At 70.2% G+C, this 56,115-nt stretch carries 56 protein-coding genes and 1 pseudogene (2 of these 57 running past the window's edge); 45 read left to right on the forward strand and 12 right to left on the reverse strand.

Annotated features, from left to right (window positions below; all coding sequences use genetic code 11):
* The 4 genes from FHR90_RS05215 to FHR90_RS05230 all read left to right on the forward strand — a co-directional run.
* Positions 1-52, forward strand: partial view of a RelA/SpoT family protein gene (locus FHR90_RS05215; RefSeq protein WP_394367839.1) — the 3' end only. 2,252 nt of this gene lie to the left of the window's left edge; the window shows 52 of its 2,304 coding nt (coding positions 2,253-2,304); its start codon lies beyond the left edge, outside the window; its stop codon occupies positions 50-52.
* A 79-nt stretch (positions 53-131) separates the two neighbouring features.
* The gene (gene acpS, locus FHR90_RS05220; protein ID WP_176623908.1) at positions 132-542 is read left to right on the forward strand and encodes a holo-ACP synthase; all 411 of its coding nucleotides are present in this window, start codon (positions 132-134) and stop codon (positions 540-542) included.
* A gap of 66 nt (positions 543-608) precedes the next feature.
* A complete protein-coding gene (locus tag FHR90_RS05225) occupies positions 609-2,225 on the forward strand; it encodes an FAD-dependent oxidoreductase (protein ID WP_183274878.1) in 1,617 nt (538 codons plus the stop codon).
* Positions 2,222-2,587, forward strand: coding sequence for a 4Fe-4S dicluster domain-containing protein (locus FHR90_RS05230; protein WP_176627010.1), 366 nt, complete (start codon positions 2,222-2,224; stop codon positions 2,585-2,587). The genes FHR90_RS05225 and FHR90_RS05230 overlap by 4 nt, the downstream gene beginning before the upstream one ends.
* Here the strand turns inward: FHR90_RS05230 and FHR90_RS05235 are convergent.
* Together FHR90_RS05235 and FHR90_RS05240 are read right to left on the reverse strand one after the other, a co-directional pair.
* Positions 2,560-3,729, reverse strand: a complete 1,170-nt coding sequence (locus FHR90_RS05235) for a Bcr/CflA family efflux MFS transporter (RefSeq protein ID WP_183274879.1) — start codon at positions 3,727-3,729, stop codon at positions 2,560-2,562. The genes FHR90_RS05230 and FHR90_RS05235 overlap by 28 nt on opposite strands.
* On the reverse strand, positions 3,719-4,285 hold the full coding sequence (locus FHR90_RS05240) for an NADPH-dependent FMN reductase (RefSeq protein WP_176626838.1): 567 nt from the start codon (positions 4,283-4,285) through the stop codon (positions 3,719-3,721). The genes FHR90_RS05235 and FHR90_RS05240 overlap by 11 nt, the downstream gene beginning before the upstream one ends.
* A gap of 87 nt (positions 4,286-4,372) precedes the next feature.
* Here FHR90_RS05240 and FHR90_RS05245 point away from each other — a divergent pair, with 87 nt between their 5' ends.
* Positions 4,373-5,242, forward strand: coding sequence for an AraC family transcriptional regulator (locus tag FHR90_RS05245; protein ID WP_183274880.1), 870 nt, complete (start codon positions 4,373-4,375; stop codon positions 5,240-5,242).
* Between the two features lie 53 nt (positions 5,243-5,295).
* Here FHR90_RS05245 and FHR90_RS17365 read toward each other — a convergent pair.
* Positions 5,296-6,318: pseudogene (locus tag FHR90_RS17365) on the reverse strand (MFS transporter); the annotation flags it as partial.
* A gap of 33 nt (positions 6,319-6,351) precedes the next feature.
* On the opposite strand from FHR90_RS17365, the gene lepB reads away from it, so the two are divergent.
* From lepB to FHR90_RS05350, 21 genes are all read left to right on the forward strand, one after another.
* Positions 6,352-7,179, forward strand: a complete 828-nt coding sequence (lepB, locus tag FHR90_RS05250) for a signal peptidase I (RefSeq protein ID WP_176624243.1) — start codon at positions 6,352-6,354, stop codon at positions 7,177-7,179.
* Positions 7,180-7,187: 8 nt separating this feature from the next.
* Positions 7,188-7,925, forward strand: a complete 738-nt coding sequence (gene rnc, locus FHR90_RS05255) for a ribonuclease III (protein ID WP_246330040.1) — start codon at positions 7,188-7,190, stop codon at positions 7,923-7,925.
* Entirely contained in the window at positions 7,922-8,857 is a 936-nt protein-coding gene (era, locus tag FHR90_RS05260) for a GTPase Era (RefSeq protein WP_176624241.1), read from the forward strand. The genes rnc and era overlap by 4 nt, the downstream gene beginning before the upstream one ends.
* A 19-nt stretch (positions 8,858-8,876) precedes the next feature.
* A complete protein-coding gene (locus tag FHR90_RS05265; protein WP_176624239.1) occupies positions 8,877-9,878 on the forward strand; it encodes a phosphorylase family protein in 1,002 nt (333 codons plus the stop codon).
* Between the two features lie 89 nt (positions 9,879-9,967).
* Positions 9,968-10,693 carry a UMP kinase gene (gene pyrH, locus FHR90_RS05270; protein WP_176624237.1) on the forward strand — a complete coding sequence of 242 codons (726 nt, stop codon included), beginning with the start codon at positions 9,968-9,970 and terminating at the stop codon, positions 10,691-10,693.
* Positions 10,694-10,813: 120 nt separating this feature from the next.
* Positions 10,814-11,323, forward strand: a complete 510-nt coding sequence (frr, locus tag FHR90_RS05275) for a ribosome recycling factor (protein WP_218062058.1) — start codon at positions 10,814-10,816, stop codon at positions 11,321-11,323.
* Between the two features lie 114 nt (positions 11,324-11,437).
* Positions 11,438-12,193, forward strand: a complete 756-nt coding sequence (locus FHR90_RS05280; protein ID WP_183274881.1) for an isoprenyl transferase — start codon at positions 11,438-11,440, stop codon at positions 12,191-12,193.
* On the forward strand, positions 12,177-13,112 hold the full coding sequence (locus FHR90_RS05285; RefSeq protein ID WP_266152850.1) for a phosphatidate cytidylyltransferase: 936 nt from the start codon (positions 12,177-12,179) through the stop codon (positions 13,110-13,112). The genes FHR90_RS05280 and FHR90_RS05285 overlap by 17 nt, the downstream gene beginning before the upstream one ends.
* Positions 13,109-14,296 carry a 1-deoxy-D-xylulose-5-phosphate reductoisomerase gene (dxr, locus tag FHR90_RS05290; RefSeq protein WP_183274882.1) on the forward strand — a complete coding sequence of 396 codons (1,188 nt, stop codon included), beginning with the start codon at positions 13,109-13,111 and terminating at the stop codon, positions 14,294-14,296. Before FHR90_RS05285 ends, dxr begins: the two co-directional genes overlap by 4 nt.
* Entirely contained in the window at positions 14,293-15,405 is a 1,113-nt protein-coding gene (rseP, locus tag FHR90_RS05295; RefSeq protein ID WP_176624575.1) for an RIP metalloprotease RseP, read from the forward strand. Before dxr ends, rseP begins: the two co-directional genes overlap by 4 nt.
* A 153-nt stretch (positions 15,406-15,558) precedes the next feature.
* Positions 15,559-17,979 (forward strand): outer membrane protein assembly factor BamA, encoded by a 2,421-nt coding sequence (gene bamA, locus FHR90_RS05300; RefSeq protein WP_408871427.1) that lies wholly within the window; start codon positions 15,559-15,561, stop codon positions 17,977-17,979.
* Positions 17,980-18,122: 143 nt separating this feature from the next.
* Entirely contained in the window at positions 18,123-18,980 is an 858-nt protein-coding gene (locus FHR90_RS05305) for an OmpH family outer membrane protein (protein WP_246330041.1), read from the forward strand.
* 6 nt (positions 18,981-18,986) lie between these two features.
* Entirely contained in the window at positions 18,987-20,048 is a 1,062-nt protein-coding gene (gene lpxD / locus FHR90_RS05310; RefSeq protein WP_183274884.1) for a UDP-3-O-(3-hydroxymyristoyl)glucosamine N-acyltransferase, read from the forward strand.
* A 35-nt stretch (positions 20,049-20,083) separates the two neighbouring features.
* Positions 20,084-20,581 (forward strand): 3-hydroxyacyl-ACP dehydratase FabZ, encoded by a 498-nt coding sequence (gene fabZ, locus FHR90_RS05315; protein ID WP_176625309.1) that lies wholly within the window; start codon positions 20,084-20,086, stop codon positions 20,579-20,581.
* A 20-nt stretch (positions 20,582-20,601) separates the two neighbouring features.
* The gene (gene lpxA / locus FHR90_RS05320; RefSeq protein WP_176625311.1) at positions 20,602-21,465 is read left to right on the forward strand and encodes an acyl-ACP--UDP-N-acetylglucosamine O-acyltransferase; all 864 of its coding nucleotides are present in this window, start codon (positions 20,602-20,604) and stop codon (positions 21,463-21,465) included.
* The gene (locus tag FHR90_RS05325) at positions 21,437-22,303 is read left to right on the forward strand and encodes an LpxI family protein (protein WP_176625313.1); all 867 of its coding nucleotides are present in this window, start codon (positions 21,437-21,439) and stop codon (positions 22,301-22,303) included. Before lpxA ends, FHR90_RS05325 begins: the two co-directional genes overlap by 29 nt.
* Before the next feature lie 55 nt (positions 22,304-22,358).
* A complete protein-coding gene (gene gloA / locus FHR90_RS05330) occupies positions 22,359-22,748 on the forward strand; it encodes a lactoylglutathione lyase (RefSeq protein WP_176625315.1) in 390 nt (129 codons plus the stop codon).
* Between the two features lie 3 nt (positions 22,749-22,751).
* Entirely contained in the window at positions 22,752-24,239 is a 1,488-nt protein-coding gene (locus tag FHR90_RS05335; RefSeq protein WP_183274885.1) for a YcjX family protein, read from the forward strand.
* Entirely contained in the window at positions 24,236-25,174 is a 939-nt protein-coding gene (locus FHR90_RS17725) for a DUF697 domain-containing protein (RefSeq protein ID WP_183274886.1), read from the forward strand. Before FHR90_RS05335 ends, FHR90_RS17725 begins: the two co-directional genes overlap by 4 nt.
* Positions 25,175-25,417: 243 nt before the next feature.
* A complete protein-coding gene (locus FHR90_RS05345) occupies positions 25,418-25,906 on the forward strand; it encodes a helix-turn-helix domain-containing protein (protein WP_176624120.1) in 489 nt (162 codons plus the stop codon).
* A 63-nt stretch (positions 25,907-25,969) separates the two neighbouring features.
* Positions 25,970-26,779 (forward strand): EcsC family protein, encoded by an 810-nt coding sequence (locus tag FHR90_RS05350; protein WP_176624118.1) that lies wholly within the window; start codon positions 25,970-25,972, stop codon positions 26,777-26,779.
* Here the strand turns inward: FHR90_RS05350 and FHR90_RS05355 are convergent.
* Positions 26,747-28,081: an alginate O-acetyltransferase AlgX-related protein gene (locus FHR90_RS05355; RefSeq protein WP_176624117.1), complete on the reverse strand. Its 1,335-nt coding sequence runs from the start codon at positions 28,079-28,081 to the stop codon at positions 26,747-26,749. The two genes, FHR90_RS05350 and FHR90_RS05355, sit on opposite strands and share 33 nt — an antisense overlap.
* Positions 28,082-28,323: 242 nt before the next feature.
* Between FHR90_RS05355 and FHR90_RS05360 the strand changes: the two genes are divergently transcribed.
* Together FHR90_RS05360 and FHR90_RS05365 are read left to right on the forward strand one after the other, a co-directional pair.
* Positions 28,324-29,322, forward strand: coding sequence for an amino acid--[acyl-carrier-protein] ligase (locus FHR90_RS05360; RefSeq protein WP_176624115.1), 999 nt, complete (start codon positions 28,324-28,326; stop codon positions 29,320-29,322).
* Entirely contained in the window at positions 29,315-29,587 is a 273-nt protein-coding gene (locus tag FHR90_RS05365) for an acyl carrier protein (protein WP_176624113.1), read from the forward strand. The genes FHR90_RS05360 and FHR90_RS05365 overlap by 8 nt, the downstream gene beginning before the upstream one ends.
* Before the next feature lie 21 nt (positions 29,588-29,608).
* On the opposite strand, the gene FHR90_RS05370 is transcribed toward FHR90_RS05365, so the two are convergent.
* A complete protein-coding gene (locus tag FHR90_RS05370; RefSeq protein WP_176624111.1) occupies positions 29,609-29,791 on the reverse strand; it encodes a hypothetical protein in 183 nt (60 codons plus the stop codon).
* Between the two features lie 101 nt (positions 29,792-29,892).
* Entirely contained in the window at positions 29,893-30,852 is a 960-nt protein-coding gene (locus FHR90_RS05375) for a 2-hydroxyacid dehydrogenase (RefSeq protein ID WP_183274887.1), read from the reverse strand.
* 81 nt (positions 30,853-30,933) lie between these two features.
* On the opposite strand from FHR90_RS05375, the gene aat reads away from it, so the two are divergent.
* The 5 genes from aat (at position 30,934) to FHR90_RS05400 (ending at position 34,255) form a co-directional block, all read left to right on the forward strand.
* Complete coding sequence (gene aat / locus FHR90_RS05380; RefSeq protein ID WP_176626442.1) at positions 30,934-31,605, forward strand: leucyl/phenylalanyl-tRNA--protein transferase; 672 nt, start codon at positions 30,934-30,936, stop codon at positions 31,603-31,605.
* A gap of 44 nt (positions 31,606-31,649) precedes the next feature.
* Complete coding sequence (locus FHR90_RS05385; protein ID WP_183274888.1) at positions 31,650-32,342, forward strand: hypothetical protein; 693 nt, start codon at positions 31,650-31,652, stop codon at positions 32,340-32,342.
* Positions 32,343-32,354: 12 nt separating this feature from the next.
* Entirely contained in the window at positions 32,355-32,930 is a 576-nt protein-coding gene (locus tag FHR90_RS05390; protein ID WP_183274889.1) for a hypothetical protein, read from the forward strand.
* Entirely contained in the window at positions 32,927-33,757 is an 831-nt protein-coding gene (locus FHR90_RS05395) for a protein-methionine-sulfoxide reductase heme-binding subunit MsrQ (RefSeq protein ID WP_176626307.1), read from the forward strand. The genes FHR90_RS05390 and FHR90_RS05395 overlap by 4 nt, the downstream gene beginning before the upstream one ends.
* Before the next feature lie 144 nt (positions 33,758-33,901).
* Positions 33,902-34,255, forward strand: a complete 354-nt coding sequence (locus tag FHR90_RS05400; RefSeq protein WP_183274890.1) for a hypothetical protein — start codon at positions 33,902-33,904, stop codon at positions 34,253-34,255.
* 10 nt (positions 34,256-34,265) lie between these two features.
* Here the strand turns inward: FHR90_RS05400 and FHR90_RS05405 are convergent, their stop codons facing one another.
* A complete protein-coding gene (locus FHR90_RS05405) occupies positions 34,266-34,754 on the reverse strand; it encodes a peroxiredoxin (RefSeq protein ID WP_176627087.1) in 489 nt (162 codons plus the stop codon).
* Positions 34,751-37,711 (reverse strand): bifunctional [glutamine synthetase] adenylyltransferase/[glutamine synthetase]-adenylyl-L-tyrosine phosphorylase, encoded by a 2,961-nt coding sequence (locus FHR90_RS05410; RefSeq protein ID WP_183274891.1) that lies wholly within the window; start codon positions 37,709-37,711, stop codon positions 34,751-34,753. Before FHR90_RS05410 ends, FHR90_RS05405 begins: the two co-directional genes overlap by 4 nt.
* Positions 37,712-37,731: 20 nt before the next feature.
* Between FHR90_RS05410 and FHR90_RS05415 the strand changes: the two genes are divergently transcribed.
* Genes FHR90_RS05415 through FHR90_RS05425 form a run of 3 tightly spaced genes read left to right on the forward strand, consistent with a single transcriptional unit; the run spans position 37,732 to position 43,255 of the window.
* Complete coding sequence (locus FHR90_RS05415) at positions 37,732-40,929, forward strand: YhdP family protein (protein WP_183274892.1); 3,198 nt, start codon at positions 37,732-37,734, stop codon at positions 40,927-40,929.
* Positions 40,930-40,934: 5 nt separating this feature from the next.
* The gene (glgX, locus tag FHR90_RS05420; RefSeq protein WP_176623048.1) at positions 40,935-42,947 is read left to right on the forward strand and encodes a glycogen debranching protein GlgX; all 2,013 of its coding nucleotides are present in this window, start codon (positions 40,935-40,937) and stop codon (positions 42,945-42,947) included.
* 8 nt (positions 42,948-42,955) lie between these two features.
* A complete protein-coding gene (locus FHR90_RS05425; RefSeq protein WP_176623050.1) occupies positions 42,956-43,255 on the forward strand; it encodes an alkylphosphonate utilization protein in 300 nt (99 codons plus the stop codon).
* A 9-nt stretch (positions 43,256-43,264) separates the two neighbouring features.
* On the opposite strand, the gene FHR90_RS05430 is transcribed toward FHR90_RS05425, so the two are convergent.
* Positions 43,265-44,245 (reverse strand): serine hydrolase domain-containing protein, encoded by a 981-nt coding sequence (locus FHR90_RS05430; protein ID WP_218061990.1) that lies wholly within the window; start codon positions 44,243-44,245, stop codon positions 43,265-43,267.
* 149 nt (positions 44,246-44,394) lie between these two features.
* Here FHR90_RS05430 and FHR90_RS05435 point away from each other — a divergent pair, with 149 nt between their 5' ends.
* Positions 44,395-45,282: an N-acetylmuramic acid 6-phosphate etherase gene (locus tag FHR90_RS05435; RefSeq protein ID WP_176623054.1), complete on the forward strand. Its 888-nt coding sequence runs from the start codon at positions 44,395-44,397 to the stop codon at positions 45,280-45,282.
* Positions 45,279-45,899: a DNA oxidative demethylase AlkB gene (gene alkB, locus FHR90_RS05440; protein ID WP_176623056.1), complete on the forward strand. Its 621-nt coding sequence runs from the start codon at positions 45,279-45,281 to the stop codon at positions 45,897-45,899. Before FHR90_RS05435 ends, alkB begins: the two co-directional genes overlap by 4 nt.
* Before the next feature lie 145 nt (positions 45,900-46,044).
* On the opposite strand, the gene FHR90_RS05445 is transcribed toward alkB, so the two are convergent.
* Positions 46,045-48,243, reverse strand: coding sequence for a pyrroloquinoline quinone-dependent dehydrogenase (locus FHR90_RS05445; protein ID WP_176623058.1), 2,199 nt, complete (start codon positions 48,241-48,243; stop codon positions 46,045-46,047).
* Between the two features lies 1 nt (position 48,244).
* Positions 48,245-48,628 (reverse strand): glycerol dehydrogenase, encoded by a 384-nt coding sequence (locus tag FHR90_RS05450; RefSeq protein WP_176623060.1) that lies wholly within the window; start codon positions 48,626-48,628, stop codon positions 48,245-48,247.
* Positions 48,629-48,807: 179 nt separating this feature from the next.
* Here FHR90_RS05450 and FHR90_RS05455 point away from each other — a divergent pair, with 179 nt between their 5' ends.
* The gene (locus tag FHR90_RS05455) at positions 48,808-50,181 is read left to right on the forward strand and encodes a GntP family permease (protein WP_221188213.1); all 1,374 of its coding nucleotides are present in this window, start codon (positions 48,808-48,810) and stop codon (positions 50,179-50,181) included.
* Between the two features lie 89 nt (positions 50,182-50,270).
* On the opposite strand, the gene FHR90_RS05460 is transcribed toward FHR90_RS05455, so the two are convergent.
* The gene (locus tag FHR90_RS05460; RefSeq protein ID WP_176626912.1) at positions 50,271-50,573 is read right to left on the reverse strand and encodes a DUF952 domain-containing protein; all 303 of its coding nucleotides are present in this window, start codon (positions 50,571-50,573) and stop codon (positions 50,271-50,273) included.
* Positions 50,574-50,621: 48 nt separating this feature from the next.
* On the opposite strand from FHR90_RS05460, the gene FHR90_RS05465 reads away from it, so the two are divergent.
* From FHR90_RS05465 to rpoB, 6 genes are all read left to right on the forward strand, one after another.
* Positions 50,622-51,866 carry a DNA recombination protein RmuC gene (locus FHR90_RS05465; RefSeq protein ID WP_183274894.1) on the forward strand — a complete coding sequence of 415 codons (1,245 nt, stop codon included), beginning with the start codon at positions 50,622-50,624 and terminating at the stop codon, positions 51,864-51,866.
* A 207-nt stretch (positions 51,867-52,073) separates the two neighbouring features.
* On the forward strand, positions 52,074-52,508 hold the full coding sequence (gene rplK, locus FHR90_RS05470) for a 50S ribosomal protein L11 (protein ID WP_176621537.1): 435 nt from the start codon (positions 52,074-52,076) through the stop codon (positions 52,506-52,508).
* A gap of 4 nt (positions 52,509-52,512) precedes the next feature.
* Positions 52,513-53,205, forward strand: a complete 693-nt coding sequence (gene rplA / locus FHR90_RS05475) for a 50S ribosomal protein L1 (RefSeq protein WP_176621538.1) — start codon at positions 52,513-52,515, stop codon at positions 53,203-53,205.
* A gap of 314 nt (positions 53,206-53,519) precedes the next feature.
* Positions 53,520-54,044: a 50S ribosomal protein L10 gene (gene rplJ / locus FHR90_RS05480; protein ID WP_176621539.1), complete on the forward strand. Its 525-nt coding sequence runs from the start codon at positions 53,520-53,522 to the stop codon at positions 54,042-54,044.
* A gap of 80 nt (positions 54,045-54,124) precedes the next feature.
* The gene (gene rplL / locus FHR90_RS05485; RefSeq protein ID WP_176621540.1) at positions 54,125-54,505 is read left to right on the forward strand and encodes a 50S ribosomal protein L7/L12; all 381 of its coding nucleotides are present in this window, start codon (positions 54,125-54,127) and stop codon (positions 54,503-54,505) included.
* Between the two features lie 235 nt (positions 54,506-54,740).
* Positions 54,741-56,115: the 5' end (the start) of a DNA-directed RNA polymerase subunit beta gene (rpoB, locus tag FHR90_RS05490; protein WP_176621541.1), read on the forward strand. 2,810 nt of this gene lie beyond the right edge of the window; 1,375 of the gene's 4,185 nt are visible here — the first part of the coding sequence; the start codon lies at positions 54,741-54,743; its stop codon lies off the right edge, out of view.

The following is a 56,115-nucleotide window of genomic DNA, read 5'->3' on the forward strand; positions in this document are numbered from 1 at the left end:
CGGCCTGCGCGGCGCCGCCGGGGTGACGCAGGTGGAGCGGGCGAAGGCGTGAACAGAGTGTTCTTTCTTAAAGAAAAGAACCAAAAAACCTTTGTCCGTTGGAGCCGTGTGCCTGGCGTGCAGACTCCGCCATGCTGATCGGCATCGGCTCCGACCTGTGTGACATCCGCCGCATCCAGTCCGCGCTGGACCGCTTCGGCGAGCGCTTCATCACCCGATCCTTCACCGAAGCCGAGCAGCGCCGCGCGATGGCGCGCACCGAAGCGCTGCGCGCAGCCACCTTCGCCAAGCGCTGGGCGGCGAAGGAGGCGTGCGCGAAGGCGCTCGGCACCGGTTTCGCGCGCGGTGTGTTCCATTCCTCGATGGGCGTGCGCAACCTGCCATCGGGGCAGCCGACCATGGAACTCACCGATGGTGCCGCGGTACGGCTGGCAGAACTGCTGCCGCCGGGCACACGGCCGCAGATCCTGCTGACCATCACCGACGAGCCGCCCTACGCGTTCGCGCAGGTGATGATCTCGGCGTTGCCGATCGCCGCCTGAACGCTCAACCGACATCCGATCAATCCTCATTGGTCGTGTCGTGAACCGCCCGATACCGTGCCGGGCATGGCAGACATCCTCGATATCGAGACCGACGTTGTGGTCGTCGGCGGCGGCATGGCCGCGCTGTGGGCGGCGGTGGCGTCGGCGCGGTCAGGGGCGGCCACCGTACTGGTGGACAAGGGTTTCGCCGGCACCAGCGGCGTGACCGCGGCTGGCGGACCGGGCCATTGGTGGGTGCCGCCGGACCCCGCCGCGCGCGAGGAGGCGGTCGAGCGTCGGCACGCGCGCAGTTTCGGCCTCGCCGATCGCGGCTGGATGGCGGCGAGTCTCGACACCACCTGGCGCGCCCTGCCCGAACTGGTCGGATTCTACCCGTTCGGCGACGAGCAGCCGGGCCGCGCGGCACTGCGCAGCCTGCGCGGGCCCGAATACATCCGCGCCCTGCGCCGCATGGCCGAAGGGCTCGGCGTGCGCATCCTTGACCACAGCCCCGCACTCGGTCTGCTGCTGCATCGCGACGGCTCGGTGGCGGGCGCGCAGGGGGTCCAGCGCATCAGCCGCCCCGGGCGGGTCTCGGGGCGTGACTGGCGGGCGCGCAGCGGCGCCGTTGTGCTCGCCACCGGCGGCTGTGCCTGGCTGTCCGGACTGATCGGCAGCGCCACCAATACCGGCGACGGGTATCTGATGGCCGCGGAGGCGGGGGCGCGGCTGTCGGGGATGGAGTTCTCGGTCTCCTATTCGGTGTCGCCGGCCTGGCACTCGACCCGTGTGCTGCTGTTCGCGTTCGCCCGCTATTTCGATGCGCACGGCCGCGAACTGAACCTGCCGCCGATGCTCTCGGGCGGCGATTTCATCGGCGCGCTGGCCGCCGAACTCGCCCGCGGGCCGGTGCTGGCACAGCTCGACCGCATGCCACCGGAGGTGCGCGCGGCCGTGCCGCAGGTGCAGCCGGCCTCGCTGCTGCCGTTTCGCCGGCGCGGCATCGACCCGTTCAACGACCGCTTCGAGGTCGCGCTGTTCGGCGAGGGCACCATTCGCGGCACCGGCGGCCTGCGTATCGCCGATGCCGCCTGCCGCACCGATGTCGTCGGGCTGTATGCGGCCGGCGACGCGGCGACGCGCGAGCTGATTGCCGGCGCGACCAGCGGCGGCGGGGCGCAGAACTCGGCCTGGGCCGTCACCTCAGGCCTTCGTGCCGGCGCCGGCGCGGCCGATCGTGCCCGGCGCACGGGTCGGCGGACGCGCGACCCGGTGCGCCCGGCGGCCTGCGAGACCGCGCCGGTCAGGGACGGGGCGAGTGCCGCGGAGGTGGTGCGTCTGGTGCAGCATCACATGTTGCCGACCGGGCTGAACCTGATCCGCAGCAAGGCGAGTCTGCTTGCGGCACGCGACGGGTTCGAGTCGGCGCAGGAGGGGCTGGCGCCACCGTCCGGACCCGATCCGCATGCCCGGATCGCTGCGCGGGAGGCGCGGTCGCTGCTGGCCACGGCGCGCTGGGCGACCCATGCCGCACTGGCGCGAACCGAGACGCGCGGCATGCACAGACGGGCCGACGCGCCCGCGACTGATCCGGCACAGGCGCGACGGCTGCTGGTCTGGGGAACGCGGTCGATCGGCTCCGCATTCGACGGCTCGACGCCCGATGCCGGGCGCGCTCGCGACCTGGAGGCGGTGGCATGATCGAGCTGGTTCTGGCGGAACGCTGCACGGGCTGCCTCATCTGCGTCGACGCCTGCCCGACGGCGGTGTTCGACGCAGATGAGGCGGGCCGCCCGGTGATCGCACGGCCGGAGGCGTGCCAGACCTGCCTGCTGTGCGAGCTGTACTGCCCCGAGGACGCGCTCTATGTCGGTCCGGACCGGGACCGACGCGATCCCGACGCCGCCCGTCTTGCGGTCGCGGAAGGGCGGGTGGGCGAGTTGCGACGCGACTCGGGCTGGGGTGAATGGGCCGGCGATCCGCGCTATGCCAGTCAGTACTGGCGCATGGACGAGCTGCTGTTCCACCCGGCGACTCAGTCGGCGCGTCCACCGGCCGGCTGAAACAGCACGATCGCCGCCGACAGCAGCGCGAACACAATCATCGCGACCGGCAGGGCGAACAGGTCGGCCAGGGTGAACGCCCACGAGGCGAGCGCGCTGGCGGCCGCCATGGTGGCGACCTGGGCGGCGTTCATCACCGCGGACGCCGTGCCGGCGATGCGTGGCAGCGGATCGAGCGCGGCATGGGCCGCGGTGGGTGCGATCAGCCCGTAGGCGAAGGTGGCGGCGATCATCGTCGGCATCAGCGTGCGCCAGTCGGGGGCGAGGACGAGCAGGGCGGCGGCGAGCAGCGGTGCGGCGATCGACAGGGCGAGGGCGGCGGCCAGCAGGCGGTGTGTGCCGATCCGGGCGGCCAGGCGCGGCGACAGCACCGCGCCGGTGACGATGCCGCAGGCGGCGAGGGCGAACAGCGCGGCATAGAGCGGCGGCGCGACATGCAGGCGCTCCATCAGCACCAGCGGCGACAGCGTGACCCAGGCGAACATCGAGGCGGCACTGGCGGCATAGACGCCGATCATCGCCAGCGAGCGCGGCGCGCGGATGAGTTCGGCGAGATCCGTGCGCAGATGCGGGCGGTCCGCCACCCGGTGGGTCTCGGCGAATCCCGCCATGCAGGCGGCGAGCAGCAGCAGCCCGGCCGCGGCCAGCGTCGCATAGGGGGCACGCCAGCCGCCGAGGGCCAGCAGGGCGGTGCCGAGACTGGGGGCGATGACGGGGGCGAGGTTGAGGCAGGCGGTGAGCGCCGACAGTCGCCGCTTGAGGGCGGCGTCATGCAGACGGTCGCGGGTCGCGGCCATCGCCAGCGTGGGACCCGCGCCCGCGCCCATGCCCTGAAGCAGGCGGCCGACCAGCAGGGCGTCGAACGAGCCGGCCAGCGTGCAGACCAGGCCGCCGAGGCTGTAGAGCACCAGCCCGGCCAGCAGCGGGCCGCGCCGCCCGCGCCGGTCGGACAGCGTGCCGAACACCAGCGGCGTGAGCGCGAAACCGGCCATGAACACCGCCAGCGTCAGTCCGCCACGCGCGGGGGCGACGCCCAGCGCGCGGGTCAGCGGGCCGAGCGCCGGCAGGCCGAGATCGATCGACAGCGGTGCCAGCGCGCAGAGTGCGGCGCTCAGGACGAGGAAGCCGCGCTCAGGCCGCACGGGCGGCACCCGGGGCCAGGCCGGCCAGCACCCCGGTCAGGGTGGTGGCGATGAGGTCGTGGGTGGCGGCGTCGGTGATGCGCGTGCCGTCGAGCTTGTGCTGCACCCCGGTGATGGCGATCTCGCGCATCGGCGGCAGCACGCACAGCATCGACGACAGCGTCTCGCGGAGCTGGTACTGCGCGCGCACGCCGCCGAGCGCACCCTCGGAGAGGGTGACGAACATCACCGTGCGGCCGATCGCGCAGGAACGGAAGGCGGGGCGCGACAGCCAGTCGAGCGTGTTCTTCAGCACGCCCGGAATGCCGTGATTGTATTCGGGCACCACCAGCAGCAGCAGGTCGGCATCGGCGACGATGCCGCGCGCGGTGGCGACGGGCTCGGGCGGAGCCGCGGTGTCGAGATCGACATCGTAGTGCGGAAGCGCGCCGGGATCGATCTCGGTGAAGCGGGCGCCGGCGGGAAGCATCTGTCGGATCGCTGCGAGCACGGCGCGCGAGTGCGAGCCCTGGCGCAGGCTGCCGGCGATACCGGCGACATGGAGGGTGGACGACATCGGGCGGTCCTTTCCAGCTATGGTGCCGGCAAGGTAGGGCGCTCGCTCTGGCCGTGCTTGCGAGGTTCGGTCAAACTCTTTCGCGAAATGGCCAAACCTCGCCCCGTCCCCAATCCGGTCGGCCGTCGCCTCCATCCGGCCGGAGTGCGGATCGATCGTCATGCCCATGACCGCGCGCAACTCACGCTGGTGCTGTCCGGCATCTCGCGTATCTCGGACGGGCAGGGCTGGTGGCTGGCGGCGCGCGACCGGGCGATCTGGGTGCCTCCGGGGCTTGCGCACGAGGCGCGCTACAGCGAGACGAGCGAGATCGTGGTGCTGGAGCTCGACGACATCGCCGAGCTGAGCGCCGTCGGCTGCTGTTGCATCGACACGACGGCGCTGATCCGCGAACTGGCCTGCGCCGGGCTCGAGGCGGATGCGGCGACGCGGCGGCTGAGCCTGCAGCTGCTGGGGCATCTGCTGTCGCGGCAGACGCCGGACCTGCATGCGGCGATCCGTCATGGCAGCGACCCGCGCCTGGTGCGGGCCACGGCGCTGCTGGTCGCGGAGCCGGGCCGGGAGGTGGGGCTGGCCGCGCTGGCGGCGATGGCGGGGACCTCGGCGCGCACGCTGAACAGGCTGTTCGTCGATCAGACCGGGCTGAGCTTCGGGCGCTGGCGGGCGCGGCTTCGGGTGCTGGTGGCGATCGAGCGCCTCGCAGAGGGCGAGAGTGTCACGTCGATCGCGTTCGATCTCGGCTATGGCGGCCCGGCGGCCTTCACCACCATGTTCACCCGCGCGACCGGGCTGTCGCCGGCGCGCTATCTCGCCGAGCGGCTGCGGCCGGCGGCGAGCCAGGCCACCAGCCCGGCCATGGCCAGCGCGGTGGCCGCGAGCGATGCGAAACCGCCGCGCAGCGATGTGGCGGCGATCACGGCCGAGACCAGCGGCGGTCCGAGCAGGAAGCCGCCATAGCCCCAGCTTGCGGCGCGCGCCAGCGCGCGGGCGGCTCCGGCCTCGCCCGCGGCACGTTCGCCGAGCTGGCCGGCGAGGCTGTAGGCGAGCGGCACCAGGGTGGCGAGGCCGATGCCGGTGAGCGCGAAGCCGGCCAGCGCCCAGACCGGCGTCGGGGCGGCGGCGACGGCGAGCAGGCCGACCATGGCGACCAGCGCGCCGCCGGCCATCAGCGGTGTGGCGCCGAAGCGTTCGCGCACGCGGTCGCCGGCGAGGCGCATCGCCACCATCGTGGCGCTGAAGGCCGCGTAGCCGAGCGGGCCGTCATCCGGTGGCGCGCCGAGCGCCTCGGTGGTGAAGATCCCGCCCCAGTCGCCGACCGCACCCTCGCAGATCATCGCCAGCGCGGTCAGCGCGCCGACCACGCCCAGCGCGGCGCCGGGCAGCGCGACCCGGTCGGGGGGCGGTGTCGAGGCGGCGGGCGTGGGGGCGGGGTTTGGCGCATCGGCGCGCCGGGCGCGCCAGGCGGCGAGGGTCATCGGCAGGGCGACCAGGACGGCCGCCGCCGCATACAGCCCGGCGAGATGGACACCGCGGGCGAGCAGCGTGCTTGCGACCAGCGCGCCGCCGAAACCACCGAGGCTGAAGCCGGCATGCAGGCGCGACATCACCGATCGTCCGGTGCTGCGCTCGATCCCGCTCGCCATCGCGTTCATCGCCACATCCATCGCGCCCATCGCCGCGCCGAGCAGGGCGGCGCAGGCGAGGAAGGCGCCGAAACGCCATCCCGATGCCAGCAGCAGCGGCAGGAAGGCGAGCGCGAAGCCGGCTCCGGCGGCGATCGCGCAAGCGCACGCGCCATGGTGGGCGACCACGCGGCCCATCCGGCTCATCGACACGATCGAGCCGGTGGCCACCGCCAGCAGAACCCCGCCCAGATGCAGCGCATCGAGCCCGAACGCCGTCTTGACCAGAGGCACAGAGCCGGCCCAGGCGCCGAAGCCCAGACCGAGAGCGATGAAGATCAGTGCCGTGGCGGCGAGCATGTGCGGAGACGTCCCCATTTCATTGACAGTGCGGTGCGCGATCGGCTTCATCCGCTTCCCGACCGGCGAGATGACGCGAAAGAGATGACAGTGGCCAATCCCGCGACCCCGACAGGCAGTCCTGCCGACGCTCCCGCCGCCGGCAAGCGCAAGGAGAGCTGGTCTGAATCGCTGCGCGTGCTGCTGATCTACGTGCTGTGCTTTCTCGGCATCCGGACCTTCCTGTTCGAGCCGTACAATATCCCGTCCGCCTCGATGGTGCCGACGCTCCAGGTGGGGGATTACCTGTTTGTCAACAAGTTCGCCTACGGCTATTCGCGCTTCTCGCTGCCGTTCTCGCCGGACCTGTTCGACGGGCGCATCTTCTTCTCTGCGCCGCATCGCGGCGATGTCGCGGTGTTCCGTTTTACCAAGGACACTTCGATCGACTACATCAAGCGCATCGTCGGCCTGCCGGGCGACACCATTCAGGTGCGCGAGGGCGAGCTCTATCTCAACGGCAAGCTGGTGCCGCGCAAGCCGATCGGCGACTACACCGGCATCGACGAGAACCGCAACCAGCTCCCGGGCAAGCTGTACGACGAGACGCTGCCGAGCCCGCGCGCGGGCGCACCGGACCATACGGTGACGCACCGGATCCTCAAGCTGACCGATCTGGGCGATGCCAACAACACGCCGGTCTATACCGTGCCGCAGGGCTATTTCTTCGCCATGGGCGACGACCGCGACGACAGCGCGGATTCGCGTTTCCAGGGCGATGCGCCGGAAGATCTCGGCTATGTGCCGATGCAGAACCTGGTCGGGCGGGCGACGATCCTGTTCTTCTCCTGGGATGCGGCGCATCCGTGGTACGAGTTCTGGTACTGGCCGGTCGAGGTGCGCTGGTCGCGTCTGCTGCACATGGTGCATTGAGCGCGCGATTGGCCGACGTCGCCCCCCTGCCATCGCCCGAGCAGCGCATCGCGACATTGCGCGAGGTGCTCGGGCATGAGTTCGCCCGCCCGGAACTCGCCCTGGAGGCGCTGACGCACCGCTCCGTCGCTACCCCGCGGCGCACGCATGGCCGTGCACCGCGGCCGGTGCGCGGCGCGGGGTCGAACGAGCGGCTGGAGTTCGTGGGCGACCGGGTGCTGGGGCTGCTGGTCGCGGAATGGCTGGCGGAACGCTATCCGGACGAGCAGGAGGGCAAGCTGGGGCCGCGCCATGCGCAGCTCGTCTCGCGCCCGGTGCTGGCGGGGATCGCGACCTCACTCGGCCTGCCGGAGCTGATCGCGATCGCCGCGCCCGAGGCGCGCTCGGGCGTGCATCGCACCGACAACGTGCTGGCCGATGCGCTGGAGGCGCTGCTGGGGGCGATGTTCTTCGATGCCGGGCTCGATCCGGCGCGCGCCTTCGTGCGGCGGGCCTGGGAGGGGGCGATGGAGGCGCAGGCGCGCCCGCCCAAGGACCCCAAGACCGGCCTGCAGGAGTTCCTGCTCGGCCGGGGGCAGAAGCTGCCGAGCTATACGCTGGTCTCGGCCGACGGGCCGTCGCACGCGCCGCATTTCCTGATCACCGCCCGGGGTGGCGGCAAGGAGGCGACCGGCGAGGGTCGCACCAAGCGCGCCGCCGAGACCCAGGCCGCAACCAACCTGCTCGCCCTGCTGGAAGCCCGATGACCGACGAGCCCTCCCTGCCCACGCGCTGCGGCTTCGTCGCCGTGCTCGGCGCGCCGAATGCCGGCAAGTCCACGCTGATGAACGCGCTCGCGGGGGCGAAGCTGTCGATCGTCAGCCCCAAGGCGCAGACGACGCGGTTCCGGGTGATGGGCATCCTGATGCACGACGTGGCGATCGGCGATCACACGGAGCGCGCGCAGATCCTGATGGTCGACACGCCCGGCATCTTCGCGCCCAAGCGCCGGCTGGACCGCGCGATGGTGCAGGCGGCCTGGACGGGAGCGGAGGATTCCGACCTCACCGTGCTGCTGGTCGATGCCAAGGCGGGGCTGAACGACCGCGTGCGCGAGATCGTCGCCACGCTGGCGCAGACGAAACGCCGCTGCTGGATGGTGCTCAACAAGACCGACCTGGTGGCGGGCCCGCTGCTGCTGCCGCTGATCGAGACGATCTCGTCGCTGGCCGATTTCGCCGAGGTGTTCATGGTCTCGGCCAGGACCGGCGACGGTCTGCCGCAACTGCTCGACGCGCTCGCCGCCGCGATCCCGCCGGGCCCGTACCTCTACCCCGAGGACGATCTCACCGACCTGCCCGACCGGCTGCTCGCTGCCGAGATCGTGCGCGAGCAGATCTTCCTCCAGACCCATGAGGAAGTGCCCTACGCCGCCCATGTGGAGACCGAGAGCTTCGCCGAGCGTCCCGACGGCTCGGTAAGGATCGACGCGACGATCTATGTCTCGCGCCCCAGCCACAAGGCGATCCTGATCGGCGAGGGGGGGGCGCGCATCCGCAGCATCGGCCAGAAGGCGCGCCTGGTGCTGGGTGGCCTGCTGGAGCGGCCGGTGCATCTGTTCCTCAATGTGAAGGAACGCGCCGGCTGGGACGAGAAGGGCGCGCATCTGCGTGCGCTGGGGCTCGACGATCCGGGGTGAGGGCGGTTACCGTTTCTGAATGAAAACGGTCTCGCTGGCCTGTCTCGCCCTCGTGCTCGGCCTCTGTACTGCGCGTGCTGCGCCGGCGGCGCGCTATGATCCGACGCCGCGGATCGGCATCCTGGTGCCGCGGCTTCCCGCAGATTATGGCCTGCTGTTCGACGCGCTGCGGCGTTCCGCGACGGTGTCGGACGGCGCGTTCGACTTTCGCACCGGCGATATCTCCGGGATCGCGGTGGTGCTGATCGTGCAGCCTGGGCCGGGCGAGGTGCTTCGTTCCATCGAGGCGACCGCGATGATGCACGATTTCAACATCCGGCTTCTCCTCTACCCGGGCACGTCGGGTGGCCACCTCCCCGCCGGGCAGATGGCGCCCGGCGACATCGTGCTGGGGGCCCGGAACGTCAATCACGGCAATTACTACCTGGCCCCCGACGGGCGAATGGAGGCCGGCACGTTCAAGGACCCCAGTTCGGGACGATCCTACACGGGCGCCTTCGACGCGGACCCGGCGCTGCTGCCGCTGCTGGCGTGTTCGGCCTCGCGGGTGGCGTCGCGGACGCGGCTGCCGGAGTTCGTGGCGCCGGTGCGCGCCGACAGGCATCCGCAGGTGTTTTATTACGGCATCCAGGGAACCTCCGAAATCTGGTCGGACAACTCCGACTACACGAACGCGACGATGCGCGTCTTTCACGAGATCGACGAGGACGGAGACTGGTACTCGAACCTGGCGGCAAACCTGATGAAGGTGCCGTTTCTCGAGGTGTCCGTCATATCGAACAGCATCTTCGCCTTCCCGTCGGCCTCGCACGGCACGCCCGAGCCGCCGGCCGGAGAGCCCGATTCGCACGTGATGGCGCAGCGACTGTCAAACAGGATCGTGCTCGACCTGATCGAACGGGAGGGGCCGAGGCTGCTGTCGGTCCAGTTTGAGCCGCAGGGCGCCGCCCCCCGCACTCCCCAGGCCTATTTCGACACCCCGCTGGAGCCGAGGCGTCTGCTGGACGGCTGCCCGCCCTGATGGATCAGGACAGGCCCGCGCTTGTCGCGTGCGCGTGCAGGCGATAGACACGCGCCCGACCATCCCCATCCTCAGGCAGCGAGCACCCGATGAGCGAGAAGCCGATCTACAAGCGCGTCCTGCTCAAGGTGTCGGGCGAGGCGCTGATGGGCAATCAGGGCTACGGGCTCGATCCGCAGATGGTGCAGCAGGTGGCCGACGACGTGGTCGCGGTGGCACGGGCCGGGGTGCAGGTGTCGCTGGTGATCGGCGGCGGCAACATCTTCCGCGGCATCTCGGCCGCAGCCCGCGGCATGGACCGCGCCCAGGGCGATTACGCCGGCATGCTGGCCACCGTGATCAATGCGCTGATGATGCAGAACGCGCTGGAGAAGGCGGGGCTGGCGACGCGGGTGATGTCGGCGATCGCGATGTCGAGCATCTGCGAGCCCTATATCCGGCGCCGGGCGATCCGGCACATGGAGAAGGGCCGCGTGGTGATCTTCGCCGCCGGCACCGGCAACCCGTTCTTCACCACCGATACCGCCGCCGCCCTGCGCGCCGCCGAGATGGAATGCGATGCCCTGCTCAAGGGCACGCAGGTCGATGGCGTGTATTCGGCCGATCCGCGCAAGGACCCGGGTGCCGCGCGCTATGACGAGCTCACCTATATGGATGTGCTGTCGCGTGATCTGGCGGTGATGGATGCCTCGGCGATCTCGCTGGCGCGCGAGAACAAGCTGCCGATCCTGGTGTTCAACATCCACGAGGCGGGCAATTTCGCCGATGTGCTGCGCGGCACCGGCCGGTTCACCCGGATCGTCGAGCGGTCGTGACCCGGCCGTCCGCCCCTTGACCTCGGCAGGGGCTGGCGCTAGGGCGGCGGCTATCTTCTGGGAGTATTCGTTCAGGTGTCCACCGACCTCGAAAGCCTCAAGCAGGATCTCACCCGCCGCATGGACGGCGCGCTGGAGACGCTGAAGCGCGAGTTCGCGGGCCTGCGTTCCGGCCGGGCGAGCCCTGCGCTGCTGGAGCCGGTGCGCGTCGAGGCCTACGGCTCGGAAGTGCCGCTCGCCCAGGTCGGCACCGTCGCGGTGCCCGAGAGCCGGATGCTGACCGTGCAGGTCTGGGACCGCACGCTGGTGGGGGCGGTCGAGCGCGCGATCCGCGATTCGGGACTCGGTCTCAACCCGGCCGCGGACGGGCAGATCGTGCGCGTGCCGATCCCCGCCCTGACCGGCGAGCGCCGCGTCGAGCTGTCGAAGGCGGCCGGGCGCTATGCGGAAGGGGCCAAGATCGCCGTGCGCGGCGTGCGCCGCGACGGGATGGACCAGATCCGCAAGAGCGAGATCGGCGAGGACGTGGTCAAGGACTGGTCCGACGAAGTGCAGAAACTGACCGATGCTTATGTGAAGCGGGTGGACGACGCGCTCGCGGAGAAGGATAAGGAAATCAAGCAGGTCTGACGGACCGCGGGTTTGACGGGTCTTTTGGCAGGTCTGAGGAGCGGTCAGCGGTCGATGGAAGGCGGGATTCGCGCGACGCTCGGCACCTCAGCGGGGCTGCTCCCACCCAGGGAAATGCCCGACGGCGTCGCTCCTGTGGAGGCGGCGCGGGCCGGCGCGGCCGCGGCCGGGCGCCCGCGTCATGTCGCGATCATCATGGACGGCAACGGGCGCTGGGCGAGCGCGCGCCGGCTGCCGCGTGCGGCAGGCCACCGGGCCGGGGTGAAGGCGGTGCGCCGGACCATCGAGGCGGCGATCACCTCGGGGGTGGAGTGGCTGACGCTGTATGCGTTCTCGTCGGAGAACTGGGGTCGGCCCGCCGAGGAGGTGGCCGATCTCACCGCGCTGCTGAAACACTATCTGCGTCATGAGACCGCGGAACTGCATCGCGAGGGGGTGCGGCTGCGCATCATCGGCGATCGCGACCGTTTCGGCCCGGACATCACCGCCGAGGCGGCCCGCGCGGAGCGGCTGACCGGGGCCAACACGCGGCTCAACCTGGTAGTGGCCCTGTCCTACGGGGCGCGGGCGGAGATCCTGGCCGCCGCGCGCCGGCTGGCGGCCGAGGCGGCCGCGGGCGGGGTCGATCCGGCCAGCCTGGGCGAGGCGGAGTTTGCTGCGAGATTGACCACGGCCGACATGCCCGACCCCGACCTGCTGATCCGCACCAGCGGCGAGCGGCGGCTGTCGAACTTCCTGCTGTGGCAGTCGGCCTATGCCGAACTGCTGTTCGTCGACACGCTGTGGCCGGATTTCGGCACGGCCGAATTCGAGGCGGCGCTGGCCGAGTTCGGCCGGCGCGAACGCCGGTTCGGTGGGCGCCCTGGCTGAGCCGGCCCTGACAGCATCGGGTGCGACGGCCTCGGGAAGCTGGCGCGACCTCAGGCTGCGACTGGTTTCGGCGGCGGTGGCGGGCTTGGTCGGGCTCGGCTGCCTGTGGCTCGGCGGCCCGATGTGGCTGCTGCTGGTGATCGGTGTCGCGGCGGGGCTGGCCTGGGAATGGGTCGGGCTGTGCGGACTGGAGCTGCGCGAGCCGCCTTCGGTGCTGTTTGGCGCCGGGATCGCGGTGGCGATCGGCGATTATCTGGTGCTCGATGACGGGCTCGGCGCGGCGATGGTGCCGGCCGTGCTGGCCGCGTCCCTGCTGGTCGCGCTCTATCGCACGCGCAGCGGTGTGGCCCTTGCGGCGGGATGCCTCGTCATCCCGCTGGCCGCCTTGTGTCTGGTGTGGCTGCGTCGGGGCGATGCCGCGCCCGTGCTGGTGGTGTTGCTGACCGTGTGGGCGTCGGACAGTGGCGCCTATCTGGTCGGGCGCAAGCTCGGCGGCCCGAAGCTGGCGCCGTCGATCTCACCGGGCAAGACGCGCAGCGGCGCCATGGGCGGGCTGGTCTGTGCGATGGCGGTCTGCGCGCTGGCCGCCGCCTGGCTGCATCCGACGCCGCTCACGCCCGGGCTGCATGCGGTGACGCGCCTGGTGATCGGCGTGTTGCTGGGCGGGCTGCTCGGGATCAGCGCGCAGCTCGGCGACCTGGCCGAGAGCTGGTTCAAGCGTCGTTCCGGGGTCAAGGATTCGGGCACCCTGCTGCCCGGCCATGGCGGTCTGCTCGACCGGCTCGACGGGCTGCTGGCGGCGCTGCCGGTGGCGGTGGTAGCCATTTTCCTGCTGGCGGCGATCAATCATCACCTTCATCCCCTCCCCCTGGCCGCCCCCGCGTCAACGGGTGGCACCGTGACGGACTCCCCTGCATGAGCACCCCCCGCACCGCCTGTATCCTCGGCAGCACCGGCAGTATTGGCTGTTCCACGGTCGATCTGATGTTGGCGCAGCGCGAGGCGTGGCAGGTGCGCACGCTGGTCGGCGGGCGCAATGCCGAGCGGCTGGCCGAGCAGGCGATCGCGCTCGGTGCGCGGCTGGCGGTGATCGCCGACACCGATGCGCACGACCTGCTGCGCGAGCGGCTCACCGGCACCGGGATCGAGACCGCGTGCGGGGCGCGGGCGGTGATCGAGGCAGCGGCGGAGCCGGCGGACTGGACGATGGCGGCGATCACCGGCGCGGTCGGGCTCGCGCCCACGCTGGCGGCGATCCGGCGCGGCCAGTCGGTCGCACTCGCCAACAAGGAGGCGCTGGTCTGTGCCGGTGACGTGATGCTGCGTGCGGTCGACGAGGCGCGCGCGACGCTGCTGCCGGTCGATTCCGAGCACAACGCGATCTTCCAGTCGATGGCGGACGGCAATCCGGTGGAGAAGATCGTGCTGACCGCCTCGGGCGGCCCGTTCCGCACCGCCTCGCGCGAGACGATGGCGCGCGCGCGGGTGGAGGATGCGCTCAAGCACCCGACCTGGACGATGGGGGCCAAGATCACCATCGATTCCGCCACCCTGTTCAACAAGGGGCTGGAGGTGATCGAGGCGGCGCGGCTGTTCGGCATGGACGAGAGCCGCATCGGCGTGGTGGTGCATCCGCAATCGGTGGTGCATGGCTTCGTGCAGTATGCCGATGGCTCGGTGATCGCGCAGATGGGTGCGCCCGACATGCGCATCCCGATCGCGCACTGCATGGCCTGGCCGGGACGCATCGCGACGTCCAGCCGGCGGCTGGACCTGGCCGAGATCGGCCGGCTCGAGTTCGAATCGCCCGACGACCTGCGCTTCCCCGCACTGCGGCTGGCGCGCGAATCGCTGCGTGCCGGGGGGGCTGCCTCGGCGATCCTGAGCGCGGCCAACGAGGTGGCGGTGGAGGCGTTCCTGGAGCGCCGGATCGGCTTTCTCGACATCGCCGAGATCGTCGAGGCGGCCATGGAACGGCTCGGCGCGCCGCCCGCGGACACGCTCGAGGCGGTCAATCACTGGGATACCGAGGCGCGTCGCGTCGCGGGCGAGGAGCGCGACCGTCGCGAGACCCGGCGCGCGGGTGTGGCGGTGGCATCATGATCGACCATCTCGTCGAGACCCTGCGCACGCCGCTGGCCTTCGTGGTCGTGCTCGGCGTGCTGGTGTTCATCCACGAGATGGGCCACTACCTCGCCGCCCGCCTGGTCGGCGTGCATGTCGATGTGTTCTCGATCGGGTTCGGGCCGGTGCTGCGGCGCTGGCATGACCGGGTCGGCACCGAGTGGCGGCTATGCGCGCTGCCGCTGGGCGGCTACGTCAAGCCGCACGGGTTCGAGGAGCCCGACGAATCCGATGTCGAGTCCCGGGCCGGGCTGCGACCCGGCCAGACGTTCCACGACAAGCCGGTCTGGGCTCGTGCGGTGGTGATCCTGGCCGGTCCGGCGTTCAATTTTGCTTTCGCTGTGTTGCTGTTCTCGGCGCTTTACATGGCGGCCGGCAAGCCGGTGTCGTCGACGCGGGTCGAGAGTGTCACCGCCGACAGCGCCGCGGCGTCGGCCGGGATCCTGCCCGGCGACCGGCTGCGCAGCATCGGCGGCGTGCGGGTGGACGATTTCGACGACATCATGGCGCAGGTCGCGCCCGCGCCGGGGCGGCATACGCAGGTGGTGCTGGAGCGCGACGGGCACACGCTGAGCGTGCCGGTGACGATCGGTCGGGCGGTGAGCGACGGCACGCCGATCGGTCGGCTGGGCATCGGCGGGGTGGTCGAGCCGGGTCCGCGTCTGGGGCCGCTGGCGGCGGTGAGTGCTGCCTGCGGCGAGACCTGGACGGTGTCGGTGCAGACGCTGCGGGCGCTGTGGCAGATGGTGACCGGCTATGCGAGCCCGAGGGCGTTGCAGGGACCGCTGGGCATCGCGCGGCTGTCGGGGCAGGTGGCGAAGCTCGGTGTGGCCTCGGTGCTGTCGTTCATGGCGCTGCTGTCGATCAATCTGGGACTGATCAACCTGTTTCCGGTGCCGGTTCTCGATGGCGGGCGACTGGTGTTCTATGCCATCGAGGCGGTGCGCGGGCGGGCCCTGCCGCGGGCGGCGCGCGAGGCGTCGCTGGGGGTCGGCATGCTGCTGATCGGAGCGCTGTTCGTGTTCTCGACGGTCAACGACCTGACCAATATCGGGTTGTTCCGCTGGCTGGCGCACAGCGCGGGCTGAGAGCAGGGCCGCGCGCCCCGCGAGGGTCGCCTTGCCTTGGTCGGGGATTATCGGCTAGTGCCCGCACGAGGGCGGTTTCGGGCAAGTGTGGTCCGGTTCCGCCAAGCCGCTCACGAACCGCAGGGTCGGGGCCGGCGGCGTGTCTACGGGGGGATCGGCTGCTTGTTCGGTAAACGCTTCGCATTGCTGGCCTCGGTCTGCCTCGTGCCGCTGGCGCAGGGCTTCACGCCGGAGGCTCGTTCCGCCACCCGCCATGCCCATGCCGCCGCCCATGCGGCGAACGCGGCGGCGATCTCGTCGGAGGGCCGGATCTCGGCGATCGAGGTGCGCGGCAACGAGCGCATCGAGAACTCCACCATCCTGTCCTATCTGCTGGTGCAGCCGGGCGATCCGTTCGACCGCGCGCAACTCGATCGCAGCCTCAAGACGCTCTATGCGACCGGCCTGTTCCATGACGTGAAGCTCGGCCGCGAGGGCGACACGCTGATCGTGCAGGTGACCGAGAACCCGATCGTCAACCGCATCGTGTTCGAGGGCAATTCGGCGATCAAGGACGAGGATCTGGTCAAGGTTCTCACCCTGCGCTCGCGCGCGGTCTACACGCCCGACATGGCGCAGGCCGACCGGCAGAAGATCATCTCGCAATACGCCGAGAAGGGCCGCTACGCGGTGACGGTGACGCCGCAGATCATCCGCCTCGCCCATAACCGCGTCGACGTGGTGTTCAAGATCAACGAAGGCTCGATCACGCTGATCCAGAAGATCGCCTTCGTCGGCAACCATGCCTTCTCCGAGAGCCGCCTGCGCGGCGTGGTCAGCTCGCGGCAGACCGCCTGGTGGCGGTTCTTCTCCAGCTCGGACGAATACAACCCCGATCGCGTCCAGTATGACCGCGAACTGCTGCGCCGGTTCTACCTGCGCAACGGCTATATCGACTTCAACGTGATCGACGCCACCGGCGAGATGTCGCCGGATCGCAAGTCGTTCTACATCACCTATACATTGTCGGAAGGCGAGCGTTACAAGATCGCCAAGGTCGAGGTGCAGTCCTCGCTCAACCATGTCACGCCCGACAGCCTCAAGGGGCGGATCGACGTGCTGGCCCATACCTGGTACGACGGCGACGACATCCAGCGCAACGCCGACAACCTGCAGAACTACCTGCAATCGACCGGCTATCCGTTCGCCGTGGTGCGCCCCGAGATCGCCCGCAACCAGACCAAACACACCGTCGATCTGGTGTTCGACGTCTCCGAAGGCCCGCGCGTCTATGTCGAGCGCCTCGAGATCAGCGGCAACACCCGCACCGAGGATCACGTGATCCGGCGGATGTTCGACTTCGCCGAGGGCGATCCGTTCACGCCGGTGGCGCAGCGCCGCTCGAAGCAGCTGCTCCAGGACATGGGCTATTTCTCGTCGGTCAATGTCGACACCCAGCCCGGTTCCGCACCCGACCGTGTGGTGGTCAACACCACGGTGGCGGAGAAGGCGACCGGCGAACTGTCGCTCGGCGGCGGTTACTCCACCGACGTCGGCGTGCTCGGCAATGCCGGCGTGCGCCAGCGCAACCTGCTCGGCACCGGCATCGACGCCAACCTCCAGGGGCAGGTCGCCTACTACCAGAAGCAGGTGAATTTCTCGGTCACCGACCCGTATTTCCTCGGCCGCAACATGGTCGCGGGCTTCGACCTGTACTACATGGACGACAACAACAACCAGATCGCCAGCTATTACGAGACCAAGTATGGCGGCACGCTGCGCTGGGGCTATTCGTTCAACCGCTACCTGTCGCAGAGCTGGAACTACTCGCTGGTCAACCGCTCGGTGAGCGGCATCGGCACCTACACCTCGCTCTACATCCAGGACCAGACCGGCCACTCGCTGCTGTCGCAGATCGGCACCACGCTGGCCTGGGACCATCGCGACAGCGCGCTGGCCCCCCACAAGGGCTATATCGTGCGCCCGGCGATCGACTTCGCCGGCATCGGCGGCAACGAGAAATACCTGCGCTACAAGCTCGATGCGCAGTATTTCATCCCGCTCGACAAGTTCACCGGCGATCACGCCTGGACGATCAAGCTGTCGGCCGGCGTGGGCTATCTCCAGGACTGGGGTGGCGGACGCCGCGACGTGATCGACAATTTCTATCTCGGCGGCGACAACCTGCGCGGCTTCCTCGACGGCGGCGTCGGCCCGCACTCGCAGGCGATGCAGTCGCCCTACAACAACTACGCCGACGCGCTAGGCGGCCGGTTCATCTACACCCAGTCCACACAGCTGCAGTTCCCGCTGCCGGTGGGGCCGGATGTCGGGCTGTCGGGCCGGTATTTCGTCGATGTCGGTGGTCTGGGCGATCCGCGCTACTCGAAGAACCACACCGCCGATCCGTCCAACCCGGCGACCTACCAGCCGATCCTGGGCGACAACCTCAAGCCGCGCGTCTCCACGGGCGTGGGCATCTCGTGGGACAGCCCGTTCGGCCTGATCAACGTCGACCTCGGTATCCCGATCGTCAAGCAGCGCCAGGATCAGACCCGCGTGTTCCGGTTCGGCTTCGGATCGAGCTTCAACTAGTGTCCTGCCCCGGGAATTCGCTCGCGACGTCCCGGGACAAGCAGGCCACGACCTGAAATGGGCCGCCCCGCCGGTCCTCAAATCGCCAAAATCGGCGGGCAGGACATCGGATCCTCCCGCCTACGTCCAGTGTTGAGGTCATGATGTCCCGTCTCGTCTCCGCTGCCGGCGTGCTCGCCGCAGCCCTGTCGTTGCAGCCGCTGGCGGCCCACGCCCAGGCGCAGTCCGGCAAGGGCTGGTTCGTGCCGCAGGCCGCAGCCCCGCAGGGTGACGCGCCGCATTCGGTGGTGCGCCGCGCTGCCCCCGCGCCGCGTCCCGCCCCGGTGCAGCAGCCCGCCGATGACGACCAGCAGGCGGCGAGCAATGGCGCGCCGCCCGTGCTGCCGCTGCCCCCCGTGCCGAGCGTGCCCGAGCAGCCCAAAGCCTCGGCCCCGCCCTCGGCGGTGATCGGCGTGCTCTCGGTGCCCGACGTGATGGCGAATTCGACCGCCGCGCAGGAAATCGAGAAGACGCTGGGCGCACGCCGCGACGCGCTCCAGGCCGATGCCCAGAAGGAGCAGGCGAGCTGGCGCGAGGTCCAGCAGCAGATCCAGTCCGGCAAGGGGCTCACCCAGGAGCAGGCGCAGGCCAAGCTGCGCGCGCTGCAGGAGCGGGTGGCACGCGCGCAGCGCGACTTCCGCGAGCGCAACCGCATCATCCAGGAAGCGGCCCAGGTCGCCCTCGGCCAGGTCGAGCGCACGCTGGTGCAGGTCATCAAGCAGGTGGCGGCGGCGCACGGCATGAACCTGGTGCTGCATCGTGAGCAGGTCGCGCTCAGCATGCCGGCCCTCGATGTCACGCAGAGCGTGGCCGACGTGCTGAACAAGTCGCTGCCGCGCGTGTTCATCCCGGCCGATGGCGAGGACCCCGAGAAGCTCGCCAAGTCGGGCAAGTTCCCGACCACCGCCGATGCGCCGGCCAATGCGACGCCTGCGCCGCAGGCGGTCTCCGCGCCGAAGTAGGGCGCCATGTCCGGCCAGGGGCTGGGGGCAGCGCGGTTCTTCCGCCGCGCCGGTCCGTTCCGGTTGAGCGAACTCGCGGAGCTGGCCGGGTGCGAGCTGCGCGCGCCTCAGGGGGCGGGCGAGCGTATGTTCAGCGGCGTCGCCCCGTTGCAGGCGGCGGGCGCGCAGGAGCTGAGCTTCCTCGACAACCGCCGCTACCTGCCGGTGCTCGACGCCACCCGGGCCGGCGCGGTGATCTGCGCGCCGGCCTTCGCCGGCCGGGTGCCGCAGGGATGTGCGGCGCTGGTGACGCGCGCGCCCTATGTGGCCTGGGCGAGGATCGCGGCCCATTTCCATCCCGCGCCTGCCGTGCGGCCCGGCGTACACCCCAGCGCGGTGATCGACGAGGGCGCCCAGGTCGATCCGCAGGCGGAGATCGGCGCGTTCGTGCAGGTCGGCGCGGGTGCGGTGATCGGCGCCGGGACGCGGATCGCCTCGCATGCGGCGATCGGGCCGGGGGTGGTGATCGGTGCGTGCTGCCGGATCGGCCAGCATGTCTCGCTCAGCCATGCGCGGCTGGGGGATCGGGTGACGCTGCATCCCGGGGCGCGGATCGGCCAGGAGGGCTTCGGCTTCGCGCTGACGGAAAGCGGATTCCTCACCGTGCCGCAGCTCGGGCAGGTGGTGATCGGCGATGATGTCGAGATCGGCGCCAACAGCACCATCGATCGGGGGTCCGCCACGGACACGGTGATCGGCGCGGGGTCGCGGCTCGACAATCTGGTGCAGATCGGGCACAACGTGCGCCTTGGCAGGTGCTGCATCGTGGTTGCGCAGGCCGGCATTTCCGGCTCGACGGAGCTGGAGGATTTCGTGACGGTCGCCGCCCAGGCGGGTCTGATCGGCCATATCCGGATCGGTGCGAAGGCCCGGATCGGGGCGCAGGCAGGGGTGATGTCGGATGTCGCGTCCGGTGCGGACGTGATCGGCAGCCCGGCGATGCCGTTTCGCGAATTCTTCCGCAATGTCGCGGTGCTCAGGCGGCTCGCCCGGCGCCCGGAGGCGTCAGCCGACGGGCCCGCGGACTAGGCGCGCGCAGTGAAGATCGAATTCGGGTCAGCAGGATGAGGGACGAGGCGGTGACGGTGGCGGAAGTGGCGGCGGATCAGCAGACGGCCACGCGGATCGACCAGATCGACGTCAACGAGATCATGGCCGCGATCCCGCATCGTTTTCCGATGCTGATGATCGACCGCATGGTCGAGATCGAGCTCGGCCAGCAGGCGACGGGGATCAAGAACGTCACCGTCAACGAGCCGTTCTTCCAGGGCCATTTTCCGCAGCGGCCGGTGATGCCCGGCGTGCTGATCATCGAGGCGATGGCGCAGACCGCAGCGACGCTGGTTGTGCTCACGCTCGGCGAGTCGGCACGCGGCAAGCTGGTCTACTTCATGACCATCGAGGACGCGAAGTTCCGCCGACCCGTCGGCCCGGGCGACCAGCTCCGCATCCATGTCGACAAGCAGCGGCAGCGCAACACGGTGTGGAAGTTCCGCGGCGTGGCGCGCGTCGATGGCGTGTCGGTCGCGGAGGCGACGTTCTCCGCGATGATCATGAGCTGACGCGAAGGCGCGTATCGATGATGAGCCAGACGATCAGTCCGGTCGTGACGCAGGCGGTGGTCATCCACCCATCCGCCATCGTCGATCCGCGCGCGCGTCTGGGCGCAGGCGTGCAGGTCGGGCCGTGGTGTCAGGTCGGGCCGGACGTGACACTCGGCGACGGGGTGCGGCTGGTCAGCCATGTGGTGGTCGATGGCCGGACCACGATCGGTGCGGGCACGGTGGTCTGGCCGTTCACCACCATCGGGCTGGCGCCTCAGGACCTCAAATATGCCGGCGAACCGACCGCCTGCGAGATCGGCGCGCGCTGCACGATCCGCGAGAACGTCACCATCCATCGCGGCACGGTGGGCGGCGGCGGGCTGACGCGGATCGGCGACGACTGCCTGCTGATGGCCGTCGCCCATGTCGCGCATGACTGCCTGATCGGGGATCGGGTCATCATCGTCAACAACGTGGTGCTCGGTGGCCATGTGCAGATCGGCGACCATGCCCGGATCATGGGCTCGTCGGCGGTGCATCAGTTCGTGCGCATCGGCCGGGCGGCGATGGTCGGCGGGGTGTGCGGCGTCGAGGCGGACGTGATCCCCTATGGCAGCGTGATCGGCAACCGCGCTCGGCTGGTCGGGCTGCACTGGATCTGGCTGCGTCGCAACGGCGTTTCCGCCCCCGAGATCCGGCGGCTGCGCCAGGCGTTCCGTACGCTGTATCCGCGCGGCTCCGAAGAGGGCGGCGTGTTCACCGAACGGCTGGCCGCGATGCGGGCCGAATATGGTGCCGATCCGCGGGTGGCGGAGATCCTGGCCTTCATCGATGCGCCGTCGAGGCGCGGCCTGGTGCGTCCGGCGCAGGTGCATGCCGAGGACGAGGCCGACGGGGTCTGAGGTGTCGGACGCCGGACCGCTGGGAATCCTCGCCGGCGGCGGGCCGTTGCCGGGACGGGTGGCGGAGGCCGCGATCGCGCAGGGCCGGTCGGTGTTCATCGTCGGTTTCGAGGATTTTGCCGAAGCGGCGGTGATCGGCTGCTACCCGCACCGCTTCATCCGGCTGGCCGCGGCCGGCGCGATCCTGTCCGAACTGCGCGCCCAGGGCTGCCGCGAGATCGTGCTGATCGGGCCGGTGCGGCGCCCCTCCCTGCGCGACCTGCGTCCTGATGCGGAAGGCGCGCGGATTCTCGCCCGGATCGGGCGGGCGTTGTTCTCGGGCGATGACGGGCTGTTGGCCGCCCTGGTCCGGGTGTTTGGCGAGGAGGGCTTCGTGGTGCGTGGCGCCGACGCGTTCCTCCGCGACCGGCTGGGCGGGATCGGCGCGCAGGGGCGGGTGACGCCGGATGCGCTGGCGCTGGACGACATCACATACGGCGCGCGGGTGGTGCGCGCGCTGGGCGAGCTCGATATCGGCCAGGGCTGCGTGGTGCAGTCCGGCATCGTGCTGGCGGTCGAGGCGCTGGAGGGGACCGACCGGATGCTGGAACGCGCCGCCTCGCTGCGCCAGCCCGGCCCGGGCGGGGTGCTGGTGAAACTGTGCAAGCCCGGTCAGGAGCGACGCGCCGACATGCCGACGCTCGGGCCGCGCAGCGTGGTGCATGCGTCCGGGGCGGGACTGCGGGGCATCGCCTACGAGGCGGGCGGGACGCTGTTCACCGATCCGGCGGCGATGGTGGACGAGGCCGACCGGGCGGGGTTGTTTCTGTACGGAATCGGTCCACCGTCCGGAAGCTGATGCCCATGGTCGGGCGTTGCAGGGGCAGAAGAACAACCCAAGAGGAGCAAGCCGCGTGGCGAGCTATCTGCACACCATGGTCCGGGTCGCCAATCTCGAGCGCAGCCTGGCGTTCTACAGCCTGCTCGGCATGAAGGAGCTGCGCCGGCGCGAGGTGCCGGACGGCAAATACACGCTCGTCTTCATCGGCTACGGCAGCAATGCCGAGGGGCAGGCGGAGATCGAGCTGACCTACAACTGGGGCCATGACGACAATTACGAGGTCGGCACCGGGTTCGGGCATTTCGCCGTCGGCATGCCGGATATCGCATCCGCCGTGGAGCGGGTGCGCGCAGGCGGCGGCAAGGTGACCCGCGAGGCCGGACCCGTGAAGTTCGGCACCACGGTGATCGCCTTCGTCGAGGACCCGGACGGCTACAAGATCGAGCTGATCGAGCGCGGCTGAGCGATGGCCGAGGCACCGCGCCCGCGCTGGCGGCTGGGGGACCTGCTTCCCGGCGGTGCGCTGGGCTCGGTGCTGGGCGACAGCCTCGGGCGGCGGCGGGTGCGGATCGGGCTGACGGGCCTCGCACGGGCCGGCAAGACCGCGTTCCTGACGTCGGTGGCGGCGAACCTGTTGGCGCTGTCCCGCGGACGCGGCGAGGCGTTGCCGGCGCTGTCCGCGCGGCTCGGCGGGGTGCCACTGATCCGGCCGAGCGATGCGGGGGCGGAGAGCCTGCCGCGCTTCGACCTCGCCACCCATCTGGCGGCGCTCGCTGCCGATCCGCCGCATTGGCCGCCGCGCACCGACACCACGGCGTTGCTTGCGCTCGACGTCGATCTGCCGGCGCGCGTGTCCGGGCTGCCGCCGCGCCGGTTGCGGCTGGAATTCCTCGACTATCCGGGTGAGTGGCTGCTCGACCTGCCGCTGTTGGGGGTGGAGTTCGGCGTCTGGTCGGCAGGCGTGCTGGCGCGGCTGCGCGATCCGGCGCTGGCCGGGCTGGCGACGCCGTTTCTCGCTTTCTGCGACGCGATGGATGCGAAGGCGGCCGCGGACGAGACCCTCGCCCGGGCCGGGCATGAGCTCTACGTCACCCTGCTGAAGGCGATGCGCGACCGGCTGGGGCTGAGCTTGCTGCAACCTGGGCGGTTCCTGATGCCGCCGCCAGGGGCATTGCCGCCGTGGATGGTGTTCTTCCCGATGGTGGGGCGCGGCGGGCTGGCGCGGCTGCTCGGCGAGCGGTTCGACGCCTATCGCGGCGCGATCGCCGCCGATCTCACCCGGCCGCTGTTCGCGTCGATCGACCGGCTGGTGGTGCTGGCCGATCTGCTCACGCCGCTGCACCTGGGAGCGGCCTCGTTCGCCGATGCGCAGGGCGCGCTGGCGGCGGCGACGCGGGCGCTGCGCTGGCGACAGGGCTGGTCGAGCCTTCTGGGCGCCGAGGGCTGGGCGCGGCTGGCGGCTGGTCTGGGGCCGGCGCTGTCGGAAGCGTTCGCAGGGCGCAATCTTTCCGCCCTGGCGTCGGGCGCGGGGCCGGCGGGCGGGATCGGCCGGGTGGCCTGGGCGGCGACGAAGGCCGACCATGTCGCCCGCGCGCAGCGTGGCAATCTCGCCGCCCTCATCGGCCGGCTGACCGAGTCGGGACATTCGACCGGCGCACGCATCACCGAGGCGCATTTCGCCATCGCCTCGATCCGCTGCACCGAGGATTTCGTCTGGTCGCTCGACGGGCGGCCGGTCTCGGCGGTGCGCGGGCGCCTGCTGGGCGAAGACACCCTGACCCGGTCCTACCCGGGCGAGGTGCCCGACATGCCGCCGGATGCGGCGTTCTTCACCCATCCATTCCTCAGCATCCCACATTTCGAGCCGATCCGGCCGCCCGGCGGCGGCCGCGACGGGGTGCCGCAGATCGGGCTCGACGGACTGCTCGCATTCCTGCTGGAGGACCTGCTGTGAGTGACTCGTCCTCGCGGATCGCGCCCCGGATCGAGACCGAGTCGCGGCGCGCCGACCGTCTCGTGGCGTCGGCAGCGGTCGATGCCGAGCTCGAAGCGCTGCCGACGGAGGTCTTGCGCCCGGGCGGGCGGGTGACGACGCTGGGGCTGGCGATCGGCGGTGTGGCTGTGCTGATCCTCGGGCTCGGTGCGCTGGAGGTGGGTAACTTCGTTGCCGACGAGTTCCGTCGCGCCGTCTGGCTCGGCTGGCTGACGTTGGTGATTGCGGTATCGGGCTTCGGGCTGATCCTGGCGGCGATCGGCCATGAACTGCGCGGGCTGGCCTCGCTGGAGGCGGTCGATAGGCTGCGGGCCGAGCTCAATGGCAAGGATGCGGTCGCGCGCCATCGTGCGGCGCGGCGCTGGGTGTCGATGCTGCCGGCGGCGGTGGGCGAGCGACAGGCGCTGCTGCCGGCGCTGGACGCCGTCAATGATCCCGATGCGCTGCTGGCGCTGCTGGTGCAGGGGCCGGGGCGGCGGCTGCGGGTGGAGGTTGACGCGCTGTCGCGCCGCGCCGCGCTTCAGGTCGCGGCGACCCTGGCGGCAACGCCATCGGCCGGCCTGGCCGGGCTGGTCATCGCCTGGCGCGGTATCAGGCTGTTGCGCCAGATCGCGGCCCTGCACGGCCTGCGGCCGGGCCTGCTGGCGACGATGGGGCTGATCCGGCGCACGGTGTTCGCCGCAGGGGCGGTGGCGGCCGGCGAGGCGGTCGCCAACGCCGCTGCGCATGCCTTGCTGAGCAATCCGCTGCTCGGGCGGCTGGCCGGCGAGATGGCGGGGGCGGGGATCGCGGCGCGGCGGATGATCGTGATGGGACGCGCCGCAGCGGCGGCCTCGACGCCGCTCGCAGTGGCCACTCTCTCGCGCGACGAGCCACCGACCGGCACCGAAAAATGATGTTTTCGTCAGACGAGGTGTTATGATTGCGTTTCCGAATGGATATGTGCAAACTCGGACAAAATTTGAGACGACACATGATCCGTGGTGCGGAACGGTGTGAGCCGGAGCCGCCCAGGCCTGAGAGCGTGAGCGATGCGACGAAAGCGTACTGCCGGGTTGTCACCGGAAGCGACCGAGCCGGGTGAATCGCATGCTTCGGCAATGGCGGGCCGTTCGGAGATTTTGCTCGCTGGTCCGCGCATGGACGCCCGTTGCGGTGGCGATGGTCGCCAGAGCAGTGATCGCGAGGCCGATATCGGCATGCGTATCCGCACGCTGCGCCGCGCGCGCGGCTGGACGCAGGAACGTCTGGCGGAAATCTGCGGTGTGACCCGCAGTGCGATCGCGCAATGGGAATCGGGGCGTGCCGGCCAGCAGGCGCACAATCTCGCAGCGCTCGCCGATGCGCTGTCGGTCAGCATCGACACGCTGCGCTATGGCGGACGGCTGGTCAACGATCCGCAGCTCGGTGACGACGAACGCAGCCTGCTGTCGATGTTCCGGCATTGCTCGGACCAGCAGAAGGACTGCCTGATGACGGTCGCGCGGACGTTGACCGGGGTGCGGCCGGAGATTGCCCTGGCCCAGCTCGGCCTGATCGTCGCTCCGGCGAGTGGTCACCGCACGCAGATTGGCAATGGCCTGCCGCTCGGCAGCCCGATCGAGGTCGACTGCCGACCGATTGTCTGAATCGCGCATCCCGCCACCGCGTCGCGCGTTGAGTGTGCGAATCCTGGCGGGAGAGAATGGCTGATGACGGGCACCGCGACATCGAGCGGCACGCAGCTTGCCGAGCTGCATCTCGGACCTGCGGCACTCGGTGAGCTCGAATCCGCGATGAGCGCTCTCGAGAGCGGCAAGGGTGTGTTGGTGCGGGTGGCCGATCTGATGGGCGGCGCGGTCGGGCAGGCGACCCGGCTGGGTCTGCGTCGGCTCGGACTGCCGGCCGGTCTCCAGGACAAGATCCGTGGCCTGTCGGAAAGCGCGCTGGCACGGGCATTCGATATCGCCATTCTCGGCCTGCGCGGTGGCGGGGCGTCGAACGGGCGGGCGATCCGGGCGGGGGTGATCGCCTCCGGCGCGATCGGCGGTTTTGCCGGATTCTCCGGCATCGCGCCCGATCTGGGCTTCACCACCCTGACCATCATGCGTGAGATCGGTCGTATCGCGATCGAGCAGGGGGAGGATCTCTCGACGGAGGATGCGCGTCGCGCCTGCCTCGAGGTCTTCGCGCTACGCAGTTTCCACCCGCGTTCCGACGAAAGCGAGATCGGCTATTTCTCTGCGAGGCTGCTGATGCGGGGACGGCCGATCGTGCTGCTGATGTCGGAGGTGGCGTCGCGCTACGGCCTGGCGGTGTCGCAGAAGGTCGCAACGCAGATGGTGCCGGTGGCCGGTGCGATCTGCGGCGCCTCGCTCAATGCGGCCTTTCTTGCGCATTATCAGTCGCTGGCGCGGGCGCATTTCACCATCCGGCGACTCGAGCGGCGCTATGGGCCGGAGGTCCGCATGGCGGCAGAGCGGATCAGGCTATCCCTGCACGGTCAGGCTGCGGAAACATAGGGCGAGACAACGCGGGTCCTGGCCTCCGAACTGTGACGGCGAAGCGGCATCGGGGTGCAGGAACTCGATCAGCACGTGACCGTCCCTCGCTGCGGCGGCGAGTGTCTCGCCAGGAAGGTCGATGCTGGCGCTCAGCTCGCCGGTAAGATCGAATGCGGCCAGCGTGCGCTGATGGCAGACCACAGCCAGCCGTTGCCGCTCGTGACGCGTGGCGACGAGAAAAGGGTGGGCCTGGATACGCAGGGACCAGTTGCGTCCTGCCGGCGGCACCGGCAGGCGTAACGTACTGCGCGCGCCCATACTCCAGCGCTGCGTGGGCTCCGGCGCGCTCCAGCCGTCGATGCAGAAATGATGCGCGTTGCCCTCGATGCCGAACTCGACCTTGATGGCATAGCTTGCCGGGCGACTCAGCCCGCCCGCGGCGTAGAGTTCGGCGAGACCATCGGTGCCGCCATCCTGTGGCAGGCGGACGATGTCGAGGCGGTCGGGTGCGGCCGGATAGGCGATCTGTGTTTCCGAGGTCTGGCAGACGACCAGATCGGGTGTCTCGAATTCGACGAGGTCGGTCAGCAGCCGGCTGCTCTGCACCGCCACCAGCCTGGAGAAGTGCTCGGCGATGAAGGGCAGCAGGGAGAAGCTGTGGGAATCGCCGAACCAGACCGCCTTCGGCAGGCCTGTATCGGCCTGCTCATAGACGTCGATCCGGCCCGCCTGCAGACGTGCGCCAGCAATCTTGGCCGCCTGCGGGCGGGTGATTCGCAGATGGTCGACGGGTTCGTCGGTCTCGTCGTCGAGGCGGATGCCGAGATCGCCGACCAAGCGACTTTCCGATCGGGTCAGGGCCGATGGTGACAGCGGCGCACCGTGAAAGGCCTCCGGGCAGTGGTCGATCAGGGCGCGGTAGCAGGCATAGGCGCCTGCATCGGTCATGTGCTGGTCGGTGAGGTGGAAGGTCTGCTCGAAGCGGCTCGTCGCGCGCAGGGCCTCGAGAGGATAGATGAGCCCGGACCCGCCCTCGCCGCAGGATGCCCTGGCCAGCCGCAGGACCGGTCGCCCGGGGTTGGGCCGCCGTTCACCGGGCAGGCGTTCCGGATAGACGGCGTGGCGTTCAGGCACGACCAGCGTGAGGAAACGCGCGCCGAGGGCGGCGCAGAAGGTCTGGCGGGCGTTCAGCAGCGAGATCCAGCGCGCCTGCTGGGAGGCGGGGAAGGGCATGTCGCCGCACACCTGCTCGAAGGCCCAGTCGAAACGGTGAAATAACATTCCGTCCGATCCGACGGCGATCTCGTCCTTGACCTGCATCCTGTCTCAGTCCGCCCTCAGCGTATCCGCGTGCCTGCGGACCGTTATCGGCAATATCCGTGAAAGATATTAACAAAGAATTGATTGTCCGTATCCGGATAGCGATCAGTGTGTCTGGTCGAATCAAGCAAGGATACTCGAACTTGACAATCCGGAGGCTCTTAACGGTTCGTTTATGTTTTGTGGCCAGTATTCGATATGGCCGTGGCGACAGGGCTGCGCGACGAAAGGGAGATGGGATCTTGGCCAAGGCTGCCGACAGCAAGGGCGACGGGCGCGTCGATGATTTCCAGGCGAGCCTGCTCGATCGCGGGGTGTTGGTTGCGCAGACCGTGCCCGGGCTGTGTGGGCGGGGGGATGCGTTCGAGCGCGTGGTGAGCGGGCTGATCGCGCTCACCCGACGGATCGCGGCGGCGGATGGTGCGGAGCGCCTTGCCTTTCCGCCGGTGATGAGCCGGGCTCATCTCGAACGCAACGGCTATTTCTCCGCCTTTCCCAACCTGGCCGGCTGTGTGCATTGCTTCATGGGCGGCCCGGAGGATCACCGGCGGCTGGTCGGCAAGCTGGTCTGCGAGGAGGATGTCGCCGACGAGTTCCGTCCGAGCAAGGTCGTGCTGGTGCCGGCGGCCTGTTATCCGGTCTATCCGACGCTGAGCGCGCGCGGGGCGCTGCCACCGGAAGGGGCGTTGATCGAGGTAGCCTCCTACTGCTTCCGGCACGAACCGTCGACTGATCTCGCCCGGCAGCAATCCTTCAGGATGCAGGAATTCATCCGTGTCGGCAGCCCGGAGGAGACGATGGCGTTCCGCGACCTGTGGATGCGGCGAGCCGAGCGTCTGTGCGCGATGCTGGCGTTGCCGGGTCGGGTGGAAGTGGCGAACGATCCTTTCTTCGGCGAGGCGGGGCGCGACCTCGGCGAGCGTCAGCGTCACGATGCGCTCAAGTTCGAGATGCTGTTGCCGGCCGGCCCCGAGGGCGCGCCGCGGGCCTGCATGAGCTTCAATGCGCACCGCGACCATTTCGGTGCGATCTGGGACATCCGCCGGCACGATGGCGAGGTGGCGCATACCGCCTGCGTCGGCTTCGGACTGGAGCGCCTGACGCTGGCGCTGTTCTGCGCCCACGGGACCGAGCTCGCGGGCTGGCCGGCGGCGATCAGGGACTATCTGGGTCTTGAACTCACCGGACGGGAAGATGCCGACGCCCTGTCCGGCGTGATCGGGGAGCTGGCACATGTCTGACGAACGTCTTGGCCGCGACGCCATGCTCGAGCAGTTGCGCGGGCTGATGGCGAAGGTTTTCGGTGTCGCCGTCGAGCGGATCGGGGCGGACACCACGCCGGACGAGATCCCACGCTGGGATTCGCTCAACCTGCTGACGGTGATGATCGGGATCGAGCGGCGTCTGGGCATCTCGGTGCCGCCGGAGGCGCTGGAAGGTGTGCGCGATGTCGGCGGGGTTGCGGATGCGATCCTGCGCCACGCCCTGAACGGCGCGCCGGCCTGAGCCGACACGCAGGTCAGACGCTCAGCGTCGTGCCAGGCCGGTGCGGCCGGCCCGATGCAGGTCGATCAGCGCATAGGCGGCTGCGATCACAGCCATCGCGAGATAGATCAGCATCATCGTGTTGCACAGGTTGGCGAGCGAAGTCGGCAGCACGATCCGGCACAGCAGCGTGAACAGCGCGAAGCCCGAAAACACCTTCCACATCCGGATCCGTCTCCCTCTCCGATCGGCATACCCGTTGCGGCGATGCGCGGGTATCCTTGTGCGTTCTTTTTGCGGCGAACAGAAGCCGCGTGTGCTTTCGGCTATGTGACCGCAGTGGGTGCAGGGGCGCCGGACAGGACCGCCTCGACATTGTCGATCGCCATCGCCGCCATCGCACCGCGAGTCTCCACCGTCGCACTGCCGATATGCGGCAGTGCGAAGATGCGCGGATGGTTGCTCAAGCGCGGGTCGAGGTCGGGTTCGTTGCGGAACACGTCGAGCCCGGCTCCGGCGAGATGGCCCGAGCCGAGTGCTGCCAGCAGGGCGTCCTCGTCGACGAGCGAGCCGCGCGCGGCATTGATGAAGATCGCGCCAGGCGGCAGGGCGGCGAACACGCCGGCATCGATGATGCCGTCGGTGGCCGCACTGGCTGGCATATGCAGGGTCAGGATCTGGCTGCGGGCGAGGAAATCGGCGCGGTCGGGACAGAAGAGCGCGCCCTGCTCGCCCTGCGGGGGCAGGCGGTTGCGGTTGTGATACAGCACCTGCATGCCGAAACCGGTGGCGCGGCGGGCGACCTCGCGGCCGATGCGGCCCATCCCCCAGATGCCGAGGCTGCGACCGCTCACCCGCGTGCCGAGCAGCGGACACAGGGCGGTGCCGCGGCGGATATAGTCCATCGCCTCGGCCGCGCGCCGGGCGGCGCCGAGGATCAGCAGCCAGGTGAGATCGGCATTGCAGGCATCGAGCACGCCGGGCGTGTTGCTGACCACGATCCCGCGCCTGGCGGCGGCCGCGAGATCGATATGGTCGGTGCCGACGCTGACAGTGGCGATGATGCGCAGCGTGTCGGGAAGCGCGTCGATCGCGGCGGCATCGAGGCGGTTCTGCACGCTGACCAGCAGCGCCTGCGCGCCGCGACGGCGGGCATCGGCGACGGCCTCCGCCGCCGGCATCGGCGCCGTTGGCGGCGCGTTGAGAGCGAATTGTGCCGCGAGCCTGTCGATCATCTTCTCCGGCAGCACCGGGGTCGCTACGGTGATGGCCTGTCGTGCGGTCATGTTGCTCTCCTCGGCCGGGAACCGTAGGTGGTCTTCACGCGGGCGGCGCGCGCCGTCAATCGGCGGAACGGGGAGCGGACGATGGCGGAGCAACGCGGATCGCTCGACCCGGCGCTGCTGCTGACGGGCTACCGGCGGGGGATCTTCCCGATGGCGGCCAGCCGTCATGACAGCGAGGTGTCGTGGTTCGCGCCGCCATTGCGCGGCATCCTGCCGCTCGACGGGTTCCATCTGCCGCGCCGGCTGCGGCGCACCGTGCTGTCGGGGCGCTTCGAGATTGCCGCGGACGTCGATTTCGCCGCCGTGATCGCCGCCTGCGCCGGGGCGCGGCGGGATGCTGATGACACCTGGATCAACCCGGCGATCGAGACCGCGATGGTGTCGCTGCACCGGGCCGGCTGGGCGCACAGCGTCGAATGCCGTGTCGACGGCAGGCTGGCGGGCGGGCTGTACGGGGTGGCGATGGGGCGCGCCTTCTTTGGCGAGAGCATGTTCAGCCATGTGACCGATGCCTCCAAGGTGGCGCTGGCCGCTCTGGTTGCGCATCTGCGGCTGTGCGGCTTCACCCTGCTGGACACGCAGTTCCTCACCGCGCACCTCGCGCGGTTCGGCGCGGTCGAGATCGAACGCGCGGCCTATATGGCCCGGCTGGACCGCGCGGCGGCGGATGTCACGCATCGTTGCTTCGCCTCTCTGGACGCCGCCGCCATCCGGCGCGAGATTGCCGCGATGCGAGTCGCGCGGGATCCCTGAAGATCCCGGCCGGACGGACCGTTACAGGCTGGAGAGGATATCCGATGCACGCTTCCACATCCTGCATGCGCCCGGGCGCGGCAGCCACCCTGGCCGGCATGATCGTGGCGCTGCTTTCCGCCTCGGCGTGCCGCCCCGCCATCGCGGCCGAGCAGCATCCGCCACTGATGCCGACCCAGGATGCCACGGTCACCTATACCGTCCAGCCCCAGGGGCAGCCGGCGCGGCTGGTGACGGTGCGGTTCGGCGGCGGCGGCAGCCTGATGCGGATCGACCCGGCCGCCGGCCCGCAGGCCGGGCAGGGCTATGCGGTGATCGACCGGGTGCGGCGCAGCGTGATCGCGGTGATGAATCCGCAGCACGCCTATCTCGAGCTCGGGGCGCGCGACGACATGCACAACCCGTTCCTGCTGGATGCGACGATGCAGTTCACCCATACCGGCACCTCGGCGGTGGCCGGCCAGCCCTGCACGACCTGGGCGATCAGCTCGGGCGGCCAGTCCAGCAGCACCGCCTGCATCACCACCAGCGGCATCGTGCTCAGCGAGGAGGGCGTCGACAGCCATGGCCAGCACGGACGGCTGGAGGCGACCGCGGTGTCGTTCGCGCCCGTGCCGGCGTCCGACTTCGTGCCGCCCGCCGGCTATACGAGGGTGGCACATACTGCGCCGGATGCGCCGGCCGGTGCCACGCCGTCCGGACTGCCGCCGCTCAACACCGGGGCCACCGCCCACTGAGGCGGCGCGACAATGCGCTCGGCCCGCGGCGTCGGCGCCGCGATCCTCGTCCTGTCCGGTCTGTCAGCGGGCGCACGGGGTGCGCCGATGGTGACACAGCCCTTCGTCACCCCGCAGCATGATGTCGATGTGGTCTATGCGATGCTGCCGGACGAAGCTGGCGGTGGTGCGGACGCGACGCAGCGCCTGCGCTGGTCGGTGGCCCTGCAGGCACAGCGGATCGACGTGCCGGGGGCGCCGACCTATGTGGTCACGCGGCATCGCGAGCATCTGACGGCCGCGATCCGGCTCGACGGGCGCGGGGTGATCGAGCAGGCCGCTCCCGAGGCGGTGCCGGCGCCGGGGCAGGCGGCCAGCGGCGGCTACACGCGCCTCGCCGGCCCGGCGCAGGACATCGCCGGACGGTCGTGCAGCGAATGGCAGGTCAATGACGCCAGCGGGCAGTCGACGGTGCTGTGCCTGACCGATGACGGGGTGATGCTGCGGGTGCGGCAGGGCGGCCGGGTGCTGCTGCTGGCGCGCAGTGTCAGCGAGGCGACGCAGCCCGAGGCGCTGTTCGTTATTCCGAAGACGGCGGCCGCGCCATGAGTGCCACCACCCGCACGGCCCTCGCCAATCGCCGGCTGAAACGTGCGGCGACGGTGCTGTGCCTGCTGCCGGCGGTCTGGATGGCGGTGCGCTGGATCTGGGGCGACCGGCTCGGCGTGCCGATCGGGCCGCGCGCGGTGCATCGTGAAATGCACCTGGCCGGGATGTGGACGCTGCGGCTGCTGCTGGTCACGCTGGCGATCACGCCGCTGCGCGCCATCACGGGCTGGAACCGGATCACCGTCACGCGGCGCATCTTCGGTGTCGCGACGGCCCTGTATGGCGGGCTGCATCTGGTGCTGTACGTGGTGGACCGCAATTTCGATCTGGCCCGGGTCGGCAGCGAACTGATCCACCGTCGCTATCTGACCGTGGGCGCGATCGCGCTGCTGGGGCTGGCGGTGCTCGGCATCACCTCCACCGATGGCTGGCTGCGACGGCTCGGGCGGCGTTGGGTGAGCCTGCACCGGGCGGTGTTCGTGATCGCCGTGCTCGCCTCGCTGCATTTCTTCATGCAAAAGAAGTTCGATGTCAGCGAGCCGGTCTTCTATGCCGGTCTGCTGGCCTGGCTGCTGATCTGGCGGCTGTGGCCGCGCCGCAAGGCGGGCGAGGTGCGCATCCTTGCGCTGACCGGGCTGGCCGGGGTGCTGGCGGCCGGGGCGATCGAATATCTGTGGTATGCGATCGCCACCCATGCCGATGCAGGGCGGATCGTGGCCACCGAGTTCAATCCGGCCCTGGCTCCGCGTCCGGGCGCGCAGGTGGCGCTCGCGGCACTTGCAGTGGTGGTGTTCGGCGCGTTGGTGAGGCTGCGGCGCTCACGCTGAAGTGAGCAATCGTCGCGGTTCAGCCGCGCGTTTGCCTCGAAAATGCCCGAACCGGCGTCTTATCTCTTATCGTAAGAGGCCGGTCCGGTCGCTCCGCCAGGAGACAGGACGGGACGGGCCTCCGGAGAGAAAGGCACAAGAGCCATGATGAAGCGTTTCCTGATCGCCGTGCCGTTGCTGGCTGCCGGCATGGCATTCGCGCCGCAGGCGGCGCATGCGCAGTGGCGCGGTGGCTGGCATGGTGGCCCTGGCGGCTGGCATGGTGGCTACGGTGGCTGGCACGGCGGCTATGGCGGCTGGCACCATCGCGGCTGGGGTCCGGGCGCGGGTCTCGCGGTCGGTGCGCTGGCCGGGCTTGCGGTCGGCGGGGCGCTCGCCGCCGGCGCCTATGCGGCACCGCCCCCGCCGGTGGTCTATGCCGCGCCGCCCCCGCCGCCGGTGATCTATCAGGCGCCGCCGACGGTCGTTTACCAGGCGCCGGGCTACTACCCGTACTGAGCGCGACCGGTCAGGCCAGCGCGGCGGCGGCTTCGAGCACCGCCGCGACATGACCCTCGACCTTCACCTTGCGCCACAGGCGCGCGATGCGGCCATCGGCGCCGACCAGCACCGTCGTGCGCTCGATGCCCATCGAGCTGCGGCCATACATGGTTTTCTCCACCCACGCGCCATAGGCGGCGATCGTCGCCGTGCTCTCGTCGGAGGCGAGCGGGAAGGTGAGGCCGTATTTGCCGGCGAATTTCGCCAGCGCGGACGGCTTGTCCCTCGAGATGCCGATCACCTCCAGGCTGGCGCCGATGCCGCGTCCGATCTCCCCCAGCGCGGACTGGAAGTCGCAGGCCTCGCGCGTGCAGCCGGGCGTGTCGGCCTTGGGGTAGAAGAACAGGACATGCGGCCGGCCGAGCAGGCGGGCGCTGTCGACCTCGCCTTCGGGCACGTTGACGGCAGGCAGGCGGAAGGCCGGCGCGATGTCTCCGGTCTGCAGGCTCTCGGTCATGGTCCGTGTTTCCTTTTCTGAGGTCCGGTTGGTGCCGGCGTGCGTCTGGGCCGGCCGATGGTGGCAATGAAATCGGTCCTGACCGTGGCTGCCAGATGATCGAGCGTGGCCTCGAAGGCGGCCATGGTCGCGATCGTGCGGCCGGGTGGCAGCGCAAAGGCCGGCAGGTCCGGCACCGCGCAGCGCAGCAGGGCGGCCGCGGTCGGCGGCGACAGCGCGGCAAAGTTCGCCGGTGGCCTGGGGCCGATCAGGATGCGCAGCGCCCCCTGGGTGGCGCGCCAGGCATGATCGGCCTGTGACAGGCGCCGCGCGATGGCAGGGTCCAGCCGGCCGGCGCGGGCGAGGCGGGAGAAGGCAGCGCGGGTGCCCTGGGCGCGGTCGGCGGCCGGCAGGCCGAGCTGGAGCGCCTGGGCGATGAACTCCACCTCCATCAGCCCGCCGCGGCGCAGCCTGATGTCGGTGGGCGGCCCCTCGCCCAGCCGGGCGCGCATCGACGCCGCCTCGCGTCGGATGATCGGCCACGAAGGCACATGCTGGTGCAGGGCGGCGTCGATCGCGGCGGTGACGCGGGCGCGCAGCGGCGCCGGCCCGGTGACGACGCGCGCACGGGTCAGTGCCATGCGCTCCCATACCCAGGCACTCTCGGCATGATAGCGGATGAAGGCGTCGAGCGAGACCGCGACCGGGCCCTGGCTGCCGGAGGGGCGCAGGCGCATGTCCACCGCATAGAGCGGCCCGTCGCGCCCGGGTGCGGTCAGCGCGCCGATCAGCCCGTGCACCAGGCGTGAGTAATAGCCCGCCGCACCCGGGCCTGCCTCGCCCGGATCATAGACCAGCATCAGATCGAGATCCGAGCCGGCCATCATCTCGCGCGAGCCGGCCTTGCCGAGGGCCACGATGACCACGCCCGCGCCCGGCGGCGGGCCGTGGCGGGCGGCATGATCGGCGACGATGCGGACCAGCAGGCGTTGCAGGGTGGTGTCGGCGAGCGCGGTGGCGGCGCGGGCGACCTGATCGATGTCGAGCGTGGTTTCCAGCAGCGCGGTGGCGAGGCGGAACTCCTCGCCGCGCACCAGGCGTTGGGCAATCTCGATAGCGAGCGCGGTATCGGCGGCGGCATCCATGCGACGGCGCAGCAGGGCGCAGATCTCGCGCGTGTGCTGGCCGGCGCGCAGAGTCTCGCCACCTTCCGACGGCAGCAGCAGGCCTTCGAGTGCCGAGGGGGTGGCGGCGAGGTGCTCGGCGAGCCAGGGGGCGGAGCCGAGGATGCCGCCGATGCGGTCGATCAAGGCCGGGTTGTGCCGCAGCAGCGACAGCAGCGGGATGCCGGCGGGCAGGCCGAAGATCAGCCGGTCGAAGCGTTGCAGGGCACGGTCGGGATCGGGTTGCGCGGCGAGAGTCGCGACCAGTCGCGGCAGCAGGGCGGCGAGCAGCGCCTGCGCCTGCGGTGCACGCAGGGCACGCGGGCGCGCACCCCGCCACAGCCGCAGGATCTCCGCCGCGTGGGCGGGATCGGCGAAGCCGCGCGCGGCGAGGTCCTCGACCAGCTCGGGATCGTCGAGCTCGGGAAGCGTGTCGAGGCCGTCGTCGCCGTCGGGCTGTTCGTCGGGAGCGGCGAGCAGGCCCTCGAACGCGATCCGCGTGCGCCGCAGTTCCGGCAGCAGGGCGGCGGCCAGGGCCGCGCGATCGGGCAACGCCATGAAGCGTGCGAAGGCGTCGAGCCCCGCCTCGCTGGCCGGCAGGGCGTGGGTCTGGCGGTCCTGCTGCATCTGGAGGCGGTGCTCGGCGGTGCGCAGGAGCCGGTAGCATCGGGCGAGGTCCCGGGTTTCGGCGGCCCCCAGATGGCCGGCGCGGCGCAGCGCGGCGAGCGCCGCGAGCGTCGCGGGGGTGCGGAGCTGCGGCGCACGGCCGCCCCAGACGAGCTGCAGCGTCTGGGCGAGGAACTCGATCTCGCGGATGCCGCCCGGGGCGAGCTTGAGGTCGCGCCCCGACAGCACGCGCAGCGCGGTGGCGGCGGAGGTGTCGGTGGCGGTGCTGCGCAGCAGGGTGGCGTCGTCGCGGTGGCGGGCGTCGATGCGGCGCTTCATGGTGCGCATCGCGTCGATGGCGGCGAAATCGAGATGCCGGCGCCACACGAAGGGGCGGATCTGGGCGAGGAAGCGCGCGCCGGCCGCGAGGTCGCCGGCAACGGGCCGCGCCTTGATCATCGCCGCGCGCTCCCAGTCGCGGCCGAGGCTCTCGTAATAGGCGATCGCCGCCGGCAGGCGCATGGCCGGCGGGGTCGCCGAGGGGTCTGGACGCAGCCGCAGATCGACGCGAAACACGTAACCATCGGCATCGCGTGCCGACATCAGCGCGACCAGATCGGCAGCGATCCGGTTGAAGCTGCGTTGAAGGGTGTCGCCGGCGCCGTGCCGGTCGGGGTCGTAGAGCAGGATGAGGTCGATATCGCTCGAATAATTCAGCTCATGCGCGCCGAGCTTGCCCATGCCCAGCACGATGAAGCCGCTGTCGGGGCAGGGGTCGGTGGCATCGATGCCGGGCAGCTCGCCGCTGGCGCGGGCCGCGGCCAGCGCCTGGGCGAGGGCACGGTCGAGGGCCGTCTCGGCCAGGCGCGAGAGCACGCGGCAGACCGTCTCCAGCGGCCAGACTCCGCCAAGATCGGCGAGTGCGGTGGCCAGCGCCACATGCCGCTTGGCGCCGCGCAGCGCGGCGGCCAGCACCGCGCGCGGGGTGGCGGGCGGCAGGGCGCGCAGGCGGCGCAGGGCACGTTCGACCACCCGGCGCGGACCATGGGCGAGGATGTCGTCGAAGATCTCCGGCTCGCGCCGGGCGAGAGCGGTCAGATAGGGGCTGTGGGTCTCGATCAGGGCGCGCGCCCGCACGACCGGATCGGAGCCGAAGCCGGGCCAGCTCCACTGTGGATCGCGACCGGTCGGGGGGCGGGGACGCTGCATGCCGTGACAGGCTCGTCACGGTGAGCGGTCCGGGTCAAGGGACGGCGTCCGGCGCGGGACGATGGCGCTGGCTCGGCCGGGGCGTGGCGGTCGTGGTGGGCGGTACCGCGCTGCTCGCCGGGCTGGTGGTGGTGAGGCTGGCGGCGGCGCCGATGTCGCTGGACCTGCTGCTGGAGCGCGCGCTGCCGCCGCTGGTGGAAATGCAGACCGGCGATCCGGTACGGGTGTCGGTGCGGCATGCGACGGTGCAATGGATGGTGTTCCGCCGGAACGGCGCGCCGTTCGAGGTGCGGGCGAAGGGTTTGTCCGCCCAGCGTCTGGCCGCGCCGACCGACCGGGTGGAGATCGGCCACCTCGATGTCGAGCTGGCCGCGCTGCCGCTGCTGCTGACGCGGGTGCGACCGATCCGGATCGAGGCCGCGCAGGTGCATGGCGTGCTCGGCGTCGATGCGGCCGGGTATCCGAAGCCGCTGGGCGCCGGCAGGCGGCGACCCGTCGCGCCCCGGCCGGCCGGGGCGCCCGGCTGGCTGCAGGGTCAGAGATCGGCGCCAGAGGCGTTGCGGCCGCTTCTGTCGCATCTGCGCGCGCTGCGGGTGACGGACGCGCGGGTCGAGCTGACCGGTGGCCAAAGCTGGAGGCTGGAGGCACCGCTGACGGAGGCGGCGGTCGGCCTGGACGGGTGGCGGGGCAGGATGCGGGCGGTGCTGTCCGATGGCGGCGGGCGGAGCCTGTCGGTGTCCGCCGACAGCCCGGCGCCGCTGCTGTGGCATCTGCATGTCGATCCGCTGACTCCATCCCTCTGGGTGCGTCCGCTGCCGTTCGGCGTGGTGATGCCCGATGCGGTGCGCGCGGCGGCGCTGCCGGTCGGGGCAGATGCGCAGCTTCGCTTCGGGGCGGCGGCCGCGTCGGGCTGGCTGCCGGAGACGGCGACGCTGTCGGTGGCGGCAGGGTCGGGCAGGCTGGGCGGGCTCGATGTCGCGGGCGCCTCGGCGGAGGCCGTGCTGCGGCGGGCGGGCGGGCGCGAGGCGGTCGAGCTGACCCGGGCAGAGCTGCGGCCGCAGGGCATGGTGCCGCTGCTGGCGCACGGCACGCTGTCGATGGACCGGCAGGGGCGGACGCCGCGGGTCGAGGCCTGGGCGGGGTTCCAGCCCGGCTCGGAGGCGGCACTGTCGCTCGCGCAGCTCGCGGTGCTGTGGCCGCCGGGCGTGGCGAAGGGCGGGCGCGACTGGGTGACCGGCAACATGCCGGTGGGCGAGATCCGCCATGTCGCGCTGACGGTGTCGCTGGCGGGGGAGGATTTCGGTTCGCTGTCGATCGGGCGGATCGATGGCGGGCTTGATGTGACCGGTGCGGAGGTGCACTGGCTGCGGCCGATGCCGCCGCTGACCGCGGTCGCCGGGCATGTCGGCATCCATGATCCCGACCGGCTCGACATCGCTGTCAGCCAGGGGCGGCAGGATGACGGCGCGGGACACACCATCCTCCTGCGCTCGGCCGGGATGACGATCAGCGGACTGACGAAGCCCGACCAGTACGGCGTGGTGAGCATCGACCTCGCCGGCGACCTGGGCGCGATCCTGCACCTGCTGTCGCATCCCCGGCTTCATCTGCTGTCGAACACCAGCCTCGATCTCAGCGGGGCGGCCGGGGCGAGCGAGCTGAAGTTCCGTCTCGGCCTGCCGCTCGACGACGACGTGCGCGTCGAGCAGCTCGACGTGGTGGCGGATGCGCACATCACGGGTGCGCGGCTGGCACATGCGATTGCCGGGCAGGCGCTCGACGATGCGGTGCTCGACCTGCATGCGACCCAGGACGGAATGACGCTGTCGGGGCGCGGGCTGGTGGCGCAACTGCCGTCGGCGCTGGATCTGGCGATGGATTTCCGCGACGGACCGCCGTCGCAGACAGTGATGCAGGCCGGCGTGGATGTGGAGGCGGATCGCGCGCATGTGCTCGATGCGGTGCGTGCGCAGGGGCTCGGCTGGCTGGTCGCGGGACAGGATGATTCGGCGGCGAAGGTCTCGGTCGCCTACGTGGCGCATCGCTCGGGCGAGGCGAGTGTGTCGGCGCGGGCCGATCTCACCTCGCTGTCGCTGCGGCTGCCGGTGGGGTGGTCGAAACCGAGCGGTGCGATGGCGGAGGCGTCGGGCCGGCTGCTGCTGGATCACGACCATATCGCCGGGGTGGACGATCTGCGGATCGACGCGCCCGGCTTCGTGGTGCGGGCCTCGGGCAGCCGGCTGGCGGACGAGCCGGGAGTGAGCATCGTCACCTCGCGGCTGGAACTGGGGCGCACGCGGATGAGCGGCGAGGCGATGCTGCCGTCGGGACCGGCGCGGCCGGCCGTGGCGCGGATCGACGCGCCGGTGGTCGATCTCGTGCCTGTGCTGGACCAGAGCGGGGCGACGCGGCGCGCGCTCGACGCGGTGCCGTCGAGCCCGCCGCGCAAGGGCACGCAGACCGGCAAGCCCTGGTCGGTGGAGGCGCGGATCGGCCGGCTGCTGGTCGGCGAGCGTTCGGGCCTGGGCGAGGTGCGGCTGTCGATGGCCGGGAGAGGCACCGACGTCGATCGCGGACATCTGACGGTGCAGCGTCCGAGCGCGGTCGACATGCGGCTGGCACCCGCCGGGCGCGGATTGCGCGCGACCGGCCGGGTCGACGATCTGGGCGCGCTGCTGACCGGGCTCGATCTCGGGCAGACCATCCATAACGGCCTGCTGCGCCTCGATGCGACCCTGCCCGACCGGCATTTCGCCGGCGGCGCCGAGGGCGGAGTGACGGTGGAGAACGCTCTGGTCGCCGGTGTGCCGCAGCTTGCGCGGGCGGCGGCGGCGCTGTCGCTGGGCGGGCTGCTGGGGCAGGCGAAGACCGGCGACGCGCTGGTGATGGACCGTGCCGTGGTGCCGTTCCGCTTCCTGCACGGGCAGGTGCAGGTCCATGATGCGCTGGCGCATAATCCGGCGATCGGGGTGACCTTGCGCGGCGGGCTCGACCTGCGTCGCAGCACGGCCGACCTGCGCGGTACGGTGGTGCCGGCCTGGGCGCTCAATCATCTGCCGGGGCGGCTGCCGGTGGTCGGCAAGCTGTTCAGCCCGGAGACCGGAGGAGGGGTCATTGCGATGACGATGCGTATCACCGGTCCGCTCGACGACCCGTCGGTGGCGGTCAATCCGCTGTCGCTGCTCGTCCCTGGCGCGCTGCGCACGCTGTTCAAGTGAGCGCGATGACGCTGGAGCCCGGCGCGCCGTATCCGCTGGGCGCGACGATCGTGCCGGGCGGGGTGAATTTCGCCCTGTTCTCGGCCAACGCGACCGCGGTGCTGCTGTGCCTGTTCGACGCCGGCGATCCGATGCGCGAGACCGCCCGGCTGGCGTTGCCGGGGCGGGTGGACGGGGTGTGGCACGGGTTTCTGGCGCATGAGCGGCCGGAGACGGTGCTGTACGGCTACCGGGTGGAGGGGCCGTATGCGCCGGAGCAGGGGCACCGGTTCAATGCGCACAAGCTGCTGATCGATCCGTATGCGCGGGGATTCGCGGGCGCGATCCGCCTCGATTCGGCGCTGTTCGGCTATGTCGAGGGGCAGGGGACGGAGTCGTTCGACACACGCGACAGCGCGCCGTTCATGCCGCGCTGCCGTGTGGTGGCCCCCAGGGAAAGGCGCGCCTCGACGCGGCCGCGTCATCCCTGGTCGCGGCTGGTGATCGCCGAGACACACCTGAAGGGCTTCACCCGGCTCAACGAGGCGGTCCCCGAGGCGCTGCGCGGGCGCTATGGCGGGCTCTGCGATCCGGCCGCGGTCGCGCATTTCAGCGCCCTCGGCGTCACCGCGGTGGAATTGCTGCCGGTGCATGAGTTCTACGACGAGGTGGCGCTGACGCGCCGCGGACTGGTCAACTACTGGGGCTACAACAGCATCGGTTACTTCGCCCCGGCGGCGCGTTATGCCGCCGGAACGCGGCCCGAGGCGGAATTCGCCGGGATGGTCGACGCCCTGCATGCGGCCGGGCTCGAGGTGCTGCTCGACGTGGTCTACAACCACACCGCCGAGAATGACGAGTTCGGCCCGACGCTGTGTTTCCGCGGCATCGACAATGCCAGCTACTACCGGCTGCGCGACGATGACCGGCGGCTTTATGCCAACGATACCGGCTGCGGCAACATGCTCGACCTGCGCCATCCGCGGGTGTTGCAGATGGTGATGGACAGCCTGCGCTTCTGGGCCGGTGAGATGGACGTGGACGGATTCCGCTTCGATCTCGCGCCGATCCTCGCCCGCGGCGAGGCGGGCTATACGAGACAGGCGCCGTTCCTCGCCTGCGCGCAGCAGGATCCGATCCTCGCCGAGCGGCGGCTGATCGCCGAGCCCTGGGATCTCGGGGCCTGGGCGACGGGCCGGTTTCCGGCCGGCTGGGCGGAGTGGAACGACGCCTATCGCGACACGGTGCGGCGGTTCTGGAAGGGCGAGCTGGGTCCGGCCGCGCTGGCCGGCGCGCTGGCCGGGTCGGCGGAGACCTTCGCCCATGACGGGCGGGCGGCGTGGGCGAGCGTGAACTTCGTCACCGCGCATGACGGCTTCACCCTGGCCGATCTGGTCAGCTACGCCGACAAGCACAACGAGGCCAATGGCGAGGGCAATCGCGACGGCAGCGACAACAGCCACAGCTGGAACTGCGGCGTCGAGGGGCCGACCGACGACCCGGCCATCCGTGCAATGCGGGCGCGGTTGCAGCGCAGCTTTCTGCTTACCCTGCTGATGAGCCGGGGCGTGCCGATGCTGCTCGCCGGCGACGAGATCGGGCGCAGCCAGCACGGCAACAACAACGCCTATTGCCAGGACAGTCCGATCGGCTGGACCGACTGGGCCACGGCGGACACCGCACTGGCGGCGTTCACCACGCAGGCGATCGCGCTGCGATCGGCGCATCCGGCGCTGCGTGCGGCAGCGTTCCTGTCCGATGCGGAGGCGGCCTGGCTGCACCCGTCAGGGCGGGTGATGGGGACGGGGGACTGGCAGGATGAAGGGCTGCGCGCCTTCGCGCTGCGCGTCGAGCGCGAGCGCGACCGCGTGCTGGTGCTGTTCAATGCAGGTGGATCGGAGGTCTCCTTCGCGATCGAACCGACCGGCTGGGAGCTGGCGCTGGGCTCGGAGACGGCGGATGCGCCCTTCACCCTGTCGCCCGGCGCAGTGCAGGTCCTCACCGGCGGCGATTGGCAGGGCGATGCTCCGGCGCGATAACGATCCCCATGAGCAACGATGACGATTACGTGTTCGACGAGGCGACCGGTGAATGGCGGCCGGCGTCCGAACTGGTGGCGGAAGCGGCGGCGCGGGATGCGGTGCGTGACAGCGCCGGCAACGTGCTGGCCGACGGCGATTCGGTGGTGCTGATCAAGGACCTCAAGGTCAAGGGCGCCGGCCAGACCCTCAAGCAGGGCACGGTGATTCGCTCGATCCGGCTGACCGGCAATCCCGACGAGATCGACTGCCGGACCGACACCATCAAGGGCCTGGTGCTGCGGACGGAGTTCGTCCGCAAGCGTTGAGCCGGATCATCACGTACCGGTGGCGCGGCAGATTTCCGCGCTGATCGCGCGTCGCAACAGGGCGATGCCGGTTTCGCGGTGACGGGTGGGGTGGACGCGGTTGGTGAGCAGGGTCCAGGCGAGGCCGCGGTCGAAATCGACCCACAACCCCGTGCCGGTGAAGCCGAGATGACCGATGGTGGCTGGCGAGCACAGCTCGCTGCCGGACCAGCCCGGGCTCGGCGCCTCCCAGCCCAGCGTACGGCCGGGGCGGACGATCTCTCTCATCCAGGCGATGGCGCGTGCAGGGGCGAACTCGCCGGTCAGGATCGCGCCGGCCGCGTCGAGCACGCCGTCCAGCGTGCCGAAGGCACCGGCATGCCCTGCAGCGCCGCCCAGGGCGGCGGCGTTCTCGTCATGCACCTCGCCGCAGAGCATGCGTTCGCGCCAGTGGCAGTATTCGGTGAGTGCGCAGGGGCCGCGCGGCCCGGCGAGGGCGATTGCGTCCGGGGTGGGCAGGTCGGCGAACGGGCGGCCGGTGAGGCGTTCGAGGGCGAGGCCGAGCAGGATGTAGTTGATGTCGGAATAGGCCGCGGTATCGCGGTGCGGCCATTCGTGCTGCAGCACCCAGGCGCGCAGGGTGCGGGGGTCGGTGCCATAGGTATAGATCGGCACGACGGGGGGCAGCGGCGTGTCGTGGGCGAGCAGCGCGCGCGGGGTGAGCCGGCGCTCCCAGGCGTGGGCGATGTCGTACTGGCGCAGGTCGGGGATCAGGACGGACAGGGGCGCATCGAGATCGAGCGCACCGTCGGCGGCGCGGACGAGGATCTCGCGGGCGGTGACCAGCGGCTTGGTCAGCGAGGCGAGGTCGAACCACAGCTCCGGCCGGGCGGTGCCGGCGTAGCGCGTGGCGCGGGTGCCGTCGCGGGTGACGATCCCGAAGGCGATGGCGTCGATCGGGGCGTCGAGGGCGTGGGCAAAGGCGCCGGTGGCGAGCGTCTCGAGGTCCAACGGCTTGCTCCGCATGGCAAAAAGCGTTCTTTCTTGAAGGAAAGAACCAAAGAACCTTCATCCGTCGGAGGGCTCAGGCGGCGCGTCGCCCCCCAACGGACGAAAGTCTTTTTGCTTCTTTTTCTTCAGAAAAAGAAGGAGAGGCGCCTATGGCCCTGCCCGCGACCGAACGCCCTGACCCGCGCAGCGAAACGCTCGATCGGTGGCCGATGCCGGCGGTGCTGTCGGCGCTGCTGGAAGGCCAGCTTGCTGCCGTCGCATCGGTCGCACCTGCCTTGCCGCAACTGGCAGCAGTGGTGGACGCGGCGCTGCCGCGGCTGCGCGCGGGCGGGCGGATCGCTTATGCGGGCGCCGGCACCTCGGGGCGGATCGCGTTCCAGGACGGGGCGGAGCTGACGCCGACCTTCGACTGGCCGCGCGACCGGCTGGCGTTCTTCATGGCCGGCGGCGAGACGGCGTTGACCCGGGCGGTGGAAGGCGCGGAGGACGATACGGAATCGGCGGCGCGGATGGTCGGCGAGGCGGAAATCGGATCGGATGACGTGCTGTTCGCGCTCGCCGCCTCGGGGACGACGCCGTTCACTCGGGCCTGTGTGGCGGCGACGCGGGCGGCAGGCGCGCTGACGGTGGGCATTGCCTGCGATCCGGCAGCCCCCCTGCTGGCGGAGGCGGAGTTCGCCATCGTGGCGGTGACCGGGCCGGAAACGCCGGCCGGATCGACGCGGATGAAGGCGGGGACGGCGCAGAAGGTCGTGCTGAACCTGATCTCGACGGCGCTGATGGTGGGGCTGGGGCGCACCTGGCGCGGCCGGATGGTGGACATGCAGGCGACCAATGCCAAGCTGCGCCGGCGCGCGGTCCGGATGGTCTGCGAACTGGCCGACTGCACGGCCGAGGTGGCGGAGGCGGCACTGGCGCAGACCGGTGGCCGGGTGAAGCCGGCGCTGCTGGTGGTGCTGGCGGGTCTGGACGGGACGGCGGCGCAGTCGCGGCTGCAGACGGTGGGCGGCGACCTGCGCGCCGCACTCGCCGGATGAGCGATCTTTTCACCGGCGAGCGCCGGACGGTCGTCCTCGGCGAGGGGGCAGCGGTGCTGGCGGGGTATGCCGGCGATCGGGTCGAGGCGTTGCTGGAAACGGTGGCGACGATCGCCGAAGCGTCACCCTTCCGGCATCTGGTCACGCCGGGCGGGTTTGTCATGTCGGTGGCGATGACCAATTGCGGCCGGCAGGGCTGGGTCAGCGACCGGCGCGGCTATCGTTACGAGCGCGTCGATCCGCTGACCGGGCGGGACTGGCCGGCGATGCCGGAGCTGTTCGCGTCTCTGGCGCGGCAGGCGGCGGCGGAGCTCGGGTTCGACGGGTTTGCCCCGGATGCGTGCCTGATCAATCGTTATGTCGCCGGCGCGCGGTTGAGCCTGCACCAGGACCGCGACGAGGCCTCGCCGGAGGCGCCGATCGTGTCGGTCTCGCTCGGTGCGCCGGCGACGTTCCTGTGGGGCGGGGTGGCGCGTGGAGAGCGGGTGCGTCGCATCAGGCTCGGCGAGGGCGATGTGGTGGTCTGGGGCGGGGCGTCGCGGATGGTGTTTCATGGCGTCGCGCCGCTGCACGCGGGCGAGCGGATCAACCTGACGTTCCGACGAGCGGCGGCGTGAACGGTGGGCGGAGAGATGCTTATCCGGGCGGAGCAGCCAACGGATGTCGCGGCGTTCGCCGGCGTCGCCCCTATCCGGCGTAAGACGACAGAAGGGGCCGTGCGCGGTGGCGCACGGCCCCTTCTGTGGTCGGAGCCGACGTCGATCAGCCCGGCAGCTTGTAGACCACGAGCTGGTCGGAGACCGGCGTCATCATGAAGTGGTGGCCGCCGGCCATGATGGCCAGATACTGCTTGCCGTCGACCTCGTAGGTCATCGGCGTCGCCTGGCCGCCGCCGGGCAGCACGTCGCTCCAGACGACCTTGCCGGTCTTGATGTCGATGGCGCGGATCTGGTTGTCGGTCGCTGCCGCGACGAAGACCAGCCCGCCGGCGGTGATGATCGGGCCGCCATTGTTGGGTGTGCCGATCTGGATCGGCAGGAAGGTCGGCAGGCCCCAGGGCCCGTTGGCGCGCGCGGTGCCGATCGGGTGCTGCCACAGCACCTTCTTCGTATGGATGTCGATCGCCTCGATCATGCCATAGGGCGGCTTGTTGCACATCATGTTGGTGAACTGATCCCAGAACGGGGTCACCACGATGCCATAGGGGGTGTCGGCCATCGCGCCGGCACCCTCGGCACCGCCGCCGCCGGGCTTGAAGTTCGGATCGTCGATCGGCATCAGCCCGAGCTTGTCGGCCTGCTTGCGGGTGACAAGCTGGTCGTACATCGGGGTGTTGTTCCAGTTGGCGATCACGACGCCGGTGGTCGGATCGTAGGCCATCGAGCCCCAGTCGGAACCGCCATTATATCCCGGATACTCGATCCAGGGCCTGTCGATGTGCGGCGGCGTGAACTCACCGACATAGGCCGCGCGACGATACTTGATGCGGCAGAACAGCTGGTCGATCGGCGACATGCCCCACATGTCGCTTTCCTTCAGATCGGGGAAACCGAGCCGCGGAAAGGCGGTGGACCAGGGCTGGGTCGGTGCGCGCGGATCGCCAGGCACCACTCCGGGCGAGGGCGCGGGCTTCTCCTCGACCGGGTAGTCCGCCACCGGCTGGCCGGTGCGGCGGTCGAGCACGAACGTCTGGCCGCGCTTGGTCGGCACCAGCAGGGCGGGGACGGTCTCGCCGTTGCTGCCCTTGTAGTCGAGCTTGGTCGGCTGCGAGCCGATGTCGTAGTCCCAGACGTCCTTGTGGACGGTCTGGAACACCCAGCGCGGGCTGCCGGTCTTGACGTCGATCGCGACGATCGAGGACGAGACGGCGTTCTCCTTGTCGGTGCGCAGCGCGGAGTAATAGTCGGCGGCCGAGTTGCCGGTCGGCACGTAGACCAGGCCCAGCTCGTTGTCGCCGGTCATCGTCGCCCAGGAATTCGGCGTGCCGCGACTGTAGAACTTGCCGTCGGCGGGCTGGTGATGGTCGTCGGGGTTGTTGACGTCCCAGGCCCAGGCGAACTTGCCGGTCTCTGCGTCGTAGCCGCGGATCACGCCCGAGGGGGCCCAGCGGCGCTGGCCGTCGAGCACCTCCTGATTGATGACAACGACGCCGTTGACGATCGGCGGCGGGCTGGTCATCGACACGAAGCCGGGCACCGACTCGCCCATGCCCTGCATCAGGTTGACCTGGCCGTTGAAGCCGAAACCCTCGCAGGGCTTGCCGTCCTCGGAATCGACCGAGATCAGCCGCATGTCCAGCGTCGATTCGACGATGCGGGTGTGGCAGTGCTGGCCCTCGGGCACCGTCGATGAGGTGTAGTAGACCACACCCTTGCAGGCGGCGGTGTAGGGGATCGAGGCGTATTTGACGCCGGCGTCGAAGCGCCAGAGCTGCTGGCCGTTGGTGGCGTCCAGCGCCATGATGTCGTTGGTGGCCGAGCACATGAACAGCTTGCGGCCGACCTTGATCGGCGTGGTCTCGGCGGCCCATTTGTTGGTCTGGCCGGGGGCCGGCTTGCTGCCGGTGTGGTAGATGAAGGCGCGCTCGAGCTTGCCGACATTCTCCGGCGTGATCTGGGTCAGCGGCGAATAGCGGTTCTGGCTGTCGTCACGGCCATAGGCCACCCAGTCGCCGGCGGCGGGGTTGGCGGAGAGCTGCGGGACCATTGCCGGCAGGGTGGCTGGATCGATCTCGCCGATCGGCGGCAGGTTGGCGGCATTCACGCCCGGCGCCTGCGGCGCGCCCGGCGCTGGGGCGCGGAACTTCTGCGGCGTCGCGGTATCGTACTTGTCGGTACCGTCGCTGGTCGGATTGCCGGTGCCGGGGATGTTTTCCGAATGGCTGGCGACCTGGGCATGCAGGCCGGTCGCGGGCAGGGTGCCGCACAGCAGCGTGGCGGCGAGCAGATGAAGCTTGCGCATGTCAGGCGGCTCCCAGCGGACGGACGGTATCGCGCCGGCGCAAGGCGGGCATGACGAGCAGGACGGCGATGGCGATCAGGGTCGGGCCGAACAGGCGCGGCAGCCAGCCCCACCAGTCGGTATCGGCGCTGGTCTCCCACATCGTCCACAGCAGCGTGGCGGCCCAGGCGAGCAGGAACAGCCAGGCGCCGGCCACACGTCCGGCGACGATCAGCGCTCCGGAGGCGAGCAGGACGACACCGCAGATCAGGTAGTACCAGGACCCGCCCAGCCAGGCGAGATCTGCGCCGCCGACAATGAAGATCAGTCCAAAGAGCGCGATGAGCACTCCCAGCAACACGGAGAGGGCGCTGCCCGCTCCTCGTCTACGAACGGCAGCATTCATCGCGTCCTGTCTCCATGGCGGATCGGTTGAGCTCCGAGCGGAACGTTCCGCAGCGGGCGCGGTTGCTTGCCGACGCCCCGGCCGGATGCTTAACACGCCAGGCCAAGAGCCGCGAAGCGGCCGCGCCGTCTCGGCGGCAGAGAGGGGGAGCAGGCGATGCGATCCGGTCTGAACCGGTCTTGAGCGGCGCGGACGGGCTGGCGCTGGCGGGATGCGCCGCTGCGCTCGGGCTGATCGTGGTGGCGATCGTCGCCGGGCGTCTGCCGCCGTTCCTGGCGATCGTGCTCGGTGCCGGCGCCTTCGTCGGCATCGATGGCATGGCCATCGAGAAATCGGTCAAGGCGTTCACCAGCGGGGCCGGGACGATCTTCGGCGATGTCGGTCTGGTGATCGCACTGGGCGCGATGCTCGGCGCGCTGATGACGACCAGCGGCGCGGCCGACAGGGTGGTGCAGGCGATGCTCGGCCGGGTCGGCGACCGCGCGATGCCCTGGGCGATCGCCGGCTGCGCGATGCTGGTCGGGCTGCCGCTGTTCTTCGAGGTCGGGCTGGTGGTGATGCTGCCGATCATCCTGTCGCTGTCGCGGCAGAGCGGCCGGCCGGTGATGGCGCTCGCACTGCCGGCACTGGCCGGGATGACGGTGCTGCATGCGCTGCTGCCGCCGCATCCGGGGCCGCTGATCGGGGTCTCGGTGTTGCATGCCGATCTCGGGCTGACGATGCTGCTCGGCGGGGTGGTCGCGGTGCCGGCGGTCACCCTGGCGGGGCCGCTCTATGCCCGGCTCGTCGCCCCGCGGATCGGCGCGGTGACGCCGCCCGAGGCGGCCGCGTCGTCGGTCCATGCACCCGCCGCCGGCACAGGCGATGCCGTGCCGGCGCTGTGGGCGTCGCTGACCATCCTGCTGCTGCCGGTGGTGCTGATGCTGGGCCGCACGCTCGCCCGCCTCGGGCTTGCGCATGACGGTGCGGCGGCCGGCGTGCTGGAGGCGGTCGGCGAGCCGGTGCTGGCGATGGTGATCACCGTGATCGCGGCGGTGGTGCTGCTGTTCTGGGCGCGAGGGCGCGGCGGAGTGCGGCTCGGCGAGACGATGGAGCACGCGCTCGCGCCGATCGCCGGGCTGCTGATGACGATCGGCGCCGGCGGCGGGCTGAAGGGCGTGCTGCTCGCCGGCGGGCTGGCCGGGGTGATCGGCCGGCTGGCCGCACAGGCCGCAGTGCCGCCGGTGCTGCTGGCCTGGGGGATCGCCGTCTGCCTGCGTCAGGCGATCGGATCGGCGACCGTGGCGACGGTGACCACCGCCGGGCTGATCGCCCCGCTGCTGCTGCATCCCGCCCATCCCGACCCGCAGGAGGCGCTGCATGCCTCGCTGCTGGTGCTGGCGATCGGCGCTGGTTCGGTGTTCTTCTGCCATGTCAACGATGCCGGCTTCTGGATGGTGCGCGGCTTCTTCGGTCTCGACCTGCGGCAGACGGTGCTGAGCTGGTCGGTCCTGCAGACGATCGTGTCGGTGGTGGGTCTGGCCGGGGCGTGGCTGATCTGGATCGCGGTGTGAGGCCTGCCGCTGTCGGGCCCGCCTGTGTCGACGGGTCATGTGCGGGAGCCTGGGCCCGGGGGAAGAAAAGACGCCAGGCCGGGCTGTCGTCAGGCAGGGGTTGCGGAGACGATCGCGGCGGTCGGCAGCGGTCCGAAGAGATGCGGGAACGGGTCCTGGTCCGGCTCGCTGCGGACCCACTCGATCGCGGCGCCGACGCGGTCGGGATCGAAGCGCAGCACCAGCAGCCCGGTGGCGCCGGTGAAATGGCGGGCGAGCACGAAGCCCAGCTGGGCCTCGGTGCAGCAATGCAGGAAACCGTCGCGGGCGAGCGCTGCCGGGGCATAGACCTCGCCCGCCTGGGCGGCGGACCAGTCGGCCTCGGTGGCGACATGGCACAGGCTCTGGGACATAAGGCGAATCTCTTTCGATCGAATCGGGAACAAGTGGTTAATGAGGGGATGATCGAGTCGAACGATATCATCGTGTTGGGGCTGGTTGCGCTTTGCCTGCTGGCCCTCGCCTGTACGCTTCTGGCGCTGCGTCGGCGTGATCCGGCGGTGGCGCGGCTGCTGCTGATGGCCGAACAGGGTGAGGGGGCGCGCCGGACGGAGGCGGAACAGGCCGGCCGGCGGCTGGTCGAGCTGGAGCGCGCGGTGATCGCGCGGCTGGAGCAGGGACGGGTCGAGACCGGCGACCGTCTGGGCGCGATCGCCACCACGCTGGCGCGCGAGCAGGGCGAGAGCCGGGTGGCGATGCAGGCCGCGCTGCGCTCGATGGCCGAGCAGAATGCGGACCGGCTGGCCGCCATCCAGCGCTCGGTCAACGAGCAGCTGCACGAGGCGGTCGAGAAGCAGATGCAGTCGAGCTTCGCGCGCGTGATCGAGCAGTTCACCGCCATCCAGAAGGCGGTCGGCGAGGTCGGCGCCGTCACCGCGCAGATCGGCGATCTCAAGCGGCTGTTCTCCAACGTCAAGACACGCGGCGGCTGGGGCGAGGCGCAGCTGCGCGCGATCCTCGACGACGTGCTGCCCGAGGGCGCCTATGCCGCGAATGTGCGGCTGACGGAGGGCAGCGGCGAGCTGGTCGAGTTTGCGGTGCGGATGCCCGGGCGGCAGGCCGGCGGGGCATGGCTGGCGATCGATTCGAAATTCCCCACCGAGGCCTATGAGCGCCTGATCGACGCGGTGGACGCGGTCGATGCGGAGGCCGAGCGCGCGGCGCGGCGCGGGCTGGAGAGCCAGCTGCGGCTGGAGGCGCGCAAGATCGCGTCAAAGTATATCGTACCGCCGGCGACGGTGGAGTTCGCGGTACTCTATCTGCCCACCGATGGGCTGTATGCGGAAGCCGCGCGTATCCCCGGACTGATCGACGCGCTGGGGCGTGAGCACAAGGTGCTGGTAATGGGGCCGAGCCTGATCCCCGCCCTGCTGCGCACCATCCATCTGGGCTACGTGACGCTGGCGATGGAGGAGAAGGCCGAGGCGATCGGCCGGCTGCTGGGCGCGACCAAGGGCGAGATGCTCAAGATGGACCAGGTGCTGGACAAGCTGGCGCGCAGTGCGCAGGCGATGGGCAACACCATCGAGCAGGCGCGGCAGCGCACGCGGGTGATGGGCCGCAAGCTGCGCGAGGTGGAGGCGGTCGAGGCGGAGGGGATCGAGTTCGAGGAGCCGATCGCGGCGCTGGGGGTCGGGGTGGAGTAGCGAGGTGCAGGAGGCAAGCCTCCTGCCGGGGTCCGGGGGAGCGCCCCGGGGGAAAAGTTCCCTCGCCCGGTTGACTTTGGCGTTGACTTCGCCTCCGGCCGGGCGTATCTGGCCGCTCTTCTGAGGAACGCGGGAGAGATCGCGGTGCTGGTGACAGCGCCGGGGTTTCGTGTGCACCGCGGTCCCGTTGGCTGAAAGGAGCCTGGGATGGCCAAGAAAATCGTCGGCTACATCAAGCTGCAGATCCCGGCAGGCAAGGCGAATCCGTCGCCGCCGGTCGGTCCCGCGCTGGGTCAGCGTGGTCTGAACATCATGCAGTTCGTCAAGGAATTCAACGCGGCGACGCAGAACATCGAGCCCGGTACGCCGACGCCGGTGGTGATCACCGCGTTCGCGGACCGCACCTTCACCTTCATCACCAAGACGCCGCCGAACACCTTCTTCCTGCTCAAGGCCGCCAAGATCACCAAGGGCAGCCCGACGGTCGGCAAGTCGGCGCCGGTGGGCAAGGTCACGACCGCGCAGCTGCGCGAGATCGCCGAGACCAAGATCCAGCACATGAACGCCAACGACATCGACGGGGCCGTGCGCATGCTCGCCGGCTCGGCGAAGTCGATGGGTATCACCGTGGTGGAGGGCTGAGATCATGGCACACAACAAGCGTCATGCCGCTGCGGTGGCGAGTGTGAAGAAGGGCCATGCCTATCCGCTCGCGGAGGCGATCGCCCTGGTGAAGGGTAATGCACGCGCGAAGTTCGACGAGACCGTCGAGATCGCCATGAATCTCGGCATCGATCCGCGTCATGCCGACCAGATGGTGCGCGGGCTGATCAGCCTGCCCAAGGGCACCGGCAAGACGGTGCGCGTGGGCGTGTTCGCCCGTGGCGCGAAGGCCGAGGAGGCGCTGGCCGCCGGGGCCGATGTGGTGGGTGCGGACGACCTGGCCGAGAAGGTGCAGGCCGGCGAGATCGCCTTCGACCGCTGCATCGCGACGCCGGACATGATGGCCCTGGTGGGTCGTCTGGGCAAGATCCTCGGCCCGCGCGGGCTGATGCCGAACCCGAAGCTCGGCACGGTGACGATGAACGTCAAGGACGCGGTCATCGCGGCGAAGTCGGGCCAGATCGAGTTCCGCGCCGAGAAGGCCGGCATCATCCATGCCGGCATCGGCAAGGCGAGCTTCGACGAGGCGGCTCTGGCGGAGAACATCCGCGCGCTGGTCGACGCGATCCAGAAGGCCAAGCCGGCGGGGGCCAAGGGCACCTACCTGCAGAAGGTCGCGCTGAGCTCGTCGATGGGTCCGGGTGTGACAGTCGACGTCGCCACCCTGGCCGGCTGAAGAGATACGCCGCCCGCACCCCCGATCGGGGGTGTGGGCGGCGGACAGGGGTGGGGCTTCGGCCCCGTTCCGACAACCTGTCCAAGACCTGACGTGGGCCGTGTGCGGTCCTTAATGGCCCCCACCAGGGGGCTGGCGACGGGAAGACGGGATCGACCGGGGAATTTCGGTTCCCTCTGGTGGTTTTCCGGCTTGAGAAAGGGACAGGCGAACCGGGCCACCTCGATTCGAGCGATCGGATGAGGCGGCTCATGGGCAACCCGCCCTCTGTCTTCCCGCGCGAGCGGGGCAGGGGGCACGACGGAGACGGGACTTTGGACCGTACGGAGAAGCGGGAGTTCGTATCCTCCCTGGCCGCCGTGTTCGCCGATACGTCGATGGTCGTGGTCACCCGCAATGACGGGCTGAGCGTGGCCGATGTGACGAATCTGCGGGTGCGTGTGCGCAAGGCGGGTGCGACTTATAAGGTCGCGAAGAACCGGCTGGCCACGCTCGCCCTGGATGGGACCCGATTCGAGGGCATCTCACCGCTGCTGAAAGGACCGACTGCGCTTTCCTGGGCGCACGATCCGGTGGCGGTGGCGAAGGTGATCGTCGAGTTCGCCAAGACCAACGAGAAGCTTGTCATCATCGGTGGTGCGCTCGGCACCCAGACGCTCAATGCGGATGGGGTCAGGGCACTCGCCGAACTGCCGTCTCTGGACACGCTGCGCGCGCAGCTGGTGGGGCTCATCAGCACCCCGGCCACGCGGATCGCGGGTGTGCTCCAGGCGCCGGCAGGGCAGCTCGCTCGGGTCTTCGGGGCCTACGCCAAGAAGGACGAAGCGGAGGCGGCCTGAGGCTGTCGCACGCACCAAAATCGCAAGTTCGTGATCGGACTTGCACGGAACCACTCAGAAGCTACATTAGGAACTGACCCATGGCCGATCTGTCCAGGCTTGTTGAAGAACTGTCGACCCTCACCGTCCTCGAGGCGGCCGAGCTGTCGAAGCTGCTCGAGGAGAAGTGGGGCGTTTCCGCCGCCGCGCCGGTGGCCGTTGCCGCCGCCCCGGCCGGTGGTGGCGCCGCCGCCGCCCCCGTCGAGGAGCAGACCGAGTTCACCGTGATCCTCGCCGCTGCCGGCGAGAAGAAGATCAACGTGATCAAGGAAATCCGCACCATCACCGGCCTTGGCCTGAAGGAAGCCAAGGACCTGGTCGAGGGCGCGCCGAAGACCGTCAAGGAAGGCGTGAACAAGGACGAGGCCGCCAAGCTGAAGAAGCAGCTCGAAGAGCAGGGCGCCACCGTCGAGGTGAAGTGATTGCCGCCCGGGCCGCGTGTCCGATGAGGATGCGCGGCGCGGGGGTCTGAGGTGACGAGGGTGGGAATCGGGTTCCGGTTCCCACCCTCTCGCCCGTTTGACGGAAGAGCCGCCCCGAGGATCGGGCGGTTGTTCTGTCTGACGGGGCAGGGCGGCCGGGGACGGCTGCGCCGCGGCGAGTGTCGCGGCTGATGGGCGCGGGGGCGAGACCGCGCCGGGGATATTGGGGGCATAGATGAACGCGATCACCAAATCGTTCACCAAGTCGTTCACCGGGCGCAAGCGGATCCGCAAGAGCTTCGGACGGATCCCCGAAATCGCGCCGATGCCCAATCTGATCGACGTGCAGCGCGCCTCCTACGAGGCGTTCCTGCAGATGAACGTCGCGCCGGACAACCGCACCCCGACGGGCCTGCAGGAAGTGTTCCGCTCGGTGTTCCCGATCAACGATTTCGCCGGGCGCGGGCGTCTGGAGTTCGTCGAATACGAGCTCGAGGAGCCCAAGTATGACGTCGAGGAGTGCATCCAGCGCGGGATGACCTTTGCCGCCCCGCTCAAGGTGGTGCTGCGGCTGATCGTGTGGGATCTCGACGAGGATACCGGCACCCGTTCGATCCGCGACATCAAGGAGCAGCCGGTCTACATGGGCGACATGCCGCTCATGACCGAGAACGGCACCTTCATCATCAACGGCACCGAGCGCGTCATCGTCAGCCAGATGCACCGCAGCCCGGGCGTGTTCTTCGACCACGACAAGGGCAAGACGCACTCGTCGGGCAAGTTCCTGTTTGCCGCCCGCGTGATCCCCTATCGCGGCTCGTGGCTCGATTTCGAGTTCGACAGCAAGGACATCGTCTACGTCCGCATCGACCGCAAGCGGAAGCTGCCGGTCTCGACCCTGCTCTATGCGCTGGAGGGAGCCAACTCCGAGGCGGCGCGCGCGGCCAAGGCGGCCGAGGGCGGCGATGTGGAGTCGATGCCGATCCGCGGCATGGATCCCGAGGAGATCCTGTCGACCTTCTACGGGCAGGTGGTGTTCACCCGCACCGAGAAGGGCTGGGCGCGTCCGTTCGACGCCGAGGCGTTCCGCGGCATGAAGCTGCTGGAGCCGCTGATCGATGCCGAGACCGGCGAGGTGGTGGCCGAGGCCGACGCCAAGCTGACCTCGCGCATGGTGCGCAAGATCGCCGAGAAGACCCGCGAGGTGCTGGTCGGGCGCGCCGACCTGCTCGGCCGCTTCATGGCGATCGATCTGGTCAACGAGAGCACCGGCGAGATCCATGCCGAGGCCGGCGAGGAACTGACCGAGGCGCGTCTGGCCGCTCTCGAGGAGCAGGGCATCGCCGAGCTGCCGATGCTGGCGATCGACCAGGCCAAGGGGCCGTGGATCCGCAACACGCTGGCGATCGACAAGAACAGCTCGCGTGACGAGGCGCTGATCGACATCTACCGGGTGATGCGCCCGGGCGAGCCGCCGACCCCGGACACGGCGGAAGCGCTGTTCAACGGCCTGTTCTTCGACGCCGACCGCTACGACCTCTCGGCCGTCGGCCGGGTGAAGATGAACATGCGCCTCGGTCTCGATTTCGAGGACACGATTCGCGTGCTGC

The organism is Endobacter medicaginis (assembly GCF_014192375.1).
GTDB lineage: Bacteria > Pseudomonadota > Alphaproteobacteria > Acetobacterales > Acetobacteraceae > Endobacter > Endobacter medicaginis.

Coding starts and splice junctions, on each gene's coding strand:
- acpS (WP_176623908.1), top strand. CDS start 132: ATGCTGATCGGCATCGGCTCCGACCTGTGTGACATCCGCCGCATCCAG.
- FHR90_RS05225 (WP_183274878.1), top strand. CDS start 609: ATGGCAGACATCCTCGATATCGAGACCGACGTTGTGGTCGTCGGCGGC.
- FHR90_RS05230 (WP_176627010.1), top strand. CDS start 2,222: ATGATCGAGCTGGTTCTGGCGGAACGCTGCACGGGCTGCCTCATCTGC.
- FHR90_RS05240 (WP_176626838.1), bottom strand. CDS start 4,285: ATGTCGTCCACCCTCCATGTCGCCGGTATCGCCGGCAGCCTGCGCCAG.
- FHR90_RS05245 (WP_183274880.1), top strand. CDS start 4,373: ATGGCCAAACCTCGCCCCGTCCCCAATCCGGTCGGCCGTCGCCTCCAT.
- lepB (WP_176624243.1), top strand. CDS start 6,352: ATGACAGTGGCCAATCCCGCGACCCCGACAGGCAGTCCTGCCGACGCT.
- era (WP_176624241.1), top strand. CDS start 7,922: ATGACCGACGAGCCCTCCCTGCCCACGCGCTGCGGCTTCGTCGCCGTG.
- FHR90_RS05265 (WP_176624239.1), top strand. CDS start 8,877: ATGAAAACGGTCTCGCTGGCCTGTCTCGCCCTCGTGCTCGGCCTCTGT.
- pyrH (WP_176624237.1), top strand. CDS start 9,968: ATGAGCGAGAAGCCGATCTACAAGCGCGTCCTGCTCAAGGTGTCGGGC.
- frr (WP_218062058.1), top strand. CDS start 10,814: ATGGACGGCGCGCTGGAGACGCTGAAGCGCGAGTTCGCGGGCCTGCGT.
- FHR90_RS05280 (WP_183274881.1), top strand. CDS start 11,438: ATGCCCGACGGCGTCGCTCCTGTGGAGGCGGCGCGGGCCGGCGCGGCC.
- dxr (WP_183274882.1), top strand. CDS start 13,109: ATGAGCACCCCCCGCACCGCCTGTATCCTCGGCAGCACCGGCAGTATT.
- rseP (WP_176624575.1), top strand. CDS start 14,293: ATGATCGACCATCTCGTCGAGACCCTGCGCACGCCGCTGGCCTTCGTG.
- FHR90_RS05305 (WP_246330041.1), top strand. CDS start 18,123: ATGTCCCGTCTCGTCTCCGCTGCCGGCGTGCTCGCCGCAGCCCTGTCG.
- lpxD (WP_183274884.1), top strand. CDS start 18,987: ATGTCCGGCCAGGGGCTGGGGGCAGCGCGGTTCTTCCGCCGCGCCGGT.
- fabZ (WP_176625309.1), top strand. CDS start 20,084: ATGAGGGACGAGGCGGTGACGGTGGCGGAAGTGGCGGCGGATCAGCAG.
- lpxA (WP_176625311.1), top strand. CDS start 20,602: ATGAGCCAGACGATCAGTCCGGTCGTGACGCAGGCGGTGGTCATCCAC.
- FHR90_RS05325 (WP_176625313.1), top strand. CDS start 21,437: ATGCCGAGGACGAGGCCGACGGGGTCTGAGGTGTCGGACGCCGGACCG.
- FHR90_RS05335 (WP_183274885.1), top strand. CDS start 22,752: ATGGCCGAGGCACCGCGCCCGCGCTGGCGGCTGGGGGACCTGCTTCCC.
- FHR90_RS05345 (WP_176624120.1), top strand. CDS start 25,418: ATGGACGCCCGTTGCGGTGGCGATGGTCGCCAGAGCAGTGATCGCGAG.
- FHR90_RS05350 (WP_176624118.1), top strand. CDS start 25,970: ATGACGGGCACCGCGACATCGAGCGGCACGCAGCTTGCCGAGCTGCAT.
- FHR90_RS05355 (WP_176624117.1), bottom strand. CDS start 28,081: ATGCAGGTCAAGGACGAGATCGCCGTCGGATCGGACGGAATGTTATTT.
- FHR90_RS05365 (WP_176624113.1), top strand. CDS start 29,315: ATGTCTGACGAACGTCTTGGCCGCGACGCCATGCTCGAGCAGTTGCGC.
- FHR90_RS05370 (WP_176624111.1), bottom strand. CDS start 29,791: ATGTGGAAGGTGTTTTCGGGCTTCGCGCTGTTCACGCTGCTGTGCCGG.
- FHR90_RS05375 (WP_183274887.1), bottom strand. CDS start 30,852: ATGACCGCACGACAGGCCATCACCGTAGCGACCCCGGTGCTGCCGGAG.
- aat (WP_176626442.1), top strand. CDS start 30,934: ATGGCGGAGCAACGCGGATCGCTCGACCCGGCGCTGCTGCTGACGGGC.
- FHR90_RS05385 (WP_183274888.1), top strand. CDS start 31,650: ATGCACGCTTCCACATCCTGCATGCGCCCGGGCGCGGCAGCCACCCTG.
- FHR90_RS05390 (WP_183274889.1), top strand. CDS start 32,355: ATGCGCTCGGCCCGCGGCGTCGGCGCCGCGATCCTCGTCCTGTCCGGT.
- FHR90_RS05395 (WP_176626307.1), top strand. CDS start 32,927: ATGAGTGCCACCACCCGCACGGCCCTCGCCAATCGCCGGCTGAAACGT.
- FHR90_RS05400 (WP_183274890.1), top strand. CDS start 33,902: ATGATGAAGCGTTTCCTGATCGCCGTGCCGTTGCTGGCTGCCGGCATG.
- FHR90_RS05405 (WP_176627087.1), bottom strand. CDS start 34,754: ATGACCGAGAGCCTGCAGACCGGAGACATCGCGCCGGCCTTCCGCCTG.
- FHR90_RS05410 (WP_183274891.1), bottom strand. CDS start 37,711: ATGCAGCGTCCCCGCCCCCCGACCGGTCGCGATCCACAGTGGAGCTGG.
- glgX (WP_176623048.1), top strand. CDS start 40,935: ATGACGCTGGAGCCCGGCGCGCCGTATCCGCTGGGCGCGACGATCGTG.
- FHR90_RS05425 (WP_176623050.1), top strand. CDS start 42,956: ATGAGCAACGATGACGATTACGTGTTCGACGAGGCGACCGGTGAATGG.
- FHR90_RS05435 (WP_176623054.1), top strand. CDS start 44,395: ATGGCCCTGCCCGCGACCGAACGCCCTGACCCGCGCAGCGAAACGCTC.
- alkB (WP_176623056.1), top strand. CDS start 45,279: ATGAGCGATCTTTTCACCGGCGAGCGCCGGACGGTCGTCCTCGGCGAG.
- FHR90_RS05445 (WP_176623058.1), bottom strand. CDS start 48,243: ATGCGCAAGCTTCATCTGCTCGCCGCCACGCTGCTGTGCGGCACCCTG.
- FHR90_RS05450 (WP_176623060.1), bottom strand. CDS start 48,628: ATGAATGCTGCCGTTCGTAGACGAGGAGCGGGCAGCGCCCTCTCCGTG.
- FHR90_RS05460 (WP_176626912.1), bottom strand. CDS start 50,573: ATGTCCCAGAGCCTGTGCCATGTCGCCACCGAGGCCGACTGGTCCGCC.
- FHR90_RS05465 (WP_183274894.1), top strand. CDS start 50,622: ATGATCGAGTCGAACGATATCATCGTGTTGGGGCTGGTTGCGCTTTGC.
- rplK (WP_176621537.1), top strand. CDS start 52,074: ATGGCCAAGAAAATCGTCGGCTACATCAAGCTGCAGATCCCGGCAGGC.
- rplA (WP_176621538.1), top strand. CDS start 52,513: ATGGCACACAACAAGCGTCATGCCGCTGCGGTGGCGAGTGTGAAGAAG.
- rplL (WP_176621540.1), top strand. CDS start 54,125: ATGGCCGATCTGTCCAGGCTTGTTGAAGAACTGTCGACCCTCACCGTC.